Origin of the sequence: Kaistella jeonii (assembly GCF_000812865.1) — a bacterium.
GTDB classification, from domain to species: domain Bacteria; phylum Bacteroidota; class Bacteroidia; order Flavobacteriales; family Weeksellaceae; genus Kaistella; species Kaistella jeonii.
Genome location: NZ_JSYL01000008.1, coordinates 57672 through 105166 on the forward strand (window position 1 = coordinate 57672; position 47495 = coordinate 105166).

Sequence of the window (47495 nt, forward strand, 5' to 3'; positions counted from 1 at the left end):
TCGGAATTTTCAAAGGACCGTACCAATCCTGATTCCATTTTTTATTGATCGGGAAAATTGATTGTGTTGTATCCACATGTTTCGTGTAACCATCGTGCATTGCATTTAGTTTGAAAGAAACTGCACCGGAATCTTTGGGCCAAATGTGTTCCTTCAAATCGATCACTTGTGGCAGCATCTTGATTTCTTTCGCTGTTTCATCGGTCAAACCCTGGAAATCGTACAGATAACCGGTTTGCGTTTGAACTTCCTGCACGGGAAGAAATCCGTATTTTTTGTATAACGACGGAACATCGAGTTGACTGCCGGTCGTTGCTATATATTTATGCTGTTTTTTCTGATCGCCTAAAATACTTTCTGGTTTACCGTTGATGAAAAGTCTTCCCGCACGGAATTCCATGATATCACCTGCAACAGCGACGCAACGTTTTACATAAGGATCTTTTCTGTCGGTCGCAGTATGAACGGAATCCTGTGGATAATTAAAAACGACAATATCGTTTTTCTGTGGTTTGTTGAACTGCAAAATCCTTGCATAGGGTAATTTTACGGCATCAACATAAGATTTAGGATCATCTTTTGGATTGTTCTTTTCGCCGGTATCCATGATTGTTCCCTGTAAAAAAGGAATTGCAAGAGGTCGCATCGGCATTCTGAAACCGTAGCTCCATTTATTTACAAAAAGAAAATCTCCGACAAGAAGCGTTCTTTCCATTGACCCTGTCGGAATTCCAAAAGGTTGCGTGAAGAAAACGTGTACGATTGTAGCGAAAACTACTGCAAAAGTGATCGAGCCAACAAAAGATTCTTTTTTACCTGCTTCTTTTTCTTCCTCAGTCAAATATAAATCATCTTCGACATGCAATTCAGAATCTTTAGAATAATTGACGAATGCCATGTAAATAAAAGGAAGAATTACCGTCAATAATTTTTGAACGAAACTCGTTTTACCGAAATGTTTCATTAAGAACAAATGAAAAACCGTCATCATGATCGGTCCAACAATTGGAACGTAGGCTAAAATGACCCACCACTTGGAGTGATCTGTTTCTTTTTGAATAATATAATAATTATAAAAAGGTACAAAAGCAAAAAGCGGATTGTAACCCATTTTTTTAAAGAGTTTCCATGTAGAAATCCCCATCAATAATGAGAGAATGATCACGTAAACTGCGTAAGTTAAAAAGTAGTTCATATTTCTATTTGGTAATATTTGAATTATTAGTTTGTTTTAAAGCGCTTTTGTTACAAATACAGGAGCAATAAGTAATTGGTAATGAGTAATTGCGTTATGTTTATTACTTATTATTCATTGTTTATTACTTATCAAAGAGGACGTCTTTCATGGAGAAATTTCCTCTTTTTCCCTGAATCCATTCGGCAGCGATCACTGCTCCAACCGCAAAACCGTTTCTGTTGAAAGCGGTGTGTTTAATTTCAATTTCATCGACTTCACTTTTATAAAAAACGCTGTGTGTTCCGGGAACTTCATCTTCGCGCACCGAAAAAATTCCTAACTCACTGTCTTTTGTTTCCTCCTGTTTCCAGGCATCAAATCTTGGATCATTATTGATTATTCCTTCCGCTAAAGTAATGGCTGTTCCGCTTGGCGCATCTTTTTTTTGGGTGTGATGAATTTCTTCTAACTGAACCTGATATTCGCTGAAATTCTTCATCAGATCTGCCAGCTTTTCATTTAAAGCAAAAAATAAATTCACGCCTAAACTGAAGTTAGAACCGTATAAGAAAGCAGTATTATTTTCGACTGCCATTTTCTCAATTTCCGGTTTTTGATCGAGCCAGCCTGTTGTCCCGCAAATGACAGGAATTTGATTTTCGAGACAGAATTTGATATTATCAAAAGCTACTTCCGGATTCGAAAATTCGATGGCAACATCGGGATTATTTAAGTTTTCTAACGTTGGAGTTTCATTGAGTTGAGCTACGATTTCGTGACCTCTTTTGGTGGCAATTTCTCCAATTATTTTGCCCATTTTTCCGTAACCAACTAATGCTATTTTCATCATTTTGAACGTAAAAACGTTTGCTTTTAATTAAAAATTATAACTTAAACTTAAACCAGCTTTTGAATTTTGCTGGGAAAACTCATCGAAAATAACCGTGGGTTTAAGTGCCAAATCGGGATCTTTTCTTCCTTCATATAAATGAGCATCTACGACTGCATCTACAATATTTAAAACATAAATCAAAGCCGTAACTGCGATCGCATAATCTCGCTGCCTTTGTGCACGGTCCTGAGTTCTTCCCAAAGCTTCCGCTGTAATTCCAGGAATCTCTGAAAACTCATGCGGTTGTCCGTTGAGTTGTGCAATAAAAGCATTTCGGTATCTCGTATATTGTTTTTGATTCCAAAGCGTGATTCCGATTCCTGTTCCAATTCCGCCCCAAACAATGGGGATTTTCCAGTATTTCTTATTGTAATATTGTCCAAGTCCCGGCAAAACTGCGGAATACAATCCGGCTTTCGTAGGATTAAATCTCATGGCTTTTACCGGAGCGTTCGCCTCCCGAATATCGGTTAAAACTTCCATTTCCGCTTTTGGTTTCTTCGTAGAAATAGAATCGGTGGGATAATTTTCAACCCGAATTGTATCGTTTCGATTAACCTGAGCGAAACAGTTCAGGGATAATAAAAGAAGGAAAATCAGAGTAAGTTTCTTCATCTATTTAAAGTGTGAAAGAATATTTTCAAGTTCTTCTTCATTTTTGAAATCGAGGACTATTTTACCTTTCTTGCCATTTGCAGCGGTTTTTATCTCAACCTTCACTTCTAATAGATCAGCAAGGTTTTTTTCTGCTTTTTTAAAATGATTTGGAATCGTTGCCTTTGATTTCTTTGCCGTTTCTTTAGGATTTTTCAGAAGGTTTGATTCTTCCTCGGCCTGTCTTACGCTCCAGTTATTTTTTACAATTTTTTGAAAAAGTTCGTCTTGAATTTCTTTTTCCTCCAAACTAAGGATAGCTCTGCCGTGACCAGCCGAAATCTCTCCACTTCTAATGGCATTTTGCATATCAGGATTTAACCTCAACAAGCGAATTGAATTGGTAATTGTACTTCTTTCCTTCCCAATTCGTTGGCTCAAATTTTCCTGAGTCATGCCGATTTCTTCGAGCAATCTTTGATAAGTCAAAGCGATTTCGATGGCGTCTAAATCTTCTCTCTGGATGTTTTCAACCAATGCCATTTCCAGCAATTCCTGATCATTAACCAAACGAATATAAGCCGGAAGCGTTTCTAAACCTGCGATTTTACTGGCACGAAAACGTCTCTCTCCCGAAATAATTTCGAATTTGTTGCCGTCTTTTCTTAAAGTAATCGGTTGAATTACACCCAGATTTTTAATGGACTGCGCTAAATCTGCAAGTGCTTTTTCATCAAAGTAAGTTCTTGGTTGTGAAGCATTTGGATAAATGTCTTCCAGCGCTACTTCTACAATATTTCCTACAAATTTATCTGCACCTTCGTCCGTTGCAGAATTGACCGATGCTTTGGATTCTGCACTTAAAATTGCGCCCAAACCACGTCCCATTGCTCTTTTTTTGTCTTTCATTTTTATAAATAATTTCAATAGACATGAATTCTTAAATTCAAATCAATAAAATAAGTTTCTAATTCTTAACTAAACTTTCATTTTTCAGCAAAACTTCCTCAGCTAACTGAAGATACTGAATCGCACCTTTGCTTTCTGCATCGTAATTTAAGATGCTTTCACCAAAACTCGGTGCTTCACTTAAACGGACATTTCTACTGATAATTGTTTCGAAAACCATTTCCGGAAAATGCGAATTCACCTCTTCAACAACTTGATTCGACAGTCTTAGACGGGAATCATACATCGTTAAAAGCAAACCCTCAATATCTAAATCTTTGTTATGAATTTTCTGCACATTTTTGATGGTATTCAGAAGTTTACCCAAACCTTCCAATGCAAAATATTCACATTGAATAGGAATAATTATAGAATCAGCCGCAGTTAAAGCATTAATGGTGATTAAACCTAAACTCGGAGCGCAGTCAATAATAATATAATCGTAATCATCTCTGATTGATTTCAGCGCTTCCTTCAGCATGTATTCTCGATTTTCACGATCTACCAATTCAATTTCAGCAGCGACCAGATCGATGTGAGAAGGAATAATATCAAGGTTTGGAGAAGCTGTTTTTTGGATGCATTTTTTAGCATTTTCGCTATGTTCCAAAAGGTTGTAGGTGGAAAAATTAGATTGCTCAATTCCCAAACCTGAAGTTGCATTAGCTTGTGGATCAGCATCGATCAACAAAATTTTCTTTTCCAAAACTCCCAATGCGGCGGCTAAATTAATGGCGGTTGTTGTTTTACCAACACCACCTTTTTGATTTGCAACACCTATAATTTTAGCCATTCTGTACGATTTTAATCACCAAAAATACACTTTTTTCTGATTTTCAGAGGATTCATAAACCTTCACTTTACGTTAAAGTATTGTTAATTAATAGTTTAAGCAATAAAAAAATTATCCACAAAAGTGAATCTTTTGTGGATAACTATCAATGTGAAATAGATATAAATGATTTTACTCAAATTGCATTGAAATTGGAAAATTGAAATAGCTTCTTACATTCTCCCCATTCCATTTTGCAGGCATCCATTTTCCTTTTATATTTTTAACGGTATTTTCTGCTTCTTTATTAAATTTTGAATTAGGTCCTTTCGCTGTAATACTTGAAATAGAACCGTCTTTTTCGACAATAAAAGTGACCGTAGTTTTTAACAGATCGCCAGTTCCATCAAAATTTCCCGCATTAAAATTTTGTGTCACTTTAGATCTAAATGCATTGATTCCACCATTGAAAATTGCTTCAGTATCTACTTTATCTACTGGATTATTATTAATTGGTTTAGGAACCACGGGAACAGGTATTGTGGTATGTTCCACAATTACTGGCGCCGAAATAGTAACTGGCGGAGTCCCGATCACATTATCTGTACCAATTCTCGCATTATTTGTTGCACTTAATGGTGTTGCAGGAGTTTCAATTCTTGGATTTCTTACCGGTGTCGGAATTTCCAATTTCACTGTACTTTCAATAACTCTTGGAGGAACTATTGGCGTTACGACAACAGGAATTTCATCAGGAGGCAATTGTACCGGCGTAAATGTAAGTCCTCCAGAATCAGAATCAACTACAGCTGGAGTTTGAAAAGAATTGATTATTAAGGGCGTAATTGCTAAAGTAGCAAAAAATGCTACACCAATAAACAATGCTTTTGTGAGGTTATGAGCTTCATCACTACGCATTACGTAAGCACCGTAATTCTTGTTCCGGTTTTCGAAAAGAATTTCATTGAAGCGATATTCTTTTTCAGAGCTTAAAAAATTTTTCATTTTGTAAATATTAAAAAATTAAAAAAATTGGAAATTGTTATTTTGATATGTTAATTTCAATAACATTAAAAACATATCAAAAAATAAACCAAATTATTGATAATTATGAACATATATTATTCAATTCATAACAAAATGAAAATCTATAAAGATGTGTTTGTACCTGACGTGTAGTAATTAATAAATCATCTTACAACACTTAGCAGCAATATTATTATTAATAAGTTATTATTTTACTCACTATTGAACTATTATCCATAAAATATTTAATGCTAATCCGTCAATTATAAAGAGGTTTTATGGATTTAATCAACTGAATATTAGCTATAAAAGAAAATTTATAAACTGATTATACAATTAAATATTTTTCTTATTTAAAGCATATCATTAAAATTAAATGCTTAATTTTGAGTTGATTAAGAAACAATAGGTGTTTTAGCCCTTATAAAAACAGATAAAACACGCTTCATTTACGGGGAAAACACCGTGGATTACATCAAACACTTCAATTAAATTTGCCAATGAAAAATATCGGGGTAGCTGAAAACCGAATAGAGTAAGCGAAAAAAACTAAAAAAAAACCATGCCGACACAAGAAGATCTAACAAAAGACTTTATGGGCCAATTAATTGGTAAAGTCTATGACACGTTAACGAACAACAACCCAGAAAGTTTGGGACCAAACAATTTTATCGCTTTCGATCCCATCGGAAAAGTTTTGATGAGCAACTCTTTTGATTTTGCAATCAATGGAATATTTGGTGTACCACAGAAACCTAAAGCGATTTTAGACAGTAAAGGAAATCAAGTTTTAGACGCAAACGGAAAACCACAATTTGATATGGTTGATTATCAAAACATGGTGAATTCAACAAAAAACGGAAATTTCTTAAAAATGGAGCAGTTCGCTGCCATTACTGATGAAGTTCATGATGGCGTTCCTGCATTGCTTCCGAGTGGAAAAGGTCGCGCCTTTGCAATATTTAATCCTACTGGAAAGTCAATTTCAAAAGGTTATGGCGATCTGATGGATTGGTGCGAAGTTGCAGATTCTATAATCGATCCGAAAGTTGAAGCAAAACTTGCTAAAATGCGGGATAAATTATCAAAAACAAAAGTGCTGAAAAATCCGGAATATGATCCGGAAGAAATTGAAAGTGACACTAATTTAAAAATGATTACTCAGACTTTTATTTCGCAGATGTACAAAAAATATTTAGAGTATGCGATCAAATACACCGATGTTTTAGAAACCAATAACGCAATACGGGTTTCCGCAGATAATGGTGATTCCGACGCTGCTGCACAAATTTCAATTGATGGGAAGAATATGAAAAAGAGGGAAGATATGGCTCTTCAAGCTTGGAATGCAATGGGCTTCAAGGAATCGGTTGAGCAAATGCAAAACTATATTGGTGAAGTCGAAGCAAAAAGCATTCTTACCTTAAAAAAAAGACTGGAGAAAGAATACAGAAATAATCTGCGGACAAAAATATTAGAATATACCGACTATTCCGTCTCCTCGCCAATTCCTGCAGAAGCAATTAAACTGTCTTCTGGCTGGACAAAATTTGATTCAAAAAGCGTGGCATCATCAAGCAGCTATAATCGTTCTGTACACGATGCTTCTGTGAAAGCTGGTTTCAATGCCTTATTCGTAAAAGGAAATGCGGGATCTAATTTTAATAGAGACAGCATGAACAGCAATTTCTCCAGTGATGATTTTAGTTTTAGTTTCAAAATCGGAAAAGTTGCGGTAGCGAGAGGTTGGCTAAACCAAAATTTCTTGGAATCTAAATACTGGAGATTAGCGGATAATTCACCACAAACCCGTAGCCAACAAGTCCTTAGTGACGGAAACGGACAAGGACTTTTACCTTCACTCATCACTGAATTGATCATGGTAAAAGATGTTTCCTTTAAATTTAACACCCAGTCCTCTAATTATTCTAAAATCAAAACGCATTTTGATGCAGGTGGTGGTTTCAGTTTCGGACCCTTTTTTAATTCGAGTGCGAAATATTCTTATGATAACACCAATATTCAATCAAATTCTCAATTTAAGAACGGAGAATTAAGTTCACCAGATATTTCAATAATTGGCTACAAATGCCGAATACTACCAAAGTCGCCGAATACTGATTCAAGCATCAAAAAATTTGTAAGCGCGACAGATTCATAATTCATATTGATCAGCAGAAAACAGCAGTTTTCTGCTGATTTTTAAAAACTAAAACCATGAAATATTATATCGCAGTTTACGAAAAACTGAGAGAGATCTATCTTTCTCAGGGCGCAATGGAAAATGATCTACCCATGATTTGTCCTTCTTTGCGGATGTATGAAAATGAAGACTTAGAACTTCTGAAACCAGCCTCTTTGCTTAATGATGAACAGAAAAAAACAGAATCTATTCTTAAAAAGCAAAACATTTCTTATGAATTAAATTCGGTTCCTATTTCCGCCTATTTTTGGGATCTTAATGTTAACACCGCACTTTTTGATATTTACCGGGATATTTTAGATCACAGTAACATTCGAGATTTCGAGCAAAATTTTATGCGGATTTCTGTGAGTTCAAGTACAGTTCTTAATGATGCTAAAAATGCAGATACCAAAGAATACAAAAACTATAAAAAATACAGAATTGCGTATGATTCCGCATTAGAAAAAATCACAGATCATTTATCAACATTCGAAGATTTAACGACAGATGAAGAAAAAATGAACTGGAAAGATCAATTTTTGAGCATGAATAATTTAAAGGAATTGGCAATGTCTGAGTGGAAAGTTAGAGGTTCCAAAGATTTTATTGAAAAAGAATTGACAAGAATTAACGCCAATTCTGATGCTGATCTCTATTTGGCAATGTCACGTGATGCAAAATTCTCCTTCGATTCGGCCGAAAGAACAGATATTAATACTTTTTCCGCAATACATGACATCAATTTTATTCCGTATGACTTTATGGAAAATGAATCTGGATGGAATTCTTTAAAACTAAATAAGCAGGAAATGGAGACCCTTTATCTTGCCGCAAAAAACAGCAATCAAAATCTATCTGCAGAAATTTTATCCATTGATTATGATGAAAACGGAATTGAATCCATCGAAGTAGATTATAGTTTTGTACACTTAAAACGATCTTGGTTTAATAAAAATTTTATGCTTTCTCCCTTTTTTGAATGGAAAGAAAGCAAACCAATTTCAGATGGTGTTACCATTTCAGATGGATTTAAGCTTCCTGCCATTACTAAAACCATGATGCTCATCAAAAATCTAAAAATAATTTTAGATTCTTCTGTTAGCTCAACTGATGTGAATGATCCTAACAAACTCATTTTTTTTGGACCAATGATCATGAAGCAGCAACTCTTCATTAACAAAAATAATAACGAAAGATTTCTGAAAGTAGTCACCGATAAAAAAATGTTGCAATCTGACCAGCTTTCCTATTTGTCCAAAAAAGCTACGCCTCAAACCGTCAATATTCGAATTCCAGGAAAGAGACCACAAATTTTTGAAAGTACAACAGGCGATCCAGTTATACCCGTCTTTAACACGATAAAAGTTGATCGAATGAAAATGGGAACTGTTTTAACTTCCAGACAAACTTTTAATGTAGGATCTCCACTTCAGGTTGAACCAAGACGACCAGTGACGCCGCTTCCTAATCCCGTTGAACCCATTGTTCCAAAAACAATTCCAACAAATATTAAGCTTATTTCTGCGATTTTCGTTCCACTGAATTTACCAATATTTCAGCATTTATCCAATGTAACTTTTCGGATTATTGATAACAAAAATAATGAACCAGTCTATAAGTGCAATATTTCCATCATTGGGACCAACAGTAATAATGAGAGCAACAGAATTTTTAATATTGAGTCTGACCAAAGTGGCAGCATCTCTCAAAATTTACCGATTGGTGACTATAATATCAGTTTTAGAATTGATGAATACGCAGTTTTAGAGGCTAAATTTAATGTTCCCAATACCAATCCTTTAACTCTGGAATATAAACTGCAGCGGAAACAAATTCAATTTAAATCATTTTTCCTTATCGGTATGATCTGTGAAAAAATGCCCAAAATACCTGCTACTTAAACCAAAAAAAACTAATAATTATGATCGCTTTAAAGTACCGAGCAAAAGCACCGGAAGTTTATACCCTCTGCGAAATGCTACACAAATTAGGATATGCAATAAAAATTTCTGATTCATTTACACTCGAAGTAGATGTTGCAGTAAAAGATTTTCAGAAAAAAAACTCCCTCGTAAGCGACGGAATTGTAGGAATGAAAACATGGCAAGTCTTATTCGATAAGAGTTCTAAAATTTTTTCTAATAACAATCTATTTCTTTCTGAATCAGATCTAAAAGATTTTTCAAAAGCTCACAATCTTGAATTGGCTGCTGTGAAAGCAGTCAACGAAGTAGAAAGTTCCGGCAAAGGTTTCCTGATCAATGGGAAACCAAAAATACTGTTCGAAGGTCATGTTTTTTGGCAGCAACTTCAAAAAAGAGGTATAAAACCAGAAACGCTTTTAAATTCATCCAACAGAAATGTTCTTTATCCAAAATGGACGAAAGCTTTTTACCAAGGCGGGGTAAAAGAATATGACCGACTCAATCAAGCCATTGCGATCAGTTCAGACCCTAAAGTAAAGGAAGCCGCTTTAGCTTCAGCATCTTGGGGAAGTTTTCAGATCATGGGTTATCATGCAGTGAGTTTGGGCTACGCTTCGGTACAGGATTTTGTAGATAAAATGTACCTTCATGAAAGAGAACATTTAAAAGCGTTCGGTAAATTCCTTGAGGTCAATAACATTATGACCGATTTACGTAATAGAAACTGGGCGAAAGTGGCACAGAAATATAATGGTGCAAGTTATAAATTGAATAAATATGACCAAAAATTACAAAAGGCCTACGAGAAATATTCTTAAATAAAATTCAAAAAAAAAGCTGGGAAAATATTATTCCCAGCTCTTCCATTTTTAAAATAATTCCTTTCGGATAATGTTCTGACTTCGCTCTGGTCCTACAGAAACCAGATAAACATTAATCCCTAAATATTTTTCGATAAACTCGATATATTTCTTCGCATTCTCCGGGAGTTCATCATAACTTCGTACTTTGGTAAGATCTTCATCCCAACCTTCCAATTCTTCGTACATCGGCTCATAATTGTATAATTTGGTAGTTGATGATGTAAAGTAATCGATGATTTTTCCGTCTTCAGTTTTGTACTTCGTAGCTATTTTTATTGGAGAAATTCCTGATAAAACATCCAGTTTTGTGATCACTAAATTATTGATTCCGTTGATCATTGTTGCGTGTTTCAATGAAACTAAATCGAGCCAACCCGTTCTTCGTGGTCTTCCTGTAGTTGCACCGAATTCGAAACCAATTTGTCTTATTTTTTCGCCTAGTTCGTTATCAAGTTCAGTTGGGAATGGTCCTTCTCCAACTCTTGTGGTGTACGCTTTTGCTACTCCAATTAAATTTTGCAAACTTGTCGGCGGAACTCCAGCTCCTGAACAAACTCCGCCTGTTGTTGGTGAAGATGATGTTACATATGGATAGGTTCCAAAATCAATATCTAACATTGCAGCTTGCGCGCCCTCAAACAAAATATTTTTTCCATCGTGGATCGCCTGGTTCAGTTCAACTTCAGTATCAACAATGCGATCTTTTAGTTTTTGCCCTAATTCTAAAAATTCATTGTAAATTTCGTCATATTCTAAAGTTGGTTTTTCAAAATATTTTTCAAAAAGAGAATTTTTTATTTTTAAATTTTTTCTCACTTTTTCAGCAAGAACTTCAGGATTTAAAAGATCAACCATTCTGATTCCAACCCTAGCGATTTTATCTTCATAACAAGGACCAATTCCTTTTTTGGTTGTTCCAATATGAGTTCCCTCCTCTTCTTCCTCGCGATAAGTGTCGAGTAAAATATGATACGGCATAATTACGTGCGCTCTTCTGCTGATAAAAACGTGATCAGTACGCATTCCTTTCGCCTCAAGTTGTCCAATTTCTTTTAAGAAAGCTTTAGGATTTACTACTACTCCATTTGCGATGATACATTTACCTTTGCACTGTAAAACTCCTGATGGAAGCAAGTGTAAAACAAATTTTTCTTCACCTGCGTACACAGTATGTCCCGCATTATCACCTCCCTGAAAACGTACAACGTAATCAGATTTCGCCGATAAAACGTCTGTTATCTTGCCTTTTCCTTCATCCCCATATTGAAGACCAACAACCACATAAGTCGCCATATTTTACTTTTTTTATAGATTTCTACAAAAATAGATTTATTAAAAGTTTTGGGCAAAAATTTAGGAATAAATAATCATCTTTTTTACTAGCAAACTTTCATTTAGGAGCGACAAAAATTTAAATACAAAAAAATCCCTTAAAAAACCTTAAATTTGCACTTTGAAAACAATCTATGGAATCTGTACAAATTCACGACAAAACATTCGTTCCTTATCTGAAAGATCCGGAAATTCAGGAAATTGTAAAAGCTACTGCACTCAAAATTTACGAAGATTACAAGGATGAAACACCTGTATTTATTGGAGTTTTAAATGGTGTAATTCTCTTTTTCTCTGACCTTTTGAAACATTATCCGGGGAAATGCGAAATTGCATTTTTGCAAATGAGTTCTTATGCCGGAACGCAATCTACAGGAATTGTTTACCAAAAAATGGAACTGACGAAAGATATTAAAGACCGTCATATTATTTTGGTCGAAGATATTGTGGACACGGGAAATACCGTGGAAAGTCTTTTTCAATATTTTAAAGAAACCCAAAGACCAAAATCAGTAAAATTAGCGACTTTCCTTTTAAAGCCCGATGTTTACAAGAAAGATTTCAAATTGGACTATGTTGGTAAAGAAATTCCGAATAAATTTGTTTTGGGATACGGTTTAGATTATGATGAATTAGGAAGAAATCTAAAAGATTTATATCAGTTAGAAGAAGGTCGTATTAATGAATAAGGCGACTTTTTGAAATAAATATATTAAGAAGCAAATTTCAAAATATTCAAACAGTAAAAAATGATTAACATCGTTCTATTTGGTCCTCCAGGAAGCGGAAAAGGCACACAGGCTCAGAATTTAATTGAAAAATTTAATCTGAAACAAATTTCTACCGGTGATTTGTTCCGTTACAATATGAAAAATGATACTGAACTTGGCAAACTCGCAAAATCATTTATCGATAAAGGTGAATTGGTTCCTGATCAAGTTACGACCGATATGTTGACCGATGAAGTTAAAAAACCATCTCCTACAAAAGGTTTCATCTTTGATGGTTATCCAAGAACGACCAACCAAACTGAGGAACTGGAAAAAATCGTAAAAGAAGTTTTGAATGATAAAATTTCAATCTGTATTTCTTTGGTTGTTGATGATGAAATGTTAGTGCAAAGACTTCTGAACAGAGGTAAAACAAGTGGAAGAACTGATGATTCCAACGAAGAAATTATTAGAAATAGAATTAAAGAATATTACGCAAAAACTGCAGAAATTGCTGAACTCTACAAACAACAAGGCAAATATGTCGAAGTAAACGGAGTCGGAGCAATCGATGAAATATCTGAAAAACTTTTTGCAGAAGTAGAAAAAATAAAATAGGTTGCAGCAAAAGGGATTTTGGTTTTAAATTATTAAATCCTTAAAAAACTCTTTTTTATCTGAGTCCTAAAAATTAAAAATTATGTCCAATTTCGTAGATTACGTTAAAATTCATTGTAAATCAGGTCACGGTGGTGCAGGTTCTTCGCATCTTCGTCGTGAAAAATATATTCCAAAAGGTGGTCCTGATGGCGGAGACGGCGGACGAGGCGGTCATGTAATTATGAAAGGAAACGCTCATGAATGGACGCTTTTACCACTTCGTTACACAAGACACATCAAAGCTGAAAAAGGTCACAACGGGATGAAAAATCAGTTGACCGGGGCTTATGGTGAAGACATGTATATTGAAGTTCCACTGGGAACAATTGCCAGAAATGAAGAAGGTGAGATCATCGCTGAAATTTTAGAAGACGGCCAGGAAATCATCATCAAACATGGTGGAAAAGGTGGAAAAGGAAACGAACATTTCAAAACTTCTACCAACCAAACTCCACGTTTTGCACAACCAGGAATGGAGGGTGAAGAAGGTTTTGTAATTTTTGAGCTGAAACTTTTGGCAGATGTAGGTCTTGTTGGTTTTCCGAATGCAGGAAAATCTACCCTTTTGGCAGCAGTTTCTGCAGCAAAACCGAAAATTGCAAACTACGCTTTTACCACTTTAACTCCGAATCTCGGAATTGTGGATTACCGAAATTACAAATCTTTTGTAATGGCCGATATTCCAGGAATTATAGAGGGTGCGGCGGAAGGAAAAGGTCTTGGTCACCGATTTTTAAGACATATTGAAAGAAATTCAATTCTTTTGTTTATGATTCCGGCGGATTCTGAAAGTCATTTTCAAGAATTTAAAATTTTGGAAAACGAACTGAAAGAATACAATCCTGAATTGATGGACAAAGATTTTTTGATTTCTATTTCTAAATCAGATTTACTAGATGATGAACTGAAACAAGAAATATTAAAAGAATTCCCAGAAGACCGCAAACCGATTTTCTTTTCTGGTGTAACACAAGAAGGAATTATGGAATTGAAAGATGCGATCTGGAAAAGATTGCACGGTGAAGGAGAAAATCTTTAAAAAATTTCAGTATTTAGATATTTATAAAGTATTTGGTGATAATCGATTTGTGATCGATTCAAATAAATTTTTGGCGTAATAGTTGAAGTATTTTTTTGAATTTATTTTATAAAGTACTTATTTACTATCATTTTTTCGGCTTTTTTATTTTCTTGTACTACCCAAAATTCTAATCAATATTCTAAGATTCAATACGAAGCAGGTGCCTGTTTTGGTTTTTGTCCTATTTTTAAAATGACGATTAATCCGAACCGAACTGCGGTAATTGAAGCGGAACATTTCACTTTTTCTGAAGGAAATTCCAAAGCTGATTTTTCGAAAGCTAAAGAGGGAACTTTTAAAACAACCATTAAAGAAGAAGACTTTTCTAAAATAATCTTTTTATTAGAAAACGCTGATTTAAAATCTTTAAAAGATCAATATAAAAACAGAAATGTATCTGATCTTCCAACTTCATATTTAAGAATTAATTTTGCCGATGGAACCTCGAAAAACATTGAAGATTATGGTAAAAATGGAACTCCAAAATTGGCGGAAATTTATAAGTTCATGGAAAATTTGCGATCGAATCAAACTTGGGTGAAAGTGAATTAATACTTTTTGTAAATTGATTTCTAATCAGATTTTTTCGTTTAAATTTACTTTCGGGTTTTTTATTTACAAACACCAAATCATTAGAAATCTTTAAACACAATTTAGAAAAAACTATAATGGAAACGCTTTCTATAGAAAAACCGACTCATAAAAAACTTAACGAACTTCAGTCTACGGCGATTTCTGGCAATGATATTAGTTCTTCTTGCCTGTACGTTTCTGCGCTTACCATTATGTATGCGGGACAATATGCATGGCTTTCTTTATTGATTGTCGCAGTTGTTCTTTTCCTTTTTCGAAAAATATATGTGGAAGTTGTAGGTGCGCTTCCTTTGAATGGAGGTGCTTATAATGTTTTGTTAAATACTGCTTCAAAACGTACTGCTTCAGTTGCGGCGACACTTACGGTCTTATCTTATATGGCAACTGCAGTAATTTCTGCGAGTGAAGCCATGCATTATTTGCACAATCTTTTGCCATGGATTAATGTAATAATCGCGACCATTATTGTACTTTTTATTTTCACAATGCTCACTATTTCGGGGATCGGAGAATCGGCAAATGTTGCGGTAGTTATATTTATTATTCATCTGGTATCGCTTTCCCTTCTTGTACTTGCAGGAGTTTGGTTTATCGCAAATCACGGTTTTGAAACCTTACATTTGAATTGGAATACACCAATAAAATCAGGTGGAATTATCACAGCATTATTTCTGGGTTTTTCTGCCGCGATGCTTGGAATCTCAGGTTTTGAAAGTTCCGCAAATTTTGTAGAAGAACAGGAAGCCGGAGTTTTCAGCAAAACTTTGAGAAATATGTGGGGAATTGTAAGCTTTTTTAATCCACTTTTAGCTTTGATAATTATTTTCGTGTTACCACTTTCTACCGTTGGAGAACACCAAACCTCTTTATTAGCTTATGTTGGAGAAATTACGGGCGGGAAATGGCTGGCTTATTTCATCGCAATAGACGCGGTTTTGGTTCTTTGTGGAGCTGTTCTTACTTCATTTGTCGGAGTTTCGGGATTGGTCAATCGGATGACACTGGATCGAATTTTACCCAATTTCTTTTTAAAACAAAATAAAAAAGGATCTCATTATCGTATTGCGATCGCCTTTTTTATCCTTTGCATTTCCGTCTTGTTTGTGACAAGAGGAAATCTCACTTCTCTCGCGGGAGTTTATACTTTTTCTTTCTTATCAGTAATGGCACTTTTCGGAATCGGGAATTTACTTTTAAAATTTAAACGAAGAAAACTTCCACGTCCGGTGAGAGCTTCCATTCTATCTGTTTTGGTGGCAATTGCTTTTATCATCATTGCATTTTGGGGAAATATCGTTTTAAACGGAGGTGCATTTTTTACTTTTTTAAAATATCTTTTCCCTGCCTTGATCGCTGTTATGATTATGCTCAACCGAATTGTAATCATTAAAGGTATTATCTCTATTTTAGAAAATATTTATATTCCTTTCCGAGGTTTCGCCATCAAGAGCAGCCGGAAATTAAATCGCCTTCAACATGAAATCAATGCACAGGAATTCGTATTCTTCACCAAGAAAGACAATGTAGCGATCTTAAATAAAGTGATGCAATATGTAGAAAATAATGAAACGACACGAAAATTAAAAATCGTGAACGTGATGAAAGAGGGCGAAAATAATGATGAATTAAAAATCGACCTTCGCGTTTTAGATCGTGCTTATCCGCATATCGATATTGATTTTGTAGAAATTATCGGAGAATTCACACCAGAATTAATTGATAAACTTTCCCAGAAATGGAATATCCCTAAAAACTTTATGTTCATCGCTTCTCCAAGTGACCAATTCAGTTATCGGGTTGCAGATTTGGGCGGAGTTCGTTTAATCATGTAATTAAAATAGGAATTTGAAACTAAAAATATTTTGATATAACTTATCTTACAAAGGGTTTTACATCTCAATCAAAAATATTACTTCTGCAAATATTGTTTTTATAAAGTTTTCATTCTCTTTTACTAAATTTGGTTTCTCTAATTTTTTTTAATGAATAATATTTTCAATCTTCACAATGGCGAAGAAGACAAGCAGAAAGTTCTAGCTAATGTAAAAAGCAATACTTCATTCAACGGTTCTAATCTTTGGATCTTAGCATGTGCAATTTTAGTAGCTTCTGTCGGTTTGAATGTGAATTCTACAGCAGTTGTAATTGGTGCGATGCTTATTTCACCTTTGATGGGACCAATTGTTGGTGCCGGTTTTGCGTTGGGAATGTTTGATTTTCATTTGTTGCGACGGTCTTTAAAAAACCTGTTGCTCGCTACAGTTGTTGGATTAGTTGTTTCATTTTTATACTTTTATTTAAGTCCTTACAAAGAAGCGCATTCCGAAATTATTGCACGAACGGCACCTAATATTTACGATGTTTTGATTGCATTCTTTGGTGGTTTGGTTGGTGTAATTGCGGTAACTCGTGTTGAAAAAGGGAATCCAATTCCAGGAGTTGCGATTGCAACTGCTTTGATGCCACCACTTTGTACAGCAGGTTACGGTTTAGCAACAGGAAATTTCGCCTACTTCGGCGGGGCATTATTTCTTTATACCATTAATTGTGTTTTTATCTGCATTGCAACTTATGTAATTGTGAAATTCCTCAATTATCCGGCTGTAGAATTGGTCGATAAAAAGAAATCGAACAAAATAAGAATCTGGATCAGCGTAATCATTGCATTAATGATTGTTCCCAGCATTTTTTTTGCTTACCGATTTATCGATCAGCAGAATTACGAAATTAAGGTAAAAAACTTTTTATCAAAAGAATTTGAAGAAAAAGGAAACACCATTGTTTACAAAAAAACTACATACTCCTCTAATCCTAAAAAAATTGAACTAGCCTTTCTCTCCCGAAAATTTTCAGCAGTACAAATAAAGGAAGTTAATGAAAAACTAAAAGCCTATAAAATTGAAAATACGCGGGTAATTATTCGCCAGGACAGTGCTTTTCTCGCCAACGCAACCACCAAAAATGCTGCAAGCAATGAAGTTGAAGATCAGTCTAAAGCTATCATTTCTGAACTGACCAATGAGGTAAAAAAATATACTTTCAAGACGGAAAATATATTTCCAGAAGCACAATCCATCATTCCGGAACTCAACACAATTTCTGTCGCGAAACAGGAAATTTTTAATAAAAGTGATTCTACCAAAATTATTCCCGTCGCATTTTACGAATCGACTAAAGCACTTACTACCGACCAGGAAAAAATACTTCAAAATTGGCTAAAAGTGAAACTGAAAATTGATACGATAGAAGTCTACAAGAGAAATTAAAAAATATGCCTTCTTACTACTACATTATCATACTTATCTCTCTAGCTGCATTTTTTGCTTATATAAATGAGCGGTTTATCAAATTGCCCTTTGTGATCGGATTATTTTTTCTGTCCTCACTTCTCTCCCTTTTTTCTTTGGTGATCAAATCGTATTACAGTGTTCCTTTTGATCAAATCAGAGAACTCGTGATTAGTACAGACCTCAGTAAATCCGTTATCAATATATTCCTAGGGTTCCTCCTTTTTGCTGGATCAATGCATACGAATTGGTTCAGCATGAGAAAATATTTAAAAGATATTTCTGTACTCGCATTGGGAGGTGTCGTTTTTTCAACAATCTTTGTGGCAGTAGCATTTTTCTACGTTTCTCATTGGTTGGGTTTAGAAGTACCTTTTATATATTGCCTTATTTTCGGAGCCTTGATTTCACCCACAGATCCAATCGCTGTTTTGAGTATTTTAAAAGAAGCCAAAGTCCCCGAAAAAATTGAGGTAACCCTTGTCGGTGAATCTCTTTTTAATGATGGAGTTGGCGTTGTAATTTTCATAGCACTCACTCAAATGTTAGCTTCTGGAGCGGTGGATTTTGATTTCCCACATTTTGGATTGCTCTTCATACAGGAGGCAGGCGGCGGAATTATTTTCGGATTAATTTTAGGATATATTTTACATTATCTTCTGAAAACTACTGATTATTACGAAACAGAAGTTCTGCTGACTTTAGCTTTCGTAATGTTGGGTTATTTCGTTTCTGCACAAATGCATATTTCCGGAGCTTTGGCGATGGTAATTATGGGTTTAATGGTGGGGAATTTTAGGAAAGAAGAAGCCATGAGTAATGAAACTGAAGAATATGTCGCGAAATTTTGGGAATTGCTGGAAATTATCTTGAATGCTTTATTATTTTTAATGATTGCTTTGGTTTTGGTCGTTCTCGATTTTAATTTAAAATATATCATTCTTGGAGTTTTGACAATATTAATCTTGCTGGTTTCACGCTTTTTTACCGTTAATATTCCCCGAAAAACTTCTTTAACCATATTAAAAGTTGACAAACCTACTTCTCAAATAATTATTCTCGGCGGACTTCGTGGCGGATTATCTTTGGCTTTGGTGATGTCGCTTCCTGCTTCAGAATTCAAAGATATTCTGTTGATTGTCACCTATATATGTGTCGCATTTAGCATTTTAATTCAAGGAACAACCATTGGAACAGTGGCAAAGAAAATTTTGAAAAAGTAAAACCATCTGATTTTGACAATAAGTTTTAAATTGCTTTTATATTTTTAAAGAGAAATAAACTATCTTTGCAAAATATTCAGCGGCATTCTTAAGCCATTTTAGTAATTTATTTTTACTCAAATAGAAAATCACTACTTCTACAAGTTTTGCGTTTTCAAGCCAAAAATGTAGAAGTAAAACACTTCATCCGCAATCATTTTTAATACAGAAAATATTGTTATTTACAGACTTAAAATTAATTAAGCCCATCCTCGATGCGCTTATAACAGAAGGTTACACGCAACCAACTCCTATTCAGGAAAAAGCAATCCCAAGTATTTTACAAGGTAGAGATCTACTCGGAACGGCACAAACCGGAACCGGAAAAACGGCTGCCTTTGCCATTCCAATTCTACAAAATCTTGCAGAAAAGAACTCCCGAAACAATAATATCAAAGTTTTGGTTTTAACACCAACACGGGAATTAGCAATTCAGATTGAAGAAAGTTTCAACGCGTACGGAAGAAATTTAAACCTCAGAAACCTCGTGGTTTTTGGTGGAGTAAAACAAGCTGCACAGGAAAAAGCTTTAAGAAGAGGTGTTGATATTTTAGTCGCAACTCCCGGAAGATTACTGGATTTTATTTCCCAGCGAATTGTTTCCCTTCAAAACTTAGAAGTTTTTGTTTTAGATGAAGCAGACAGAATGCTCGACATGGGTTTTGTTCACGATGTGAAAAGAATCATCAAATTGTTACCACCGAAAAGACAAACGCTTTTCTTCTCTGCAACTTTCCCCGATGAAATAAGCAAGTTGGCAAACTCAATGCTCTCTAATCCTGTTAAAGTTGAAGTAGCACCAGTTTCTGCAACTGCAGATACCATCAATCAGAAAGTATATTTCGTTGACAAAGACGATAAGCTTGAATTGTTAACGCATATTTTACAAAATGACATCAAAGAATCGGTTTTGGTATTTTCCAGAACTAAACATGGTGCCGATAAAATTGCAAGAAAATTACAAAGCCATAAGATTTCTGCCGAAGCAATTCACGGTAATAAATCTCAGAATCAAAGACAAAATGCGCTTTCCAATTTCAAAAATGGTAAAACCAGAATTTTGGTAGCGACAGATATTGCAGCTCGAGGAATTGATATCGACGAGTTAAAATATGTTTTAAACTTCGAATTATCTGACGTTTCAGAAACTTATGTTCACCGAATCGGAAGAACAGGAAGAGCTGGAGCAGAAGGAAGTTCAATCTCTTTTGTTGATGGTTTAGATCTGGCGAATTTAAAAAATACGGAGAAACTGATCGGTAAAAAAATACCGGTAGAAAAAGATCATCCTTTTCACACGGACAATTTAGTTGCGCAGAAAAGAGATTCGAATAACAAATCTTTTACGCCAAGACCAAGAGTGCAGTCGAGAGAAACAACGGGCAGTAAAAAGCCTAACAACAAAAGTAATTTCACGAGAAACAGATAAATTTTCTACGCCGAATTGGTCACGCAAAGAAGCGAAGGAAATGGAGGACCGCAATATTTATTTATTGCGGTTTTTTAAATTTCTAGAGATTTTATTTCAACAAAAAACAGTATTTTTAGGGGTCAGATAAAACATTTTTATTTTGCAAAACTCTTTTAAAATCGACAATACAGAACAATGAGAATTATAACCCGAGAAGATTTTTCCGACATTTATATAAAATTTCATCAAAGAGGTTTGCCCTTTTTGCTTTCTAAATTCAATTTAAATTCTTTTAAGCGAACACAAAGTGCATTTAATGATCATCAACTGGAAGGTTCTAGTTTTTGGATCGTCCCCGAAGTGAAGAAACGCTGGAATAAACTCATCACCGGAAATGAAGATCTACTTTATGAAGATTACATCACTAAAAATTATTTTAAAGGAAAAGGGAAAATAAAAATCCTGGCTTAGGCACAGGAGTTTATAGCCACGAAATTCGACTGGCAGAACTCAATCCTAATTGTGAGATTGAATGCTACGATTTTTCTGATGAATTGCTCAAAAAAGCAAAAGAGATTTCCGATGAAAAGAATTTGAAAAACATTTCTTTCCATGCAGAAAATATCATGGAATATCACTTTGATAGCAAAAAATATGATGTTGTTTTCTTTCATGCTTCACTGCATCATTTTGACCATATTCCGGAATTTTTGCAGAAAGTAGTTATCAAAAATTTAGTTCCAAATGGTTTACTAATCATTAATGAATTTGTAGGATCAAATTGGCTTCAGTACTCAAAATTGCAGCTCAAATATATTAATAAAGCGATTTCAATAATTCCTAAAGAATACCGAAAAATTTTTAAAACCAATATTTACAAAAACAATTATTACGGTTCCGGAATTTTAAGAATGATCATTGCTGACCCATCTGAATGTGTGGATTCTATTTCTATCCTTCCGGCAATTCACGAAAAATTCAATACAATAGAGGAAAAATTTTATGGCAATAATATTTTACAAAGTGCTTTGAAAGATATTTCACACCACTTTGTTGAGCTAAATCCTGAGAAGAAAAAAGTGCTTCACCAAATTTTTGATATGGAAGATGAGTTGTTAGAAAAACATCCAAGTGATTTTGTTTTTGGAATTTATGAAATGAAAACGTGATCATTTAAAACCACATTAGTCACATTAGTTTTTTAGTGAAAACATCTCTTAAATAGACCACATTAGTTTAGACGATGTAATTCTAGCAGGAAATCAGAAAGTGAATCCTTTATCAAATTCAAGCTTTGAATTATTTTTAATTCTATTACATTTGAATTACACATAAAGAGATGTTAACTTCAGTGACTTCCAAATAATTTTTCAGCATTTTCGGTGGTGATACGATCTATTTCTGAAAAATCCTTTCCATAAATATCCACGAGCTTTCCGACAACCAAATCCAGATAAGAACTTTCATTTCGTTTTCCTCGATGCGGAACTGGCGCTAAATACGGAGAATCGGTTTCTAAAACAATCTTATCTAAAGGAATTTCGTGTAGAAACTGATCGATTTTACCATTTTTAAAAGTGACTACTCCACCGATTCCTAAAATAAAATTTAAATCGATTGCTCTTTTTGCCTGCTCTAAATCTCCAGAAAAACAGTGAAAAATTCCACGCAATTTTGGATGTTTTTTTCGGTCTAAAACATCAAAAACCTCATCAAAACTACTTCTCGTATGAATCACGATGGGTAAATCTTTTTCTATCGCCCAATCAATTTGTTGTTCAAAAGCTTTTATCTGAATATCTAAAGTAGTTTTATCCCAATATAAATCGATACCAATTTCACCGATTGCGGGAAACGACTTTTCGTTTAAATGTTTTTCGACTAATTTCAATTCTTCTTCCCAAGTTTCCGCTTTCACATAACATGGATGAAGTCCAATCATAGAAAAAATTTGTTCAGGATATTCGCTTTCCAAACTGAGCATTTTCTCATGAGTTTCAGAATTGATCGCGGGAAGATAAAATTTGGAAACACCTTTGCTAATGGCTCTTTCGATCATTTCTTTTCGGTCATTATCGAATTCTTCGGAATATAAATGAGTGTGAGTATCGATCATTTTAGTTGATAGTTGATAGTTGATAGTTGATAGTAAAATTACAAATCTATTTTAATAAACTTTATCGCAGCCCAGCTTGAGTGGAGCTCATTTTTTTTGCGTTGGGGAAAGCTTTGGCAAAAAATAGCGGGAACGGAAGATGGAAAAAGCTGCCCAAATGATTTTAAAAAATCTTATGCTTCACTTTTGCCTGTTGTGAAAAAATTCTTTGCTTTAACTTTTCTAAAAATTCCTGATGTTTTTGATTCTTTTCGTCGAAAGATTTATGACTTAAAGATTTCCCTATTTTGAAATTTTCTTCAATGAAACCTATCGTTTCATCCGAAAAAAAAGCATTCCCAAATTTTTCCCAGATATAATTAATTGCCTGATTATTGGGATGAATTAAATCTTCGTTGTAAAATCGGTAGTCGCGCAAATCATCCATTAAAATTTCGTAAACCGGCAGATAATGACAGTTTTCAAATTGTGGTAGGATCTCGTGAAGGGCGGTGATCAGTTTCGATTTGCTTAAATTATTTTCAACCATTCCGTCTTTGGTGTGACGAACGGGAGAAACTGTAAACAAAATTTGAACATTTTCTTTTGCGATATCTTTTAAATTCTCAACCGTTTCATAAATAGAATCTGTTAATTCTAAATGGGTCAACAATCTTTTTTGGAAATACTTTGCTGGAATTTTATGACAGTTTGCAACGAGTTTTCTCTTTGGTAGAAATTCGTAAATGAAAGAAGTACCGTACGTGATTAAAACCCAGTTGGTATTTTGTAAAAACTGATTTCCGTTCTCAATTTGAGCATTAATTTTCTCTAAAGTTTGATGTACAAATTGCGAATTGAAAGAGGAATGGTGATCCAGAGAAATCACTTCTTCGCTAAAACTAACAAGATCTTCCTCGGCATAAAATTCAGCGCCGTGTATTTTTTTTATCGCATTATTAATCGAAAACGGATTAAAAAGTGTCCCAAAAGGATTATTTAAAGTCTGAATCTGACCTGCTTTTAAGAGGTTGATCATCTCCGTAGAAAAGCAAGAGCCGATTGAAAAAATGTGGTCTTCAACTTCTATTTTTCTGTCGGAATTTGGAATTTCTACTTCAGTTCTAAATTTCATATTATTTTAAAATATCCCGATGTTAAATAAAGGAAATTGGCTCTTTGTAAAATTATTTATATTAAGATTCGCGTCGCAATAAATAATTCGCAAGTTCGATAAAAGGTTTTTTCTTTGCATCGGAAACGTTGATTTTATTTAAATATTTCTGAGCGAGCTCATTGTGTTCCTGAATTAAAAGCAAGGATTTTTCATCAACTTTGGTACGGCGGAAAATCTTTTCTACGCTGTACACTTTATCCACATTATCGGTTTTCTTAGAGTACCAAAACTCCAGTTCTTTCCTCTCTTCGTCGGTTGCATGTTCTTTGGCTAAAAGATAAAGCACTGTTTTTTTATTTTCGTAAATATCTCCGGCATGTTTTTTCCCGATCTGTTCCTGATTTCCGAAGACATCTAAATAATCATCCATAATCTGGAAAGCAATTCCAACATGTTTCCCAAAATTAAAAATGGCTTTTGCATCTTTGAAATCTGCACCTGCGATCAACGCACCAATTTCAAAAGAAGAAGCACTTAAAATCCCAGTTTTATAAGAGATCATTCTAATGTAATCATTGAAAGTCACCTCTTCCTGCGTTTCAAAATTGATATCGTATTGTTGACCTTCACACAGCAATAATCCGGTGTGGATAAAAACTCTCATACAAGCTTTATACAATTCAGGTTCAAGATTTTCAAAAAACTTAAGGGCTTTAAACATTAAGGCATCTCCGGAAAGAATTCCAGTATTAATGCCATGTATCGTATGAATGGTCGGTTTATTTCTGCGAAGCGGCGCTTCATCCATAATATCATCATGGATCAAAGTGAAATTATGGAAAAATTCAATTGCTAAAGCGGGTTTAAGGGCTTTTTTTAAATCACCGTCAAACATTTCACAAGCCATTAAAACCATCATGGGACGAAGTCTTTTGCCACCATGTGAAATAATATAATTCATCGGACCATATAGTTCCTCGGGCTTATCTTTAAAGATGTATTTAGTAATTGCACTCGCAACGGTTTCCTGATATTCGTCTAAAAACTGCATAAAATTTCTTGTTTGTGCAAAAATACAATTTATAATAATTATTTAACGATTTAAAATGACACAAAAAAAACCATTTCTTCCGAAATGGCTTTCTATATATCGAATAACTCTTATCTAAAAAAGACTACTAATAAATAAGTACATCCTGCTACGAAGGCAGAAATCGGTATCGTTAAAATCCAGGCCCACAATAAACTTACCGTGATTCCCCAACGAACGGCAGAAACTCTTTTTGTTACCCCTACTCCGATAATTGCACCAGTAATAGTATGCGTTGTAGAAACTGGAATTCCGAAATGTTCTGAAATAAAAAGGGTGATTGCTCCTGCAGTTTCAGCAGCAACTCCTTCAAGTGGTGTCACTTTCGTAATTCGTGTTCCCATGGTTTTTACAATTTTCCAACCACCACTCATCGTACCTAAAGCAATCATTAAGAATGATGTAAAAGGCACCCAGAAATAATGTTCTACGAAATAATTAAATTGATGCGTGCTGTCTAAAGCCAGATAAACCGGATCATGCAAAGTTTGCGTATGATGAAAAATAACTGCTGCTCCGATAATTCCCATTACTTTCTGAGCATCATTCGTTCCATGTCCTAAACTGAAAAGCGCTGAAGAAACCAATTGCAATTTTTTGAAAATATTGTCGGCTTTTCTTGGACTCGTTCTTTTAGAAACATTAACAATAAACAAAGTAATGATGATGGAGATAATCCCTCCAATTATAGGCGCGAGGAAAATGAATAAAAAGATAGGAATCACTTTATCATACCTCACCACATCTTGGGTAAAGAGTTGCTTAAAGGCAAGTATCAGTTTATCAAAAGTAGCTAAATCTGGTTGTGCTAAAGCGACGATATGATAATCGGAAACCAAAGCAAACATCAAAGCAGCACCTAAAAAACCACCGATTAAAGTGTGAGATGATGAAGAGGGAATCCCAAACCACCAAGTTAATAAGTTCCACAAAATAGCGGCAATCAACCCGGAAAAAATCACTTCGAGATTGATGAAATTTTCGTTCACCGACTTGGCAATAGTATTTCCAATTTTAAATTCTCCAATAACATAAGCAGCGAGAAAAAATGCTGCGAAATTCCACATTGCAGCCCAAAGAACTGCTTGAAAAGGGGTTAAAACTTTAGTTGAAACAATGGTCGCAATGGAGTTAGCGGCATCATGAAAACCATTGATATAGTCAAAAATCAGTGCTAGTACAATGATAATAATAAGAAGAATTGGTAAATCCATTCTATTTTTATATAATAAATTAAGGAATAGATTAAGCGTATTTAATCAAAATACTGTCGATCGTGTTGGCTACGTCTTCTGCTTTGTCAGTTACTGTTTCCAGATATTCTAAAACCGACTTCACTTTCATAATCTTAATTGCATCATTCGTTTCAAACAATTTTACAATTGCCTGGCTCAAAACATCGTCTGCAATATTTTCGAAAGAATTTATCTTGATACAAGATTCTTTAACTGCTTTTGAATCTTTGAAACCGTTCAAATTTTTGATGGCAATTTCAATTTCAATACAAGATTTGTAAATCAACAGCGTAAATTCGGTGTAAGCAGGATCTAGCGGTGCTTTGTACAAATAAATATATTTTGCCGAAGCATACATGAAATCAGCAATATCATCTAACCGACTGGCTAAATGACTAATGTCTTCGCGATCAAACGGAGTGATAAAGTTTTCTCCTAACTGAACAAAAATTTCGTGGGTTAAATCATCCATTCTGTGTTCGTAATCACTCATGTGCTGTAACATCGTATCATCATTGATATCGAAATCAAGCAGACTCTCGTGAAATTCTTTTGACATCGCTACAAGTTCTTCTGCAACTTTTTCAAACAGTACAAAAAACACTTTGTCTTTCGGCTGGAACATTTTAAAAATATTTCCGATTCCCATTGTTGTTCATTTATTAATTAGTGCTGCAAATTTCCGAAAAACTCAACCAACTTAGACGATTTTATATTAAGTTTTATTAACATTGCGAAATTAGTTCTTCACCAAAAAAAATCAGTCCCATTACGAATAATGGGACTGAAAATATATTAATAAGATTGAAAATTATTTAGATTCTTCAGCTCTCATATCTTTTCCTTTAAATTTTTGAGTTTGTAACCCTTTCAAAACTTCATCTTTGAATGATTTCTCTACTTCAAAGAAAGAGAATTTTTCTAAAATCTCGATTTCACCAATATCTGGCCTTTTTCTGGATTTCTCAGTTGATTTGTTGATGATCTCCAACATATCAATTTTTTTCAGATTGTCACGTTTTCCTAAGTTAAAGAAAAATCGCACCATATCGCCATTGTTTTTTCTTGGCTTTCTTTCTCTGAATTCTCTGTCACCGCCTTCACGATTTCCAAAATCTCTGCTTCCGCCGTCTCTACTTCCTCCATCTCTGGAATTTCTAAATCCGCCATCTCTTCTATCGCCACCTCTATCACGGTCTCTTCCGCCACGGGAATCTCTGTCGCCTCTTCCACGATCTCTTCCTCCTCTATCGCCTCTTCCGTCATCAGCATTGAATTTCTGGTCAGCCAAATCATTTTTATCTAAATAATAAAGCGCCATATCTCTCAACTGCAACTGCAGCATCTGGTGAACCAATTCTTCTTTGGTAAATGCAGATAAGTCTGGAATTAAAGATGCATCGAATTCAAATAAGTTTTCGTGTTCTGTCAGTAATTTGGTGAAAACACCGCCAACTTGAGCCTCGATCACTTCTTTTCCGGTAGGAATCTTCTTCTCAACAATATCAATCTTCGTTGATTGCTTGATCTGCTTTAATTTTCTTGATTCTTCAGGTTTGATCAATGACATTGAAATTCCGTCTTTTCCTGCACGACCTGTTCTTCCACTTCTGTGAACGAATACTTCAGGATCATCCGGTAAAGAATAGTGAATAACGTGCGTCAGTGAATCAACATCTAAACCTCTCGCTGCAACATCGGTCGCCACTAAGATATCGATATTTTTCAGTCTGAATTTCTTCATTACTGTATCACGTTGAGCTTGCGAAAGATCACCGTGAAGTGCATCTGCTGCGTAACCATTCTGCATCAAGAAATCTGCAACTTCCTGAGTTTCCATACGGGTTCTGCAGAAAAGAATTGAATATTGATTTGGATTTGCATCGATCAATCTTTTCAAAGCTTCTTTCTTGAAACGGTAACCAACCACGTAAAATTCGTGTTTGATGTTTTTCTTCACTTCATTTAAGGAACCAACAACAATACGGTGCGGACTCGTTAAATAACTTTTAGAAATACGCTCCACTTCTTTATTCATCGTTGCCGAGAATAAATAATTGTGTTTCGTATCAGGAGTTTCACGTAGAATTGTTTCCAAATCATCTTTGAAACCCATTGATAACATTTCATCAGCTTCGTCAAGAACGAGCCATTGAATCTCAGAAAAATCAAGTGCTTTTCTGTTAATAAGGTCGATCACACGTCCCGGAGTTCCCACAATAATTTGCGGTTTGTCTCGTAGAGAGCGGATTTGGTCGGTAATACTGCTTCCACCATAAACTGCTGTAGTCTTGATGTTGGGCATGTATTTCGAATAATTCTTAATGTCTTTGGTAATCTGCAAACAAAGTTCTCTGGTTGGACAAAGCACCAAAAATTGGATTTTGCGACTCCCGTCGTCAATCATATCCAAAATCGGTAGCGAAAATGCTGCTGTTTTGCCTGTTCCTGTCTGCGCAAGTGCGATTAGATCGCGTATATCTGTAGAGATAAAAGGAATAGTTTGTTTTTGGATTTCTGTTGGGCTTTCAAAGCCCAGTTCGCCAATTGCCTGCAAGATTGCCGGACTTAGATTGGTCTCCGTAAATAAATTCATGTAAAAGATCGTCTATAAATTGGGTGCAAAGATACAATTTTGTTTTCGATAATAAAAGGGGGCATTTATTAAATTTATGTTAATTGTCCGAAGAGCAGTTTCCAGCTTGTTTCGTCAATGAAATTCTCAAATATTATTTCAAAAACTTATTAAATCCTCTATTTTTAAATTTTTAATTATTTGGCAAATCGCTGTAAACCACTTTTACTGCATCTCAATTTTAACAATTTTTTTGCCTCTTTCTCCCAGATATTTCTCAATGAGCGTTTCATAGATCTTATGACCATCATCTACATTGGTAAAAATGATCAGACCTTCTTTTGTTTTTGGTAAAATAAAGAAAATCGTATTTACACCTTCGTCACTACCTCCGTGTGAAAGCGCAATTTCATCATTTCCCAAATCATAAATTTCAAAGCCAAGTCCAAAATATTTATTTGTTTTGGTTTCTACCTGTTTGCTTTTCAACGATTCAAAAACAGCTGGTGAAAGCAATTTATTATCTAATATTCCAACTAAAAATTTACCGTAATCTTCTACGCTGGTTGTCAAATCATCTGCGGCGTTTGCAGTTGTATTTTTAATGATTTTATACGGCTTTCCTTCTTTATTATATCCAACTGCTATTCTTTCTGCATCTTTTTTTTCATTCCAAATGTAACTGGTATCGTTCATCGCAAGAGGTTGGAACACGTATTCCTGTGCTAATTCTTCCAAACTTTTTTTGAATTTTTTCTCAATTGCTTTTCTCAAATATTCAAATCCTTCGCCAGAATACTGATATTTAGTACCGGGATCAAAATCAAAACTAAGTTTATGATCTTTATTTAAGGTTCTCCAGTTTTTAAATCCGGTTTGATGACTTAAAACCAGTCTTGTAGTCAACTTTTTATGTCTATCATCTTTTGTGATATCAGGATCAATATAATAATGGTCAAGCGGTTCATCAAGGTTCCATTTCCCAAGACTGACCAACCTTAAAACCAACATTGCAGAAACAGGTTTCGTTAAAGACGCCACATTAAATAGACTGTTATAAGGTGCGGTTATTTTATTATTAAGATCTCCATAAACATTTATTTGCGTTAATTTTCCATCTTTAATAATACCTAATCCTAAAGTTGGAATATTATTATCTTTCAATAATTGTTCTAATTGATCAGTGAGTTGTTCAGATCCTGTTCCCTGGTGATCATAACTAAGAATATCGCTCATGACCCAGTTTTTCTCTTTTTTCAGCCAAACGGTCGTAAATTTCGCTTCACCGCCCCAAACATCTGCTTTGTCTTTCTCTCTAATAAAAAATTGATGATTCCCAGATTGAATTGCTCCATACAGATTTCCATTATTATACAAAGGATAGACTTCCAAACTGCTTTCAATCAATTTACGAATAGGTTTTTGATCTGGGTTGGAACAGATATTATCTCTGGTTCTTTGGAGGAATAATTTTTTACCCTGAAAACCACCTTTATCGTGATAAAATTTTAAATTTTCATCCACCGATTTTTCCATGTAAGTTAGATCACACTGATTAAATCCGCGCTCAAAGAAAAGACTGTCTTCTTTTTTAAGTTCAAGAAAAAGGGAAGAATTTTTAGCAATTTGTGCGCTGAAATTTCCGAATAAAAAGAAGAAAGTGATAATAATTCCAAAGTGCTTTGTCATAAAAATAATTTTGACAAAGATTGAAAATTAAAAGAATTTAAACGAGAAAATCTACCCGACAAAAACCCGACAATCTTACGACAACTTTATAACAAACTGAAATTCAATTTATAAAAAAGTTTTTGTCTTTTATCAAGTTCATACGCATTTCTCAAAATGATATAAATATTGGCGAGTGTAAGAACGATAATTCCGATGGTCACTGATTCTTTTCCCAGCTTTAAGAAAATGAGGATCATAAAAAGAACTGGAAAAATAATTGCTAGAAAAATCTGCAGGGAAATGATCTGCTTAATGATTTCAGATCTTTGTTTCATAATCAACATCAAAATTAATGGGACCAAAAAATTCGCAATGGGAAACCAGGAAAAAGGAAGCGAGGAGAGATTAATGATTTTTATTAATTGCAAATTCAAAATTTCGCCTTTCTCAACCGCTGAAGCAGTCTCTACAATTGAAACTTCGTCTAACTCATTTATTTTTTCAGAAACAGCTGAAACTAATAAATCACTTTCCGAAACCTCAAGACATGCAGCCAATGTTTTTAAAGTAAATCCTTTCGGTTTCATGCCAGACTCAATTCTTTGAATGGTTCTGACAGAAAGCCCAGACTTTTGTGCCAACTCTTCCTGAGTTAGATTTTTGTGTTCTCTAATTTTTTTTAAATCCGACATTCATTGAATTAAGTGATTACAAATTTAGCTATTCTAATGAAAATTTTGAAAATCATTTTTCAACTTATTGTGATGAAATTATTTAAATAAAAGGTAAAAAAAACTTTGGAAGAAATAATATTAGAAAAAACTCCTGCTTTCCCTTTATTATAAATCCTAAATTTGTCTATCTAAAATTAATCTATGAAATCATCCACTTTAAAATTCCTGAAAACTTTAGAAAAGAACAATAATCGCGAATGGTTCAACGAACACAAAAATCTTTATTTAGAGGCTCAACAGGATGTTCTTTCGTTTCTGGAAAATCTAATCGAGGAAATGGCGCAATTTGATGAGGAGATTTTAAAGATCGATCCAAAGAAAGCACTCTTCAGAATTTATAAGGATATTCGTTTTTCTAAATTAAAAATCCCTTATAAGACCCATTTTGGCGCAGGTTTGGGTTTCGGAAAAAATGGTAAAACTTCCGGTTATTATTTGCATATCGAACCGGGAAAATCATTTTTAGCAGGTGGTGTTTTTCAACCTGAATCACCGATTTTGAAAGAGATCAGAAAAGAAATTTCAATATATCCTAAAGAATTTATGCAAATCCTGGAGGAAGATGATTTTAGAAATAATTTCCGTGGATTGAGTGTAGAAAGCAAATTACAAAGAGTTCCGAATGGTTTTGAAAAAGATGATCCAATGGCTGAATTTCTGAAACTGAAAAACTTCATCGTCAATTATCCGATTTCAGATGAGTCATTACTGAAAGAAAATGCTGCTAAGGAATTTGCTCAAATTTTTAAAAGCATCAAACCTTTAAATGATTTTATTGAAAGACCTTTTCTCTAAAACATTTTCGCTTTCAATTCATCAATTGTTTTCTGAATATCAGGATCGGTCGGAGAAATTGAATAATATTTGGCGATTTTTCCGCTTTGATCTACAACTAAAAATCGTGGAACCCAGTTAAGATCGATGTAATTATTGAAGTTGTTTTTCCAGCCTTCATCGAACCAGTAATTTTCCTGCGATGTTAGATCATATTTATCCAAACCTCGTTTCCATTGGTCATAGGAACGGTCCAAAGAGAAATAAACAAAATCAAGTTGGGGATTTTGCTCCTTTAAAATTTTAGTTGAAGGCAGCGCTTTTATACAATCCGGACACCAGCTTGCCCAGAAATCAATAATTAAAATCCGGCCTTTATGGTTATTTATAATTTCTGAAATGGCCATTTTTTTACCCCGCAACGAAGTGATTTTCTGAGCAACTGCTTCTTTTGAAAATTCTGTCTTGCTAACTGCGGGAACTTTCTGAGCGAAAACGCCGAAAGACAATAATACTAACCCAAGACTTACAATACTTTTCATTAATTTATTTTTAAATTTTTTCCAGCAAAACGATATAAAATTCAGAGTTGATGGAAACTTTTCCGTTTTCTACTTTTACAATTTTACCAGAATATGCATCATGCAATTTCGTGCCATTTTCAAAAATCCCCTGAACAGAAACCTCTTTCAACCCTGACGCTAAATCAAGACCAATTAAAACTTTATCATTATTCAAAGTTCGTGTAAACCAATAAGGGAAAGAAGAAACCATCTTATGAACTCCGGCTCCAATGGCAGGATGATTCGCTCTGAATTTCCCTAATTTTTGATAATGCGTCAGTAATTTTTGAGTCCCTGAATTATATTTCACATCGCTCCAGTTCATGTCCGAACGTAAATTTGCATCACCTTCAGCACCGGGAACGGTTAAGGTTCTGGCGGTTTCATCTCCATAATAAACCTGCGAAATTCCGGGAGCTAACAGCAGTTTTGTACCAGCTTCATACGTTCTTTTTCGGTCTTTGTCGAAAGGCGAACCGTCGTCATGCGAAGTAAGATAATTCATCACCGTTTTACCGTTTAAATCGGAGTGCAATAATTTTGAATAATTCGAAAATAACTCTTCATAAGGTTTATTGGCGTCGCCTTTAAAGTCAAAATTAATGAGCGATTTAAATCCGTTCTGGTAATAATTAACTTTTTTGTCACCGAAATCATAGAGTTGTTTCTGTGAAATTCCGTAGCCGTAAACTTCGCCAACCGTGAAAAACAATTGATTGTCGAGAACTTTTTCAGGATTGTTTGTTTTATAAATCGCAAAAGCCTGCTGACAAACTTTTTGAAAATCTTTCCAAACATCTTCATTGGTGTGTTTCACCGTATCAATTCGATAACCATCGACTCCCAGATCCTGAACGTAATCAGCCAGCCATTTCATAATATAATATTTCGGCGCTCGTGGATAACCTGTTCTGGTAAAAAATTCATCGAGCGATTTTACTTCAGATTCATATCTTCCTTCTTTTTTCCACTTTTCAACCAACATTTTTGGAAGTTCGGCAGGTTTATTTGATTCTGTTAAAATATCCGGGAGATTCGCGACCAAAGTACAAGCAGTGGTGTTTTCGTAATTATTATATTTGCATTGTGGCGCAGTTCGAACCCAGGTATTCGGATAAACGGGATCGATCGGAGTAACCGGACCGGTATGATTGATAACGGCATCTAAAACGATGCGAATCCCTTTTGCGTGGGCTTTTTCAACGAGTTCTTTTAAGTCGGCTTTTGTACCGAAATTCGGATCAAGCGCCGTCCAGTCTTTTGCCCAATAACCGTGAAAAGCATAGGTATTTCCTGTTCCTTCGTTCGTGGCACCATGAATTTGTTCTACCAACGGCGTCATCCAGATCGCATTGATTCCCAAATCTGAAAAATAATTATCATCCAGTTTTTGGATGATTCCTCTTAGATCTCCACCTTCAAAGCCGCGTAAAACCCCGGTTTTTTCTGTTCTGCCAAAATTAACATCATTGGATTTATCGCCATTTTGAAAACGGTCCGTTAATAAGAAGTACATATTTGCACCTTCCCAGTTAAATGCTTGCTTTTTTGAAGTTTGCTGCGAAACACAGGAAGTGAGCAATAAGAATCCGAGAAAAAATAATATTTTTTTCATAGTAAATTTTGAGTGTTAAAGGTAATCTAAAAGCAAGTTTGAAAGAAAAAGAATCAATTGATAAATCATATTTTAACATTTATTTAACATATTTTTCTATCTTTGTTTTCTTGAAATTTTTTTCGAGTCACAAAATATCATGAAAATTTACTTGCGAATTCTTTAAAAAATATGGTGCAAAATTTTATTATCAAAGAGAATATTGAACCTTTTAAAATCAACGAAAAATGAGTGTGATCGCACGACAAGGTTTCAAATATTCGTTGATTGGTTATTTCGGTTTTATACTCGGAACTTTTTCTGCTATTTTTATTTTTCCGTACGATATGGAATTCTACGGAAAGTTACGCTACATCATGCCTACAGCGGAAATGTTGTTGCCGATTGTAGTTTTTGGACTTTCTTTTTCTAATGTTAAGTTTTTTCATCAAACGCAAAAAGATGGGAAAAATCAAAATATATTATCGCTTTCTTTAGGTGGGATTCTAATAAATTTCCTCATTTTCTCCCTATTATTCTTCTTTTTTTTCCAGTTGTTTCCCCAATTCAAAGGTTTGGAGCTTTGGAAAATGAAGGCTTTAATCCTTCCGCTTATTTTGATTATGGCTTTGTCTGCGGTTTTCAATAAATATCTTTCTAATTTCAAAAGAATTGTCGTTCCCAATATTTTTGAAAATATTTTTCCGAAAATCGCAAATATCGGTGCTTTCTGCTTATTTTTCTTTTTAGGAGTTTCAGAGAAGGGTTCTTATGGATTTTTCTTGGGAATGTTTGTTCTTTCCTTTTTAGGCTATCTTTTCTATGCGAATAAACTCGAGAAACTAAAGCCTGATTTCAATACGAAATACGTTAAAAAAGACAATCTCTGGAAAGAGATCTTGAACTATAGCTTTTACGGCTTTTTAGGAAACATAGGTAATTACATCGCTTTTCGAGTTGATAATTTCATGATTGGCGAATTTCTAAATTTTGAGGAAAATGGAGTTTACAGCATTATTCTATCAATTCTTTCGTTTATTCTAATTCCACAAATGGGCTTATTCAATATTTCGGCTCCTATTATTAATAAAACGATAGCCGAAGGTGAATTTGAAGAACTAGATCGATTTCACAAAAAAACATCGCTCACTTTATTCTTTTTGGGTGCGGTTCTATTTTCCTGTATTTTAGTAGGATTTCCGTACCTCAGTAATTTAATTAAAAATGGTGATCAGTTGCGACAAGCTGAACCTGTAGTTTGGATCTTAGGATTCGCCATGATTTTTGATTTAGCGACCGGATTTAATGGACATATTATTTCACTCTCCAAACATTATCGTTTCAATATCGTAATCATGTTATTTTTGGCAATTACAACAATTATACTGAACTATCTTTTCCTAACGAGAACAGAGCTGGGAATTATCGGAATAGCCATGGCAACTGCGATTTCACTCACTCTTTTCAACATGATTAAAATCTATTTCAATTATATAAAATTCAAAGTTTTTCCTCTAACTATTGAAATGATGTACATCTTAATTATCTGCACATTGGCAATAACTGTCGCTATTATTTTACCTGAAACTAAAAGTAATTTTATCAATTTTATTTACAAACCAACATTTGTTTTAATCGTAATTTTTAGCGCCAATCATTTTATGAAAATATTTCCGATAGAAGATTATCTGAACAAAAAATTCTTTAAAAGTATTTTTAAATTTTAAATCTTACTTAAAACGACAACGATCTGATCGCCTCTTCCCAATTTATTTAAATCTTGAGATTCTTTAATGAAGTGTTTTATTTCTTCTGCATTAAAGATTTTATTTGAAGTTAGATAGGTTAATTTTCGCAGGTATTTTTCGCTTCCTGTAAATTGAAATTTATAACTATCATTATAATAAGAGGTTATCTGAAATCTATTTTTTTCTGCAAGTATTTGAAATGCTTTTTTTGTCAGAAGATGAAAATGTCTCGGCGCATCCCACTGAACCCAATTTTCACCATATTTTTCAAAAGCTACCGAATCTTTAACTGGAACTCTGATGATAATTTTACCGTTATTATCTAGTAAATTATAGCATTTCTGTAAAGTTTCATGCAGATTCTCAACATGTTCGAAAACGTGATTAAAAGCAATTACATCAAACTTTTCTATAATTTCTTCCAAAGATTTTCTCCTGATTGGAAAAGGCTTTTCGATTGTTTTAATGGCGAAAGGATCGATCCCAATAATATTTTTATATCCTAAACCAAAGATACTTTTCAAAAATTTCCCTTCGCCACAACCAACATCCAAAACTTTTGCAGCTTTCGAAGGTTTAATTTTTAGAAATGCTTCCAAAGCAAGATTCGGAATTTTTACAGAAAGTTTCTTCAGAAGAAAACCAGGGAAATTATAGTAGAAAATATAATCTCTTAATTTTTGAACTATCTTATCTTTGGTCTTTAAGTCAGATTTTAAACTGTAATAATTATCCGGATAAAAGAGAGACATGTCTTTCGGGAAATCTGAAATTTGCAAGGTTCCACAATCTGAACATTCGAAATATTCAAATTTTTCAGTTCCTCCGAACATTTTATCGTTGACTGAAAAGGTATTTTTATTTTGAGAAGAATGACAAATTCTGCAAACCATTTAATTATTTTTTTTGCGTTCCAAAATTAATCTATTTTTGTAACCGATATGAAAAAAATCGCAACTATTATTGTGACCTACAATGGTGAAAAATGGATCGAAACGTGTTTAGATTCAGTTTTGAAATCATCTTACAACACCGATTTATTTATTGTTGATAATGCCTCAACTGATGGCACTCTAAAAATGGTCAACAATTTTCCACTCTATTTAGAAAAATTACGATTTAATGCAGGTTTTGGATATGCTAATAATGTAGCTTTAAAGGAACTTTTAGCATCAAATTACGATTATTTCTTCCTCATCAATCAGGACGTTTATCTGGAAGTAAATGTGCTTGAAAAACTCCTCAGTTTTGCAGAAACTCATCCCGAAATGGGAATCGTTGCGCCGATTCAATTTGATGGAAAAGGTGAAAAAATTGACACGAATTTCCAACAGTATATTAATCTTTCGGAAGAGAAAGAAAATTATTTTGAAACCTCTTTTTGCAATGCTGCAGCATGGTTAGTTAGCAAATCCTGTTTAGAAATGGTCGGGCTTTTTAATCCCCTTTTTCAACATTATGGTGAAGACCGAAATTATTGTGAACGTGCAAAATACCATCAATTCAAAATTGCCATCGTGAAAGAAACCAAAGTTTTACACGATCGTGATCAGCAAATGTCGACTGAAAAAGCCATAAAACTGGCTAAAATAAAGTTGCTGACCATTTTTCTAAATCCAACCAAAACAAAATCCGAAAGTTTAACTTCCGGATTAATCAATGTTTTTGGTATCAGCAAATATCTTTTCAAAAAGTATCGTTCGTATACTTCCGTTTTTGAATTGATGAAAGAATATCTTGTTTTATTTAAAAAACGAAATGAATTGGAGCTTGAAAAAAATAAACAGAAATAGATTTAGTTAGAAAACTTTTTTTCCATTGCTAAAAGTTTCTAAAACTTTAGTGTTTAAAATTTGGTCTTCGGGAACAGTCATTAAATCTTGGTCAACGATTATGAAATCTGCAGATTTTCCCGGTTCTAAACTTCCAATTTCTTTTTCCTGAAAAGCAGATTTTGCCGCCCAGATCGTCATTCCACGAATTGCCTGTTCTCTCGTTAAAGCGTTTTCCTTTTGAAATCCATTCGCCGGAAAATGTCTGGAATCTTTTCGTGCAACCGCAGCATAAAAAGTTTTCAATGGACTAATTTCCTCCACAGGGAAATCGGTTCCCAACGGAAGCCACCCATTTTGTTTCAATAAATCTTCATACGCATATGCATATTTCAACCGCTCTTTTCCTAGACGATCTTCCGCCCAATACATATCGGAAGTCGCGTGAGTTGGTTGCACAGAAGGAATAATCGAATATTTACCAAACAGATCGAAATCATTTTTATCGATGATTTGAGCGTGTTCAATTCTCCATCTTCTGTCATTTTTACCGCCCAAAACTTCCCCATAAATTTGAAGAATCGTTCGATTTGCAGAATCTCCGATGGCATGCGTTGCCATTTGTAGATCGCTATTTTTTAATCTCTTCGCTAAATTTTCAAAATGCTTCCTATCACTTAAAAGAAAACCTTTCCAACCTTTTTTATCGGAATAATCATGATTTAAACATGCTCCTCTTGAGCCAAGAGCTCCATCTGAATACACCTTGAATCCGCCAACTGTAATGTTTTTATTCGTATATCTCCCTTTTTTGATCCAACGGTCATAATAATCCGGATTGTCTTCCATCAAAGCAAAAATCTTCATCTGTAAAGAATTCTGTGACTGGGCTTTTTCTAAAAGTCCTAAAGTTTTTTCCGTAATTCCGCAATCATGAAGCGACGTTAAACCATAAGAAAAACATTCTTTCTGCAATTCTGAAAAATATTGGATCGCCATTTTATCTTCAATATCCGGAATATGTTTTTCTACCAAAGTCATTGCGTTGTCGACTAAAATTCCGGTTAATTTTCCATCCTTCACTTCAATTTCACCACCCAAAATTTTAGAATCTTTTGTAATTCCGGCGATGTCTAAAGCTTTTTGATTCGCAACCGCAGCGTGACCATCAATTCTTTTTAAGTAAACCGGACGGTTTGGAAATAACTGATCCAGTTTTTCTTTGTTTGGAAATTCTTTGATTGCCCAATCATTTTGATCCCAACCACGTCCGTAGATCCATTCTTTTGGAGCTGTTTTTGCATAATCTGAAATTCTTGCAATGATTTCGTCCCAGGATTTTGTTCCCCAAAGTTGACATTTCCATTTATCTGTCGCATAACCCGTGAAATGACAATGCGCATCGATCAATCCAGGAAAAACAGTTTTTCCCTGAAGATTTTGAATATTTTTAGATTTAAAGTTTTTGAGAATATCTGAAGTTTTTCCAACACCAACAATTTTTCCATTAAAAACTGCCATTGATTCGGCGGTATCAAAATTTTGATCGACGGTGTAAATTTTTGCATTGGTGATAATGAGATCGGCGTTTTTTTGCGCAGTAACCATCCCGAAAAAAAGTATCATTATAATCGTAGGGACAAGTCGGGACTTGTCCAAAAATCGAAGATTTTTAATAGCGTAATTATTCATAAAATTTATCTTTATTCTAATTTTCAGCATTTGTTGTAATATAATTATTTATTTGATCGTAACGTTTTTTATTCCTCACAATGTGATCATGAAATGAACGCTGCCAAAGGAAATCTGAATAACCTGTTTGATGAATTTGTTTCGAAACAGTTGTTTTAAATGCTCCCATCAAAGCAGAGACAGATTTTATTTTAATCTGTTCATCATTCCGTAGGGACAAGTCGTGAATTGTCCGAAATTCGACAGGAATTTCAACAAAATCATTAGTACAAAAATCCCGATTAATTCCAAACAAAAGGTGAACATGATTCGGCATGACAACAAAATTATACAATTCAAAATAAGGATATTGCTTTTGCAACCAGAAGATTTGATTCTCAGCAATTTTTCCCATTTCGCTTAAATTTATTTTTCCATTTTGAATTTTCCCAAAATGATGTAGTTTATCTTTCGTGCAGATGGTTATGAAATAGACCGCATCATTTGAATAATCAAAGTCTTGCTTTCTATTTCTTTTTCTTCCTTCCATCTTTTTACGTTTTGAAAAACTTTAAATTTAGGGTAATTAACGAATTAATAAAAATGAAAATTGATGGGCGGCAATTTAAAATCCTTCGGATTTTGGACAGGTCGCGACCTGTCCCTACAACCAATTTTTTCGCATTTCTGACCAGCGTAATTTTCTGATAAACTTGATCTCCTCTTTTGACAATGACTTCCCTCCTTTTTGTTTTAAAAAAGATTTCATTGTCGTATAAAATTCTGCAAATGATTTATTCTTTAAAGCAGATTTTCCAGACGAAATGATTGCTAAAGGTAAACTCAAACCAATATTGTAAAAATATTCTCCCAGTTTTTCAGCTTTTTGATTTTTATATTGAAACGCAGTTGGACGTAAATGTTTCACCCATAAATCTTTAATGGTTATCACTTCCCAGTCATTTTTCTTCGCCAACATGACATCAATATTATCCCAGCCTAAAACCGGACGTAAACCTTTCATATCCAAAAAACATTCTTTACGATAGGATTTTATCGGTCCGCGAACATGATTTTTAGAGGACAAATTTTCAAATTGCCACTGGTGTTTTTCATCTTTAAAATCAAGCGCCAATGATTTCTCAAAAATAGATTTTTGTATTTTGACGATGCCTGAAACCATTCCTGCTTTTGAATTGGATTCATAAACTTGATTGATTTTCGCCAGGTAATTCGGCGGGAAAATAATATCTGCATCGAATTTACAAATGATATCAAAATCTTTTAGATCTACAGATTCTAAACCTTTGTTAAAAGTGCGCACGACTTTTGCGCCGGGTTCATGCGTTGAAGCTTCTAAATTTAAAATTTTAAATTTTTGATGATCTCCAATAAATTCTTCTACTACTTTTTGAGTACTGTCCTTAGAACCATCATTAACGATAACACAGAAAAAATCTTTAAACGTCTGTTCATAAAGAGATTTAAGCGTAAATAGAATATTTTTCTCTTCGTTGTGCGTGGGAATGATGAGTAGGAATTTCATTGCTTAAAAACTTAATTTTTTAAATTTAATTCTTCAAAAACTTTTTGAAGAATCATCTCATTTATATGAAGTACATTACTTTTTTACAGGTTCATAAAAGTAAGGTGGTCTTACGCCCATTGGACCAACTACAAATGTCCCTTTATTAGAAAAATACGTCATGAAACCATCTTCTTCCTTATTTTTGTTTGCATAAAATATAATCTCAACGGATTTTATTTTATCTGAATCCTTCGTAATTCTCCCAATTTTATAGGTTTCAAAAATAAACGGATTATCATTTGGAAAATCATAATAGGTTATTTCTCTTTTGTCAAAATCAATAGATGCATTTTGTTCTTTATCCCGAAAAATTTTCTGATTTTCAAAATATTTCTCAATATCGTTTTTATCATTAAATGCGATGAAAGGCCTCTCTTTATTTGCAAACATAATATCAGATACATTTTCCACTTCTAAAGCGAGTAAAGTGAGTTTCCCATTTTTAAAATTAAAATAAAAATTATACATCGTGTTTCCTGCCGTCGAAATTGCCTTTGCCCTAAAATTACATAATTTTTCTAAAGGTTGATGTTCCAGAAAAAATTCTTCGGGATGCGCCGTATAGGAATTATCAAAATCTGAAAGCGAAAAACTACCTTCGTTTTTCACTATAAAAAATCCCGTTTTTTCAAATTTGAAGTCGCCAAGATAATTTGGAAAAGATGCAAATTCAACATTTTCGAAAATATCCATCATGAACCAGTCTATCTCCTGATCAACAGAATTTTGAACTTGTAAAATCGGATACGGTCCATCATGATAGTACATGGCCATTCCTAATTTTGGATCAATGTAAGAATTGATGTTTTTGGCAAGATGTGTATTGAAATCGGAAACGAATTTTCTAAATATTTGAAGAGTATCGATTTTTTCAGGTACAATAAGTTTGGTCTTTATCGAAACTTCCGTTCTATTCGATTCGCGAACCTGGCTTTTTTTAGAGATATAAAATAGTAAACCTGCAATCAGAATTATTGCAGGTACTAGTAAATATTTTTTATCGAGTTTCATTTAAAATACAAAAATTTAATGCGCTTCCAACCAGTTGTCTCCTACTCCAACTTCGACTATTAAAGGAACGGTCGTTTTATAAGCAGATTCCATTTCATTTTTAATTAAAGCTGTTACGGTTTCCAGTTCTTCTTCCGGTGCTTCAAAAACAAGTTCATCATGAACCTGCAAAAGCATTTTTGTTTTTAAATTTTGTTCGGTGAATTGCTCGTCGATTTTGATCATCGCCAATTTAATGACATCGGCTGCACTTCCCTGAATTGGTGCATTCACCGCATTTCTTTCTGCGTGAGCTTTCACGACAAAATTGGCTGAATTGATATCTTTTAAATGTCTTTTTCTGTTCAAAATAGTTTCCACATATCCCATTTCCTGCGCTTTGATAACCTGATCTGCCATATATTTTTTCAACTTGGGATAAGTTTCAAAGTAAGATTCGATCATTTCCTTGGCTTCTTTTCTGGAAAGTCCGGTTTGTTCGGCCAAACCAAACGCACCTTGTCCATAAAGGATTCCAAAATTAACGGTTTTTGCTTGTGAACGCTGGGTTTTCGTAACTTCTTCCAAAGGAATATTAAATAATTTTGAAGCCGTAGAAGCGTGAATATCTTCGCCATCCTGAAAAGCTTTGATCATATTATCTTCCTCAGAAATCGCTGCAATCAGTCGCAATTCAATTTGAGAATAATCTGCTGCAATTAATTTATTTCCAGGATTTGCGACAAAAGCCCCGCGGATTTGTTGTCCACGCAAAGTTCGGATCGGGATATTCTGTAAATTCGGATTTACACTTGCTAAACGTCCAGTCGCAGCAGTTGTTTGAGAGAAATTGGTATGAACGCGATGATCGTCTTTGTCAATTTGCAAAGGCAGCGCATCGACGTACGTTGATTTTAATTTTTGATACGTTCGATATTCTAAAATGTGTTTAATGATTTCATGCTTGGAAGATAATTTCTGCAGAATATCCTCTGAAGTTGCGTATTGGCCGGATTTTGTCTTTTTTGCTTTTGGGTCGAGCTGCATTTTTTCAAACAAAACTTCGCCCAACTGTTTCGGAGAATTCATATTAAATTCTTCACCTGACAATTCAAAAATCGTTTTCTCCAGTTGACGCAGATCGTTTTCCAGATCTTTACTTTCCTGTTCGAGCCATTTTTTATCGAGGGAAATTCCTTCGAGTTCCATTTTTGCCAGAACTTTCATTAAAGGCATTTCTACTTTATAAAAAAGATCTTCGAGGTTTTCTATTTTCAATTGTGGCGCAAAAACTTCGTACAATCTCCACGAAATATCGGCATCTTCTGCGGCAAATTTCGTTTGTTCTTCCACAGAAAGTTCCTTGAAACTGATCTGATTTTTTCCTTTTCCAATTAATGATTCGATTGCAACAGGTTTGTAGCCCAAATACATTTCAGAAAGATATTCCATCGCATGACGACCATCTGGATTTAAAAGGTAATGCGCGATCATGGTATCGAAAATCGCACCTTCAACTTCAATTCCGTATTGCTTTAGAATTTTGTAATCTGTTTTTAAATTATGAGCAATTTTTACAATTTCCTTCTTTTCAAAAAAAGGACGGAAAATTTCCAATGTTTCTAAAACTTCTTCCCGCTTTTCAGAAAAAGGAATATAGTACGCCAAACCTTTTTTGTAACTGAAACTCATACCGATCAAATCAGCTTCCATCTCGTCTAAAGATGTAATTTCGGTATCAAAACTCACAGCTTTTTGCTGCAAAAGATTATGAACTAAAACTTTCTGCGCTTTTGGAGAATAGATGTATTGGTATAGATGATCGCTATCTGAAACGGTTTCTTTGGTCGTTGTTGCCTGATCTAAATCTTCGAAATTGGCGAACAGATCGAGCTGCATCGTTTGATTGACAATAACTGGTTTTTGAACTTTTTCTTCAGCCGAATTTTTATTTGAAGTTGAAGCAACTGTAGCAGCAGGTGCAAAAGCACGATACAAATTTTCATACAATCGGCGAAATTCAATTTCGTCGAAAACTTCTTTTACCTTTTCAAAGTCAGGGTCATCTAAATCATATTGTTCCTGATGAAACTCGATTGGAGCGTCACAAATAATCGTTGCTAATTTTTTGGAAAGAATTCCTCGCTCGGCAGAATTCTCCACTTTTTCTTTGAGTTTTCCTTTAAGATCGGCAGTATTTTCTAACAACTTTTCGATGCTGCCATATTCCTTCAGAAATTTCTTCGCTGTTTTTTCTCCAACACCTTCCAAGCCGGGAATATTATCAACCGCGTCGCCCATCATTGCAAGGAAATCGATGACCTGTTTTGGATCTTCTATTTCGTATTTCGCTTTGATTTCATCAACGCCTAAAATTTCAAACTCAGCGCCTTTCAAACCGGGTTTATACATTTTAATATTTGGAGTTACGAGTTGTGCAAAATCTTTGTCAGGCGTCACCATAAATACGGTGTAATTTTCTTTTTCCGCTTTGCACGCAATTGTTCCGATCACATCATCTGCTTCATATCCTTCCAGTCCCAAAATCGGAACGTGCATGGCTTTTAAGATGCGATGGATGTAAGGAATAGCGAGTTTTATTGCTTCAGGAGTTTCGCTCCGGTTCGCTTTATAATCTGCATAATCTGCAGTTCTTACACTCGCTTGACCCACATCAAAAACAACGGCTAAATGCGTTGGTCTTTCCCTGCGAATAAGTTCAATTAATGAATTGGTAAAACCAAAAATTGCCGAAGTATCGATTCCGGTACTTGTAATTCTGGGACTTCTGATGAGTGCATAATATCCACGGAAAATCATCGCATAAGCATCGATGAGGAAAAGGCGTTTATCGTTGTTTTCTGACATAGAAGCAAAGATAATATTTTTGACCGTAGAAAAAAGATGGTTGAAGGAAGTTTTGGAAAAAGGATTTGCGGAACTAATATTTTAACGCGAAAATAAGAGCAGATATTTTTTTCAGCTACAAATTCACGAATTTATTTTAAATTTTTTATGATTGAAATTTAAAATGTGATGGAGCAAATTTAATGGTTTGAAACCGCGTTCCTCTTTTGTTTTTCAATAACATTCAATGAAATGGTGGCAAAAAGTCCGCCCAATAAAAATCCCATTGCTGAACCCATTAAAACATCCATGGGAAAATGAACGCCCAGATAAATTCGGCTGTAAGAAACAACAATCGCCCAAAAGAATAGGAAATAAGGTAAAAATTTATATTTTCGGAAAAGCAAAATGCTCAAATAAGTAACAATAAAAAAAGTATTGGAAGCGTGACTGGAATAAAATCCGAGACGACCGCCACATTTTACACTCCGCATCAAATTATTTAAAGTTGGATCGTGACAAGGTCTTAATCGTGCAATCCCTGTTTTGAAAATCCCGGCAAGTTGATCGGAAACAGTAACGCCTAAAGCGATGAATATTAAAATGAAAACCAAACTTTTCAGTTTGAAAGTTTTGTAGAGTAAATAAAGAAAAATGCCATAGAGCGGGACCCAGATCCAGGTTTCGGAAATAAGAATCCAAAACTGGTCGAAAGGCTGACTCCCTAAATTATTTAGGAAAAGAAAAAGATGCCGGTCTTCCTGAATAATTTCGTACATATTAACGGCTTACAGGTCCTTCGTGCTGGTCGTTTTCCGCAAGATTTACTTTTGGAATCTCTCTTTCTGCAAGCGCTTCTTTTTCTAAATTACTCATAGGATTGTAATCTTGCGCAGCTTGCTTTACTTTTTCAATTTCCTTTTTGATTTCAGAAACTGGGTTATCGGTTTCCTTTAAAATTTCAGATTTTACATCTTCCATTGCACTGCGCATTTTTCGCACTCCCTGACCTAAGTCGCGCGCGATTTTGGGTAACTTATCGGGACCGAACAATACTACGATTGCGACGGCGATTAACATCATTTCTCCTATGCTTAATTCCATGGGGTAAAATTACAAAAGTTTATGGTATCGATTTTCATTGATTCGAGTTAAATTAATCACAAAATGTAATGCGAAATTACTATATTTTCTTTCATTTAAGGCAAATTAGACCATATCAACACCGATTATTTAAAAAATAAATTTGATTCTAAACTATACGATAAATCTAAGAAATTGGTTTCTTTTTATAAACAAAAAATACAATAACCGCACTGATCATCATTAATATAAATCCGAGAAAAAATGGTGCTCCTGCAAATTTAAAGGGTGCGTTATCATGGGTAAAATAAAAAAATGTATTTGTCATCAAAGGTGGACCAACAATGGCAGTTAAGCTTACTAAACTCGCCAAAGCTCCCTGCAATTCACCCTGTTGATTCTTTGGAACTTGAGCAGAAATCACCGATTGCAAAGCCGGACCTGCAATTCCACCTAAACCATAAGGAATCAGAAATGCAAACATCATCCAACTTTCCGTGGCAAAGGCGAATAAAATCATTCCCAACGCATATAAAAGTAAGCCATAGAAAATACTTCTCTCATTCCCTAATCTTGGCTGAATAAAACGGATCAAATATCCCTGAACCAAAGCGGCCATTAAACCAGCAACTCCGAGAGAAAGTCCGACCATTTTTTCGGACCAACTAAATTTGTACATGGTGAAGAAAGTCCAGTTAGTTTGTACAGCATGACCTGCGATGTAGACAAATATTAAGGCGGCAATTAAGCCGAGAATTTGCGGATATTTTCGAAGTTGCATCAATGAACCGACTGGATTTGCGCGCCTCCAGTTGAAAGCCCGGCGGTGTTCTTTGTCTAAACTTTCCGGCAGAACAAATAATCCGTAGAGAAAATTCACCAAACACAAACCTGCAGCGGCGTAAAAAGGAACTCTGGCTCCATATTGTCCGAGCAAACCACCGATTACTGGTCCAATTATAAAACCGACCCCAAAAGCGGCACCGATCATTCCGAAATTTTTTGCACGATTTTCTTCTGTAGAAACATCTGCGATATAGGCACTTGCCGTTGTTATACTTGCACCCGTAACTCCGGAGAGTATTCTGCCAACAAAAAGCCAAAATATAGAAGGTGCAATCGCCTGAATAAAAAAGTTGACTGAAAATCCTAAAAGCGAAAAAAGAATAATTGGTCTTCTACCGAATTTATCGCTCAATCCACCCAAAACGGAAGCGAAAATAAATTGCATTCCGGCGTAGGCAAAACTTAGCCAACCTCCGTATTGAGAGGCAACGCTTAAGTCTGCGTTATGCGTAAGTTCCTGAATTAATTTCGGAACTACGGGTATTACAATTCCCCATCCTGTAATGTCGATGAGTAAGGTGATGAAGATAAAACCTACAGCGGCGGATTTTGGATTTTTTTTCATTTGCGGGTGTAAAGATAGTTTTTTTTGGATTTTTTTTAAAAAATTATATTTGTTTTTTATGCGTCGTATTTGGAAGAGTTTTAAAAATATTCTTTTGCCATTGTGAAGAATGAAGGATCTCGAAAATATTTATTCCTTTCCTATGTTCTTTTGTCTTGAAACAAAATAACCAAAAATTCAAGGCTTGGAAACTGCGGCTAAAAAATTGATACAAAACC

At 34.5% G+C, this 47495-nt stretch carries 42 protein-coding genes (1 of these 42 only partly in view); 16 read left to right on the forward strand and 26 right to left on the reverse strand.

Annotated features, from left to right (window positions below; translation table 11 throughout):
* The 6 genes from lepB to OA86_RS11525 form a co-directional block, all read right to left on the reverse strand.
* Positions 1-1195, reverse strand: partial view of a signal peptidase I gene (gene lepB, locus OA86_RS11500; protein ID WP_039353282.1) — the 5' portion only. The gene continues 458 nt to the left of window position 1, outside the view; only the first 1195 of its 1653 coding nucleotides appear in the window; its start codon is at positions 1193-1195; its stop codon lies beyond the left edge, outside the window.
* 124 nt (positions 1196-1319) lie between these two features.
* Positions 1320-2024, reverse strand: a complete 705-nt coding sequence (dapB, locus tag OA86_RS11505) for a 4-hydroxy-tetrahydrodipicolinate reductase (protein WP_039353411.1) — start codon at positions 2022-2024, stop codon at positions 1320-1322.
* A gap of 30 nt (positions 2025-2054) precedes the next feature.
* Positions 2055-2684 carry a DUF5683 domain-containing protein gene (locus OA86_RS11510; RefSeq protein WP_039353286.1) on the reverse strand — a complete coding sequence of 210 codons (630 nt, stop codon included), beginning with the start codon at positions 2682-2684 and terminating at the stop codon, positions 2055-2057.
* Positions 2685-3572, reverse strand: coding sequence for a ParB/RepB/Spo0J family partition protein (locus OA86_RS11515; protein WP_039353289.1), 888 nt, complete (start codon positions 3570-3572; stop codon positions 2685-2687).
* A gap of 58 nt (positions 3573-3630) precedes the next feature.
* Positions 3631-4404, reverse strand: a complete 774-nt coding sequence (locus OA86_RS11520; RefSeq protein ID WP_039353292.1) for a ParA family protein — start codon at positions 4402-4404, stop codon at positions 3631-3633.
* Between the two features lie 171 nt (positions 4405-4575).
* Positions 4576-5388, reverse strand: coding sequence for an energy transducer TonB (locus OA86_RS11525; RefSeq protein WP_039353294.1), 813 nt, complete (start codon positions 5386-5388; stop codon positions 4576-4578).
* A gap of 583 nt (positions 5389-5971) precedes the next feature.
* On the opposite strand from OA86_RS11525, the gene OA86_RS11530 reads away from it, so the two are divergent.
* Genes OA86_RS11530 through OA86_RS11540 form a run of 3 tightly spaced genes read left to right on the forward strand, consistent with a single transcriptional unit; the run spans position 5972 to position 10337 of the window.
* Positions 5972-7570, forward strand: coding sequence for a hypothetical protein (locus tag OA86_RS11530; RefSeq protein WP_039353297.1), 1599 nt, complete (start codon positions 5972-5974; stop codon positions 7568-7570).
* Between the two features lie 56 nt (positions 7571-7626).
* The gene (locus OA86_RS11535) at positions 7627-9495 is read left to right on the forward strand and encodes a hypothetical protein (RefSeq protein WP_039353299.1); all 1869 of its coding nucleotides are present in this window, start codon (positions 7627-7629) and stop codon (positions 9493-9495) included.
* A 20-nt stretch (positions 9496-9515) separates the two neighbouring features.
* Complete coding sequence (locus OA86_RS11540) at positions 9516-10337, forward strand: N-acetylmuramidase domain-containing protein (RefSeq protein WP_039353301.1); 822 nt, start codon at positions 9516-9518, stop codon at positions 10335-10337.
* A 51-nt stretch (positions 10338-10388) separates the two neighbouring features.
* Here OA86_RS11540 and OA86_RS11545 read toward each other — a convergent pair whose 3' ends face one another.
* The gene (locus OA86_RS11545) at positions 10389-11675 is read right to left on the reverse strand and encodes an adenylosuccinate synthase (protein ID WP_039353304.1); all 1287 of its coding nucleotides are present in this window, start codon (positions 11673-11675) and stop codon (positions 10389-10391) included.
* A gap of 173 nt (positions 11676-11848) precedes the next feature.
* On the opposite strand from OA86_RS11545, the gene OA86_RS11550 reads away from it, so the two are divergent.
* From OA86_RS11550 to OA86_RS11595, 10 genes are all read left to right on the forward strand, one after another.
* On the forward strand, positions 11849-12403 hold the full coding sequence (locus OA86_RS11550; protein ID WP_039353307.1) for a phosphoribosyltransferase: 555 nt from the start codon (positions 11849-11851) through the stop codon (positions 12401-12403).
* Positions 12404-12463: 60 nt separating this feature from the next.
* Complete coding sequence (locus OA86_RS11555) at positions 12464-13042, forward strand: adenylate kinase (protein ID WP_039353310.1); 579 nt, start codon at positions 12464-12466, stop codon at positions 13040-13042.
* Between the two features lie 82 nt (positions 13043-13124).
* On the forward strand, positions 13125-14123 hold the full coding sequence (gene obgE, locus OA86_RS11560; RefSeq protein ID WP_039353313.1) for a GTPase ObgE: 999 nt from the start codon (positions 13125-13127) through the stop codon (positions 14121-14123).
* 186 nt (positions 14124-14309) lie between these two features.
* The gene (locus OA86_RS11565) at positions 14310-14717 is read left to right on the forward strand and encodes a DUF6438 domain-containing protein (RefSeq protein ID WP_260241907.1); all 408 of its coding nucleotides are present in this window, start codon (positions 14310-14312) and stop codon (positions 14715-14717) included.
* 116 nt (positions 14718-14833) lie between these two features.
* The gene (locus tag OA86_RS11570; RefSeq protein WP_039353319.1) at positions 14834-16591 is read left to right on the forward strand and encodes an APC family permease; all 1758 of its coding nucleotides are present in this window, start codon (positions 14834-14836) and stop codon (positions 16589-16591) included.
* A 150-nt stretch (positions 16592-16741) separates the two neighbouring features.
* Entirely contained in the window at positions 16742-18025 is a 1284-nt protein-coding gene (locus tag OA86_RS11575; protein ID WP_039353322.1) for a DUF389 domain-containing protein, read from the forward strand.
* Positions 18026-18030: 5 nt separating this feature from the next.
* Positions 18031-19269: a cation:proton antiporter gene (locus OA86_RS11580; RefSeq protein WP_039353325.1), complete on the forward strand. Its 1239-nt coding sequence runs from the start codon at positions 18031-18033 to the stop codon at positions 19267-19269.
* Positions 19270-19483: 214 nt separating this feature from the next.
* Positions 19484-20737 (forward strand): DEAD/DEAH box helicase, encoded by a 1254-nt coding sequence (locus OA86_RS11585; protein ID WP_039353329.1) that lies wholly within the window; start codon positions 19484-19486, stop codon positions 20735-20737.
* A gap of 177 nt (positions 20738-20914) precedes the next feature.
* Entirely contained in the window at positions 20915-21190 is a 276-nt protein-coding gene (locus OA86_RS11590) for a hypothetical protein (protein ID WP_039353332.1), read from the forward strand.
* Positions 21191-21219: 29 nt separating this feature from the next.
* Entirely contained in the window at positions 21220-21888 is a 669-nt protein-coding gene (locus OA86_RS11595; protein WP_246008083.1) for a methyltransferase domain-containing protein, read from the forward strand.
* A gap of 179 nt (positions 21889-22067) precedes the next feature.
* Here the strand turns inward: OA86_RS11595 and OA86_RS11600 are convergent, their stop codons facing one another.
* From OA86_RS11600 to OA86_RS11635, 8 genes are all read right to left on the reverse strand, one after another.
* The gene (locus OA86_RS11600; RefSeq protein ID WP_039353338.1) at positions 22068-22835 is read right to left on the reverse strand and encodes a TatD family hydrolase; all 768 of its coding nucleotides are present in this window, start codon (positions 22833-22835) and stop codon (positions 22068-22070) included.
* A gap of 163 nt (positions 22836-22998) precedes the next feature.
* Complete coding sequence (locus OA86_RS11605; protein ID WP_039353341.1) at positions 22999-23949, reverse strand: GSCFA domain-containing protein; 951 nt, start codon at positions 23947-23949, stop codon at positions 22999-23001.
* A 61-nt stretch (positions 23950-24010) separates the two neighbouring features.
* Positions 24011-24982: a polyprenyl synthetase family protein gene (locus OA86_RS11610; RefSeq protein WP_039353344.1), complete on the reverse strand. Its 972-nt coding sequence runs from the start codon at positions 24980-24982 to the stop codon at positions 24011-24013.
* A 110-nt stretch (positions 24983-25092) separates the two neighbouring features.
* Positions 25093-26235: an inorganic phosphate transporter gene (locus OA86_RS11615; protein ID WP_039353347.1), complete on the reverse strand. Its 1143-nt coding sequence runs from the start codon at positions 26233-26235 to the stop codon at positions 25093-25095.
* A gap of 31 nt (positions 26236-26266) precedes the next feature.
* Positions 26267-26905 (reverse strand): DUF47 domain-containing protein, encoded by a 639-nt coding sequence (locus OA86_RS11620; protein ID WP_039353350.1) that lies wholly within the window; start codon positions 26903-26905, stop codon positions 26267-26269.
* 162 nt (positions 26906-27067) lie between these two features.
* Positions 27068-28852 (reverse strand): DEAD/DEAH box helicase, encoded by a 1785-nt coding sequence (locus tag OA86_RS11625; RefSeq protein WP_039353353.1) that lies wholly within the window; start codon positions 28850-28852, stop codon positions 27068-27070.
* A gap of 204 nt (positions 28853-29056) precedes the next feature.
* A complete protein-coding gene (locus tag OA86_RS11630; RefSeq protein ID WP_039353355.1) occupies positions 29057-30520 on the reverse strand; it encodes a serine hydrolase domain-containing protein in 1464 nt (487 codons plus the stop codon).
* Positions 30521-30606: 86 nt separating this feature from the next.
* Positions 30607-31194 carry a helix-turn-helix domain-containing protein gene (locus OA86_RS11635; protein ID WP_039353357.1) on the reverse strand — a complete coding sequence of 196 codons (588 nt, stop codon included), beginning with the start codon at positions 31192-31194 and terminating at the stop codon, positions 30607-30609.
* Between the two features lie 183 nt (positions 31195-31377).
* Between OA86_RS11635 and OA86_RS11640 the strand changes: the two genes are divergently transcribed.
* Positions 31378-32031 carry a DUF2461 domain-containing protein gene (locus OA86_RS11640; RefSeq protein ID WP_039353359.1) on the forward strand — a complete coding sequence of 218 codons (654 nt, stop codon included), beginning with the start codon at positions 31378-31380 and terminating at the stop codon, positions 32029-32031.
* Here OA86_RS11640 and OA86_RS11645 read toward each other — a convergent pair.
* Together OA86_RS11645 and OA86_RS11650 are read right to left on the reverse strand one after the other, a co-directional pair.
* Complete coding sequence (locus OA86_RS11645; protein WP_039353362.1) at positions 32028-32552, reverse strand: TlpA family protein disulfide reductase; 525 nt, start codon at positions 32550-32552, stop codon at positions 32028-32030. The two genes, OA86_RS11640 and OA86_RS11645, sit on opposite strands and share 4 nt — an antisense overlap.
* Before the next feature lie 10 nt (positions 32553-32562).
* Positions 32563-34188: an alpha-amylase family glycosyl hydrolase gene (locus tag OA86_RS11650; protein ID WP_039353365.1), complete on the reverse strand. Its 1626-nt coding sequence runs from the start codon at positions 34186-34188 to the stop codon at positions 32563-32565.
* 227 nt (positions 34189-34415) lie between these two features.
* On the opposite strand from OA86_RS11650, the gene OA86_RS11655 reads away from it, so the two are divergent.
* Positions 34416-35894, forward strand: a complete 1479-nt coding sequence (locus tag OA86_RS11655; protein WP_039353367.1) for a lipopolysaccharide biosynthesis protein — start codon at positions 34416-34418, stop codon at positions 35892-35894.
* On the opposite strand, the gene OA86_RS11660 is transcribed toward OA86_RS11655, so the two are convergent.
* A complete protein-coding gene (locus OA86_RS11660) occupies positions 35891-36808 on the reverse strand; it encodes a class I SAM-dependent methyltransferase (RefSeq protein ID WP_039353369.1) in 918 nt (305 codons plus the stop codon). The two genes, OA86_RS11655 and OA86_RS11660, sit on opposite strands and share 4 nt — an antisense overlap.
* Before the next feature lie 48 nt (positions 36809-36856).
* On the opposite strand from OA86_RS11660, the gene OA86_RS11665 reads away from it, so the two are divergent.
* Entirely contained in the window at positions 36857-37708 is an 852-nt protein-coding gene (locus OA86_RS11665) for a glycosyltransferase family 2 protein (RefSeq protein WP_039353372.1), read from the forward strand.
* Positions 37709-37714: 6 nt separating this feature from the next.
* Here the strand turns inward: OA86_RS11665 and OA86_RS11670 are convergent, their stop codons facing one another.
* The 8 genes from OA86_RS11670 to OA86_RS11705 form a co-directional block, all read right to left on the reverse strand.
* Complete coding sequence (locus tag OA86_RS11670) at positions 37715-39379, reverse strand: amidohydrolase (protein ID WP_246008055.1); 1665 nt, start codon at positions 39377-39379, stop codon at positions 37715-37717.
* 16 nt (positions 39380-39395) lie between these two features.
* Complete coding sequence (locus tag OA86_RS11675; protein WP_039353378.1) at positions 39396-39908, reverse strand: transposase; 513 nt, start codon at positions 39906-39908, stop codon at positions 39396-39398.
* Between the two features lie 114 nt (positions 39909-40022).
* Positions 40023-40904 (reverse strand): glycosyltransferase family 2 protein, encoded by an 882-nt coding sequence (locus OA86_RS11680; protein WP_039353381.1) that lies wholly within the window; start codon positions 40902-40904, stop codon positions 40023-40025.
* 75 nt (positions 40905-40979) lie between these two features.
* Positions 40980-41957, reverse strand: a complete 978-nt coding sequence (locus OA86_RS11685; RefSeq protein ID WP_039353384.1) for a hypothetical protein — start codon at positions 41955-41957, stop codon at positions 40980-40982.
* A gap of 15 nt (positions 41958-41972) precedes the next feature.
* Positions 41973-44804 carry a DNA polymerase I gene (polA, locus tag OA86_RS11690; protein ID WP_039353386.1) on the reverse strand — a complete coding sequence of 944 codons (2832 nt, stop codon included), beginning with the start codon at positions 44802-44804 and terminating at the stop codon, positions 41973-41975.
* 179 nt (positions 44805-44983) lie between these two features.
* The gene (locus OA86_RS11695) at positions 44984-45562 is read right to left on the reverse strand and encodes a phosphatase PAP2 family protein (protein ID WP_039353388.1); all 579 of its coding nucleotides are present in this window, start codon (positions 45560-45562) and stop codon (positions 44984-44986) included.
* A 1-nt stretch (position 45563) separates the two neighbouring features.
* Positions 45564-45887: a Sec-independent protein translocase subunit TatA/TatB gene (locus tag OA86_RS11700; protein ID WP_039353391.1), complete on the reverse strand. Its 324-nt coding sequence runs from the start codon at positions 45885-45887 to the stop codon at positions 45564-45566.
* 166 nt (positions 45888-46053) lie between these two features.
* Complete coding sequence (locus tag OA86_RS11705) at positions 46054-47307, reverse strand: TCR/Tet family MFS transporter (protein ID WP_260241908.1); 1254 nt, start codon at positions 47305-47307, stop codon at positions 46054-46056.
* Positions 47308-47495 lie beyond the last annotated feature (188 nt).

Coding starts and splice junctions, on each gene's coding strand:
- dapB (WP_039353411.1), bottom strand. CDS start 2,024: ATGAAAATAGCATTAGTTGGTTACGGAAAAATGGGCAAAATAATTGGA.
- OA86_RS11510 (WP_039353286.1), bottom strand. CDS start 2,684: ATGAAGAAACTTACTCTGATTTTCCTTCTTTTATTATCCCTGAACTGT.
- OA86_RS11515 (WP_039353289.1), bottom strand. CDS start 3,572: ATGAAAGACAAAAAAAGAGCAATGGGACGTGGTTTGGGCGCAATTTTA.
- OA86_RS11520 (WP_039353292.1), bottom strand. CDS start 4,404: ATGGCTAAAATTATAGGTGTTGCAAATCAAAAAGGTGGTGTTGGTAAA.
- OA86_RS11525 (WP_039353294.1), bottom strand. CDS start 5,388: ATGAAAAATTTTTTAAGCTCTGAAAAAGAATATCGCTTCAATGAAATT.
- OA86_RS11530 (WP_039353297.1), top strand. CDS start 5,972: ATGCCGACACAAGAAGATCTAACAAAAGACTTTATGGGCCAATTAATT.
- OA86_RS11535 (WP_039353299.1), top strand. CDS start 7,627: ATGAAATATTATATCGCAGTTTACGAAAAACTGAGAGAGATCTATCTT.
- OA86_RS11540 (WP_039353301.1), top strand. CDS start 9,516: ATGATCGCTTTAAAGTACCGAGCAAAAGCACCGGAAGTTTATACCCTC.
- OA86_RS11545 (WP_039353304.1), bottom strand. CDS start 11,675: ATGGCGACTTATGTGGTTGTTGGTCTTCAATATGGGGATGAAGGAAAA.
- OA86_RS11550 (WP_039353307.1), top strand. CDS start 11,849: ATGGAATCTGTACAAATTCACGACAAAACATTCGTTCCTTATCTGAAA.
- OA86_RS11555 (WP_039353310.1), top strand. CDS start 12,464: ATGATTAACATCGTTCTATTTGGTCCTCCAGGAAGCGGAAAAGGCACA.
- obgE (WP_039353313.1), top strand. CDS start 13,125: ATGTCCAATTTCGTAGATTACGTTAAAATTCATTGTAAATCAGGTCAC.
- OA86_RS11570 (WP_039353319.1), top strand. CDS start 14,834: ATGGAAACGCTTTCTATAGAAAAACCGACTCATAAAAAACTTAACGAA.
- OA86_RS11575 (WP_039353322.1), top strand. CDS start 16,742: ATGAATAATATTTTCAATCTTCACAATGGCGAAGAAGACAAGCAGAAA.
- OA86_RS11580 (WP_039353325.1), top strand. CDS start 18,031: ATGCCTTCTTACTACTACATTATCATACTTATCTCTCTAGCTGCATTT.
- OA86_RS11590 (WP_039353332.1), top strand. CDS start 20,915: ATGAGAATTATAACCCGAGAAGATTTTTCCGACATTTATATAAAATTT.
- OA86_RS11600 (WP_039353338.1), bottom strand. CDS start 22,835: ATGATCGATACTCACACTCATTTATATTCCGAAGAATTCGATAATGAC.
- OA86_RS11605 (WP_039353341.1), bottom strand. CDS start 23,949: ATGAAATTTAGAACTGAAGTAGAAATTCCAAATTCCGACAGAAAAATA.
- OA86_RS11610 (WP_039353344.1), bottom strand. CDS start 24,982: ATGCAGTTTTTAGACGAATATCAGGAAACCGTTGCGAGTGCAATTACT.
- OA86_RS11615 (WP_039353347.1), bottom strand. CDS start 26,235: ATGGATTTACCAATTCTTCTTATTATTATCATTGTACTAGCACTGATT.
- OA86_RS11620 (WP_039353350.1), bottom strand. CDS start 26,905: ATGGGAATCGGAAATATTTTTAAAATGTTCCAGCCGAAAGACAAAGTG.
- OA86_RS11625 (WP_039353353.1), bottom strand. CDS start 28,852: ATGAATTTATTTACGGAGACCAATCTAAGTCCGGCAATCTTGCAGGCA.
- OA86_RS11630 (WP_039353355.1), bottom strand. CDS start 30,520: ATGACAAAGCACTTTGGAATTATTATCACTTTCTTCTTTTTATTCGGA.
- OA86_RS11635 (WP_039353357.1), bottom strand. CDS start 31,194: ATGTCGGATTTAAAAAAAATTAGAGAACACAAAAATCTAACTCAGGAA.
- OA86_RS11640 (WP_039353359.1), top strand. CDS start 31,378: ATGAAATCATCCACTTTAAAATTCCTGAAAACTTTAGAAAAGAACAAT.
- OA86_RS11645 (WP_039353362.1), bottom strand. CDS start 32,552: ATGAAAAGTATTGTAAGTCTTGGGTTAGTATTATTGTCTTTCGGCGTT.
- OA86_RS11650 (WP_039353365.1), bottom strand. CDS start 34,188: ATGAAAAAAATATTATTTTTTCTCGGATTCTTATTGCTCACTTCCTGT.
- OA86_RS11655 (WP_039353367.1), top strand. CDS start 34,416: ATGAGTGTGATCGCACGACAAGGTTTCAAATATTCGTTGATTGGTTAT.
- OA86_RS11660 (WP_039353369.1), bottom strand. CDS start 36,808: ATGGTTTGCAGAATTTGTCATTCTTCTCAAAATAAAAATACCTTTTCA.
- OA86_RS11665 (WP_039353372.1), top strand. CDS start 36,857: ATGAAAAAAATCGCAACTATTATTGTGACCTACAATGGTGAAAAATGG.
- OA86_RS11670 (WP_246008055.1), bottom strand. CDS start 39,379: ATGAATAATTACGCTATTAAAAATCTTCGATTTTTGGACAAGTCCCGA.
- OA86_RS11675 (WP_039353378.1), bottom strand. CDS start 39,908: ATGGAAGGAAGAAAAAGAAATAGAAAGCAAGACTTTGATTATTCAAAT.
- OA86_RS11680 (WP_039353381.1), bottom strand. CDS start 40,904: ATGAAATTCCTACTCATCATTCCCACGCACAACGAAGAGAAAAATATT.
- OA86_RS11685 (WP_039353384.1), bottom strand. CDS start 41,957: ATGAAACTCGATAAAAAATATTTACTAGTACCTGCAATAATTCTGATT.
- polA (WP_039353386.1), bottom strand. CDS start 44,804: ATGTCAGAAAACAACGATAAACGCCTTTTCCTCATCGATGCTTATGCG.
- OA86_RS11695 (WP_039353388.1), bottom strand. CDS start 45,562: ATGTACGAAATTATTCAGGAAGACCGGCATCTTTTTCTTTTCCTAAAT.
- OA86_RS11700 (WP_039353391.1), bottom strand. CDS start 45,887: ATGGAATTAAGCATAGGAGAAATGATGTTAATCGCCGTCGCAATCGTA.